This window comes from Phyllobacterium sp. (assembly GCF_037994425.1).
Lineage (GTDB): Bacteria > Pseudomonadota > Alphaproteobacteria > Rhizobiales > Rhizobiaceae > Phyllobacterium.
In genome coordinates, this window is sequence record NZ_JBBNAM010000158.1 from 1 (window position 1) to 56,017 (window position 56,017).

At 60.0% G+C, this 56,017-nt stretch carries 53 protein-coding genes and 4 pseudogenes (1 of these 57 cut by a window edge); 21 read left to right on the top strand and 36 right to left on the bottom strand.

All coding sequences use genetic code 11. From position 1 onward, the window contains the following. The first annotated feature begins 248 nt into the window (after nt 1-248). From AAAB35_RS11655 to AAAB35_RS11680, 6 genes and pseudogenes are all read left to right on the top strand, one after another. Nucleotides 249-1,481 (top strand): patatin-like phospholipase family protein, encoded by a 1,233-nt coding sequence (locus AAAB35_RS11655; RefSeq protein ID WP_340668450.1) that lies wholly within the window; start codon nt 249-251, stop codon nt 1,479-1,481. 42 nt (nt 1,482-1,523) lie between these two features. Beyond that, nucleotides 1,524-2,261, top strand: coding sequence for an acetoacetate decarboxylase (locus AAAB35_RS11660; protein ID WP_340668451.1), 738 nt, complete (start codon nt 1,524-1,526; stop codon nt 2,259-2,261). Between the two features lie 25 nt (nt 2,262-2,286). After that, nucleotides 2,287-3,066, top strand: coding sequence for a 3-hydroxybutyrate dehydrogenase (locus AAAB35_RS11665; RefSeq protein ID WP_340668452.1), 780 nt, complete (start codon nt 2,287-2,289; stop codon nt 3,064-3,066). 239 nt (nt 3,067-3,305) lie between these two features. After that, nucleotides 3,306-3,599 (top strand): hypothetical protein, encoded by a 294-nt coding sequence (locus AAAB35_RS11670; protein WP_340668453.1) that lies wholly within the window; start codon nt 3,306-3,308, stop codon nt 3,597-3,599. Beyond that, nucleotides 3,547-3,660: pseudogene (locus AAAB35_RS11675) on the top strand (IS6 family transposase); the annotation flags it as partial. The gene AAAB35_RS11670 and the pseudogene AAAB35_RS11675, both read left to right, overlap by 53 nt. Nucleotides 3,661-3,790: 130 nt before the next feature. Beyond that, nucleotides 3,791-4,768, top strand: a complete 978-nt coding sequence (locus AAAB35_RS11680; protein WP_340668454.1) for an HWE histidine kinase domain-containing protein — start codon at nt 3,791-3,793, stop codon at nt 4,766-4,768. A 56-nt stretch (nt 4,769-4,824) separates the two neighbouring features. On the opposite strand, the pseudogene AAAB35_RS11685 reads toward AAAB35_RS11680, so the two are convergent. Then, nucleotides 4,825-5,093 (bottom strand): annotated as a pseudogene (locus AAAB35_RS11685) (DDE-type integrase/transposase/recombinase); the annotation flags it as partial. 105 nt (nt 5,094-5,198) lie between these two features. Here AAAB35_RS11685 and AAAB35_RS11690 point away from each other — a divergent pair. After that, nucleotides 5,199-5,414 (top strand): hypothetical protein, encoded by a 216-nt coding sequence (locus AAAB35_RS11690; protein ID WP_340668455.1) that lies wholly within the window; start codon nt 5,199-5,201, stop codon nt 5,412-5,414. A 1,184-nt stretch (nt 5,415-6,598) separates the two neighbouring features. On the opposite strand, the gene AAAB35_RS11695 is transcribed toward AAAB35_RS11690, so the two are convergent. Further along, entirely contained in the window at nt 6,599-6,856 is a 258-nt protein-coding gene (locus AAAB35_RS11695) for a DUF982 domain-containing protein (RefSeq protein WP_340668456.1), read from the bottom strand. Between the two features lie 53 nt (nt 6,857-6,909). After that, nucleotides 6,910-7,101, bottom strand: coding sequence for a hypothetical protein (locus AAAB35_RS11700; RefSeq protein WP_340668457.1), 192 nt, complete (start codon nt 7,099-7,101; stop codon nt 6,910-6,912). Nucleotides 7,102-7,319: 218 nt separating this feature from the next. On the opposite strand from AAAB35_RS11700, the gene AAAB35_RS11705 reads away from it, so the two are divergent. Together AAAB35_RS11705 and AAAB35_RS11710 are read left to right on the top strand one after the other, a co-directional pair. Continuing rightward, nucleotides 7,320-7,610, top strand: a complete 291-nt coding sequence (locus AAAB35_RS11705; RefSeq protein WP_340668458.1) for a hypothetical protein — start codon at nt 7,320-7,322, stop codon at nt 7,608-7,610. Nucleotides 7,611-7,632: 22 nt separating this feature from the next. Further along, complete coding sequence (locus tag AAAB35_RS11710; protein WP_340668459.1) at nt 7,633-7,863, top strand: hypothetical protein; 231 nt, start codon at nt 7,633-7,635, stop codon at nt 7,861-7,863. Between the two features lie 275 nt (nt 7,864-8,138). Here the strand turns inward: AAAB35_RS11710 and AAAB35_RS11715 are convergent, their stop codons facing one another. Next, entirely contained in the window at nt 8,139-8,309 is a 171-nt protein-coding gene (locus tag AAAB35_RS11715; RefSeq protein WP_340668460.1) for a hypothetical protein, read from the bottom strand. 648 nt (nt 8,310-8,957) lie between these two features. Here AAAB35_RS11715 and AAAB35_RS11720 point away from each other — a divergent pair. Beyond that, nucleotides 8,958-10,091, top strand: a pseudogene (locus AAAB35_RS11720) (ISL3 family transposase); the annotation flags it as partial. 189 nt (nt 10,092-10,280) lie between these two features. On the opposite strand, the gene AAAB35_RS11725 reads toward AAAB35_RS11720, so the two are convergent. Both AAAB35_RS11725 and AAAB35_RS11730 read right to left on the bottom strand, forming a co-directional pair. Then, nucleotides 10,281-10,502 carry a hypothetical protein gene (locus AAAB35_RS11725; protein WP_340668461.1) on the bottom strand — a complete coding sequence of 74 codons (222 nt, stop codon included), beginning with the start codon at nt 10,500-10,502 and terminating at the stop codon, nt 10,281-10,283. Nucleotides 10,503-10,549: 47 nt separating this feature from the next. Further along, nucleotides 10,550-11,635, bottom strand: a complete 1,086-nt coding sequence (locus tag AAAB35_RS11730; protein ID WP_340668462.1) for a S8/S53 family peptidase — start codon at nt 11,633-11,635, stop codon at nt 10,550-10,552. A 266-nt stretch (nt 11,636-11,901) separates the two neighbouring features. On the opposite strand from AAAB35_RS11730, the gene AAAB35_RS11735 reads away from it, so the two are divergent. Together AAAB35_RS11735 and AAAB35_RS11740 are read left to right on the top strand one after the other, a co-directional pair. Beyond that, nucleotides 11,902-13,944, top strand: a complete 2,043-nt coding sequence (locus AAAB35_RS11735) for an AAA family ATPase (protein ID WP_340668463.1) — start codon at nt 11,902-11,904, stop codon at nt 13,942-13,944. A gap of 65 nt (nt 13,945-14,009) precedes the next feature. Then, entirely contained in the window at nt 14,010-14,801 is a 792-nt protein-coding gene (locus AAAB35_RS11740) for a retron system putative HNH endonuclease (protein ID WP_340668464.1), read from the top strand. Between the two features lie 14 nt (nt 14,802-14,815). Here the strand turns inward: AAAB35_RS11740 and AAAB35_RS11745 are convergent, their stop codons facing one another. The 4 genes from AAAB35_RS11745 to AAAB35_RS11760 form a co-directional block, all read right to left on the bottom strand. Next, complete coding sequence (locus AAAB35_RS11745; RefSeq protein ID WP_340668465.1) at nt 14,816-15,955, bottom strand: hypothetical protein; 1,140 nt, start codon at nt 15,953-15,955, stop codon at nt 14,816-14,818. A gap of 209 nt (nt 15,956-16,164) precedes the next feature. Further along, the gene (locus AAAB35_RS11750) at nt 16,165-16,362 is read right to left on the bottom strand and encodes a hypothetical protein (RefSeq protein ID WP_340668466.1); all 198 of its coding nucleotides are present in this window, start codon (nt 16,360-16,362) and stop codon (nt 16,165-16,167) included. A 49-nt stretch (nt 16,363-16,411) separates the two neighbouring features. Next, nucleotides 16,412-16,891, bottom strand: coding sequence for a hypothetical protein (locus AAAB35_RS11755; protein WP_340668467.1), 480 nt, complete (start codon nt 16,889-16,891; stop codon nt 16,412-16,414). A gap of 157 nt (nt 16,892-17,048) precedes the next feature. Beyond that, complete coding sequence (locus AAAB35_RS11760) at nt 17,049-17,315, bottom strand: hypothetical protein (RefSeq protein ID WP_340668468.1); 267 nt, start codon at nt 17,313-17,315, stop codon at nt 17,049-17,051. Nucleotides 17,316-17,403: 88 nt separating this feature from the next. Here AAAB35_RS11760 and AAAB35_RS11765 point away from each other — a divergent pair, with 88 nt between their 5' ends. Beyond that, nucleotides 17,404-17,631 carry a helix-turn-helix domain-containing protein gene (locus AAAB35_RS11765; protein ID WP_340668469.1) on the top strand — a complete coding sequence of 76 codons (228 nt, stop codon included), beginning with the start codon at nt 17,404-17,406 and terminating at the stop codon, nt 17,629-17,631. After that, nucleotides 17,628-18,884 carry a type II toxin-antitoxin system HipA family toxin gene (locus AAAB35_RS11770; protein ID WP_340668470.1) on the top strand — a complete coding sequence of 419 codons (1,257 nt, stop codon included), beginning with the start codon at nt 17,628-17,630 and terminating at the stop codon, nt 18,882-18,884. The genes AAAB35_RS11765 and AAAB35_RS11770 overlap by 4 nt, the downstream gene beginning before the upstream one ends. 447 nt (nt 18,885-19,331) lie before the next feature. Here AAAB35_RS11770 and AAAB35_RS11775 read toward each other — a convergent pair whose 3' ends face one another. From AAAB35_RS11775 to AAAB35_RS11890, 24 genes are all read right to left on the bottom strand, one after another. Beyond that, a complete protein-coding gene (locus AAAB35_RS11775) occupies nt 19,332-19,637 on the bottom strand; it encodes a hypothetical protein (RefSeq protein WP_106713774.1) in 306 nt (101 codons plus the stop codon). A gap of 287 nt (nt 19,638-19,924) precedes the next feature. Beyond that, nucleotides 19,925-20,437 (bottom strand): hypothetical protein, encoded by a 513-nt coding sequence (locus AAAB35_RS11780; RefSeq protein ID WP_340668471.1) that lies wholly within the window; start codon nt 20,435-20,437, stop codon nt 19,925-19,927. Nucleotides 20,438-20,457: 20 nt separating this feature from the next. After that, on the bottom strand, nt 20,458-23,637 hold the full coding sequence (locus AAAB35_RS11785; RefSeq protein ID WP_340668472.1) for a DUF6519 domain-containing protein: 3,180 nt from the start codon (nt 23,635-23,637) through the stop codon (nt 20,458-20,460). Between the two features lie 16 nt (nt 23,638-23,653). Beyond that, nucleotides 23,654-25,771, bottom strand: coding sequence for a hypothetical protein (locus tag AAAB35_RS11790; RefSeq protein ID WP_340668473.1), 2,118 nt, complete (start codon nt 25,769-25,771; stop codon nt 23,654-23,656). Next, nucleotides 25,768-28,398: a baseplate J/gp47 family protein gene (locus AAAB35_RS11795; RefSeq protein WP_340668475.1), complete on the bottom strand. Its 2,631-nt coding sequence runs from the start codon at nt 28,396-28,398 to the stop codon at nt 25,768-25,770. Before AAAB35_RS11795 ends, AAAB35_RS11790 begins: the two co-directional genes overlap by 4 nt. Next, nucleotides 28,395-30,947 (bottom strand): putative baseplate assembly protein, encoded by a 2,553-nt coding sequence (locus tag AAAB35_RS11800; protein WP_340668476.1) that lies wholly within the window; start codon nt 30,945-30,947, stop codon nt 28,395-28,397. Before AAAB35_RS11800 ends, AAAB35_RS11795 begins: the two co-directional genes overlap by 4 nt. After that, the gene (locus AAAB35_RS11805) at nt 30,944-31,312 is read right to left on the bottom strand and encodes a GPW/gp25 family protein (RefSeq protein ID WP_340668477.1); all 369 of its coding nucleotides are present in this window, start codon (nt 31,310-31,312) and stop codon (nt 30,944-30,946) included. Before AAAB35_RS11805 ends, AAAB35_RS11800 begins: the two co-directional genes overlap by 4 nt. Nucleotides 31,313-31,323: 11 nt before the next feature. Beyond that, complete coding sequence (locus tag AAAB35_RS11810; protein ID WP_340668478.1) at nt 31,324-31,641, bottom strand: hypothetical protein; 318 nt, start codon at nt 31,639-31,641, stop codon at nt 31,324-31,326. Nucleotides 31,642-31,659: 18 nt separating this feature from the next. Next, nucleotides 31,660-32,175 (bottom strand): phage baseplate assembly protein V, encoded by a 516-nt coding sequence (locus AAAB35_RS11815; protein WP_340668479.1) that lies wholly within the window; start codon nt 32,173-32,175, stop codon nt 31,660-31,662. Continuing rightward, on the bottom strand, nt 32,172-33,299 hold the full coding sequence (locus tag AAAB35_RS11820; protein WP_340668480.1) for a hypothetical protein: 1,128 nt from the start codon (nt 33,297-33,299) through the stop codon (nt 32,172-32,174). The genes AAAB35_RS11815 and AAAB35_RS11820 overlap by 4 nt, the downstream gene beginning before the upstream one ends. Before the next feature lie 11 nt (nt 33,300-33,310). Then, the gene (locus AAAB35_RS11825; RefSeq protein ID WP_340668481.1) at nt 33,311-33,664 is read right to left on the bottom strand and encodes a Base plate wedge protein 53; all 354 of its coding nucleotides are present in this window, start codon (nt 33,662-33,664) and stop codon (nt 33,311-33,313) included. Nucleotides 33,665-33,676: 12 nt separating this feature from the next. After that, nucleotides 33,677-34,336 carry a hypothetical protein gene (locus AAAB35_RS11830; protein ID WP_340668482.1) on the bottom strand — a complete coding sequence of 220 codons (660 nt, stop codon included), beginning with the start codon at nt 34,334-34,336 and terminating at the stop codon, nt 33,677-33,679. Beyond that, entirely contained in the window at nt 34,333-35,814 is a 1,482-nt protein-coding gene (locus AAAB35_RS11835) for a DUF4157 domain-containing protein (protein WP_340668483.1), read from the bottom strand. The genes AAAB35_RS11830 and AAAB35_RS11835 overlap by 4 nt, the downstream gene beginning before the upstream one ends. Nucleotides 35,815-35,869: 55 nt before the next feature. After that, a complete protein-coding gene (locus AAAB35_RS11840) occupies nt 35,870-36,373 on the bottom strand; it encodes a hypothetical protein (protein WP_340668484.1) in 504 nt (167 codons plus the stop codon). After that, complete coding sequence (locus AAAB35_RS11845; RefSeq protein WP_340668485.1) at nt 36,373-38,847, bottom strand: DUF4157 domain-containing protein; 2,475 nt, start codon at nt 38,845-38,847, stop codon at nt 36,373-36,375. Before AAAB35_RS11845 ends, AAAB35_RS11840 begins: the two co-directional genes overlap by 1 nt. Next, the gene (locus AAAB35_RS11850; RefSeq protein ID WP_340668486.1) at nt 38,844-39,095 is read right to left on the bottom strand and encodes a hypothetical protein; all 252 of its coding nucleotides are present in this window, start codon (nt 39,093-39,095) and stop codon (nt 38,844-38,846) included. The genes AAAB35_RS11845 and AAAB35_RS11850 overlap by 4 nt, the downstream gene beginning before the upstream one ends. Further along, entirely contained in the window at nt 39,092-41,035 is a 1,944-nt protein-coding gene (locus AAAB35_RS11855) for an ATP-binding protein (RefSeq protein WP_340668487.1), read from the bottom strand. The genes AAAB35_RS11850 and AAAB35_RS11855 overlap by 4 nt, the downstream gene beginning before the upstream one ends. Beyond that, nucleotides 41,035-42,351: a Pvc16 family protein gene (locus AAAB35_RS11860; protein ID WP_340668488.1), complete on the bottom strand. Its 1,317-nt coding sequence runs from the start codon at nt 42,349-42,351 to the stop codon at nt 41,035-41,037. Before AAAB35_RS11860 ends, AAAB35_RS11855 begins: the two co-directional genes overlap by 1 nt. Next, nucleotides 42,348-43,025, bottom strand: a complete 678-nt coding sequence (locus AAAB35_RS11865; protein ID WP_340668489.1) for a hypothetical protein — start codon at nt 43,023-43,025, stop codon at nt 42,348-42,350. Before AAAB35_RS11865 ends, AAAB35_RS11860 begins: the two co-directional genes overlap by 4 nt. Continuing rightward, on the bottom strand, nt 43,022-43,726 hold the full coding sequence (locus AAAB35_RS11870; RefSeq protein WP_340668490.1) for a hypothetical protein: 705 nt from the start codon (nt 43,724-43,726) through the stop codon (nt 43,022-43,024). Before AAAB35_RS11870 ends, AAAB35_RS11865 begins: the two co-directional genes overlap by 4 nt. Before the next feature lie 12 nt (nt 43,727-43,738). Continuing rightward, nucleotides 43,739-44,263, bottom strand: coding sequence for a phage tail protein (locus AAAB35_RS11875; RefSeq protein WP_340668491.1), 525 nt, complete (start codon nt 44,261-44,263; stop codon nt 43,739-43,741). 18 nt (nt 44,264-44,281) lie between these two features. Further along, nucleotides 44,282-45,739, bottom strand: a complete 1,458-nt coding sequence (locus AAAB35_RS11880) for a phage tail sheath subtilisin-like domain-containing protein (protein ID WP_340668492.1) — start codon at nt 45,737-45,739, stop codon at nt 44,282-44,284. Between the two features lie 436 nt (nt 45,740-46,175). Then, nucleotides 46,176-46,943, bottom strand: a complete 768-nt coding sequence (locus AAAB35_RS11885) for a response regulator transcription factor (RefSeq protein ID WP_340668493.1) — start codon at nt 46,941-46,943, stop codon at nt 46,176-46,178. A 531-nt stretch (nt 46,944-47,474) separates the two neighbouring features. Next, the gene (locus tag AAAB35_RS11890; RefSeq protein WP_340668494.1) at nt 47,475-47,714 is read right to left on the bottom strand and encodes a helix-turn-helix transcriptional regulator; all 240 of its coding nucleotides are present in this window, start codon (nt 47,712-47,714) and stop codon (nt 47,475-47,477) included. A 616-nt stretch (nt 47,715-48,330) separates the two neighbouring features. On the opposite strand from AAAB35_RS11890, the gene AAAB35_RS11895 reads away from it, so the two are divergent. Beyond that, nucleotides 48,331-48,558, top strand: coding sequence for a helix-turn-helix transcriptional regulator (locus AAAB35_RS11895; protein ID WP_340668495.1), 228 nt, complete (start codon nt 48,331-48,333; stop codon nt 48,556-48,558). Nucleotides 48,559-48,646: 88 nt separating this feature from the next. Here the strand turns inward: AAAB35_RS11895 and AAAB35_RS11900 are convergent. Next, nucleotides 48,647-49,574 (bottom strand): annotated as a pseudogene (locus AAAB35_RS11900) (AraC family transcriptional regulator). 191 nt (nt 49,575-49,765) lie between these two features. Here AAAB35_RS11900 and AAAB35_RS11905 point away from each other — a divergent pair. Beyond that, nucleotides 49,766-50,083: a hypothetical protein gene (locus AAAB35_RS11905; protein WP_340668496.1), complete on the top strand. Its 318-nt coding sequence runs from the start codon at nt 49,766-49,768 to the stop codon at nt 50,081-50,083. Nucleotides 50,084-50,142: 59 nt separating this feature from the next. Here the strand turns inward: AAAB35_RS11905 and hisD are convergent, their stop codons facing one another. Then, the gene (gene hisD, locus AAAB35_RS11910) at nt 50,143-51,426 is read right to left on the bottom strand and encodes a histidinol dehydrogenase (protein WP_340668497.1); all 1,284 of its coding nucleotides are present in this window, start codon (nt 51,424-51,426) and stop codon (nt 50,143-50,145) included. A 171-nt stretch (nt 51,427-51,597) separates the two neighbouring features. Between hisD and AAAB35_RS11915 the strand changes: the two genes are divergently transcribed. From AAAB35_RS11915 to AAAB35_RS11935, 5 genes are all read left to right on the top strand, one after another. Continuing rightward, nucleotides 51,598-52,146: a cupin domain-containing protein gene (locus AAAB35_RS11915; RefSeq protein WP_340668498.1), complete on the top strand. Its 549-nt coding sequence runs from the start codon at nt 51,598-51,600 to the stop codon at nt 52,144-52,146. A gap of 101 nt (nt 52,147-52,247) precedes the next feature. Further along, a complete protein-coding gene (locus AAAB35_RS11920) occupies nt 52,248-53,288 on the top strand; it encodes an ABC transporter substrate-binding protein (protein WP_340668499.1) in 1,041 nt (346 codons plus the stop codon). Between the two features lie 123 nt (nt 53,289-53,411). Next, nucleotides 53,412-54,479, top strand: coding sequence for an ABC transporter ATP-binding protein (locus AAAB35_RS11925; RefSeq protein ID WP_340668500.1), 1,068 nt, complete (start codon nt 53,412-53,414; stop codon nt 54,477-54,479). Next, nucleotides 54,476-55,657, top strand: a complete 1,182-nt coding sequence (locus AAAB35_RS11930) for an ABC transporter permease (RefSeq protein ID WP_340668501.1) — start codon at nt 54,476-54,478, stop codon at nt 55,655-55,657. The genes AAAB35_RS11925 and AAAB35_RS11930 overlap by 4 nt, the downstream gene beginning before the upstream one ends. Continuing rightward, a protein-coding gene (locus tag AAAB35_RS11935) for an ABC transporter permease (RefSeq protein ID WP_340668502.1) crosses the window boundary here: on the top strand, nt 55,654-56,017 show its 5' portion. 434 nt of this gene lie beyond the right edge of the window; only the first 364 of its 798 coding nucleotides appear in the window; its start codon is at nt 55,654-55,656; its stop codon lies beyond the right edge, outside the window. Before AAAB35_RS11930 ends, AAAB35_RS11935 begins: the two co-directional genes overlap by 4 nt.

Sequence of the window (56,017 nt, forward strand, 5' to 3'; positions counted from 1 at the left end):
AGGCCGCGCTCAGGGCCATCCTCGAGATATCCCTGAAGCCGAGAGTGGAACTTCGGCAACTCGCCACGGAAGCGCTGACCAAGAGTCTGGATCCCGATCCCCTCCTGGCATTCAGTCTTGTCTGCGCGGCAGACCTGGCGAGCTTGCAACGGTCCATGGTCTGACGCGAACGCCTTCGGCCGACAACAGTCTTTATCAAGAGTCATCAGTTGCCGTCGCACCATCAGAAGACGGCGAGAGGAATCATCATGAACGAACATGTTCTCACGCATCGAAATCCTGTATCGGAACATCCTCAGCGGAGCGGACGACCGCCCTTCGAACGCATTGCGCTCTTGCTGCAGGGCGGCGGCGCCCTCGGCGCATATCAGGCAGGCGTCTATCAAGGCCTGGCCGAGGCCGGTCTTCATCCCGACTGGACCGCCGGGATTTCCATCGGCGCGATCAACGCTGCCCTCATAGCGGGCAATCCGCCCGAAGACCGCGTCGCGAAGCTCCGGCAGTTCTGGGAACTTGTCACTTCAACCGATCCATATTGGCAGTTTCCACCCAGCCCAACGGCCGAAGGCAACGATAATATCGCCACGGTATTGGCGCAATTTGACCCGTCAAAGGGCGATGTCGTCCGCGCCTTGTCTAACCAATGGAGCGCAGCGCGGGCTTTGTGCCTGGGCGCGCCGGGCTTTTTCATGCCCCGCCTGCTGACACCCTGGCTCTGGCCGCATGGTTCTACCGAAGCCACCAGTTACTATGACACGCAATCGCTCAAGTCGACGCTGGAGCGGCTGGTTGACTTCGATCGCATCAATAGCGGGGCCATGCGCTTCAGCGTCGGCGCGGTCAATGTGCGCACCGGCAACTTCGTCTACTTCGATAACACCACTCACCTGATCCGCCCCGAGCATGTGATGGCGAGCGGAGCTTTGCCACCCGGTTTTCCCGCGATCGAAATTGATGGCGAGCATTACTGGGACGGCGGTCTCGTTTCCAACACACCGCTCAGCTGGGTGGTTGATAACCTGCCGCACCGTGACACCCTCGCGTTTCAGGTCGATCTCTGGTCAGCCCAAGGCGAGCTACCGCGGAAGATGGCACAAATTCAGGCGCGCCAGAAGGAAATCCAGTATTCGAGCCGCACCCGGGCCGAGTTGAACCGCTTCCGCGAAATACAATTCCTGCGCGGTGCCCTTTCGCGCCTGATCGAGAAACTGCCGGCAGAACTGGCGGCGAGCCCTGACGTTGACATCCTGCGTCCTGCTTCCGAGCCGAAGGTCTGGAATCTTGTGCAGCTCGGCTATCACTCCAAGAAATACGAGGACGACACGAAAGACTACGAGTTTTCGCGCCGGAGCATGGAGGATCACTGGCAGGCGGGGTACCACGACACCATCCGCACCCTACGCCACCCCGAGGTGCTCGAGCGCCCCCGTAGTCCCGACGGTGTCTTCACCTTCGATATCGTCGAGCAAGAGCGCGCATAAATCATCCACCGTGCACAAGATACATGAAACATGGAGTCTATCATGAAGGAAGGCCACGTGCGTGAGCGCGCGTTCTCAATGCCGCTTACGAGCCCCGCATATCCACCGGGTCCCTATCGGTTCTGTCAGCGCGAATATCTCGTCATCACCTATCGCACTCACCCCGAGAGATTGCGCGAACTCGTACCAGGACCCCTCGAAGTGATCGAACCGCTCGTCAAGTATGAATTTATCCGTATGCCGGATTCGAGTGGATTTGGCGACTATACCGAAAGCGGCCAAGTGATCCCCGTCTCATTCCGGGGAAAACACGGCAGCTACACCCATAGCATGTTCCTCAACGACGAATCGCCGATTGCCGCCGGACGGGAGGTTTGGGGCTTTCCGAAAAAGTTTGCGCAGCCAACGCTTCGCGCCGAGACCGACACACTCGTCGGTACCCTCGACTATGGGCCCGTGCGTGTAGCCACCGGCACCATGGGTTACAAGCACAAACCCGCTGATGCGGCTGCGGTGCTCGCCTCGCTCGCCGAGCCCAACTTCCTGCTCAAGATCATTCCACATGTCGACGGCAGTCCGCGCATTTGCGAACTGGTTGAATATTATCTCGAGGATGTCGAAGTCCGCGGTGCGTGGACGGGGCCGGGCGCGCTCGATCTCCACGCACATGCGTTGGCACCCGTCGCCGACCTGCCGGTGCTTGAGGTGGTCTCGACAATGCATTTCATCGCGAACCTGACCCTCGGTCTCGGCAAAGTCGTCCACGACTATCTGCGCTAAACCCCGCAACACAGGAGAATAAATCATGCTTCTTGAAAACAAAGTTGCCATAGTCACCGGAGCCGCGAGCGGCATCGGCATGGAAATTGCAGCCCTCTTCGTGCGCGAAGGCGCGCGCGTGACAATCGCTGACCGAGACCCAGAGCGCGCGAACGCAGTGGCCAACGAGCTCGGCGGACATGAACACGCGATCGGGATTGCCGTCGATGTGACCAACGAAGCCGAGGTCGAAGCCTGCGTCGCCAAGACTGTCGCCGCCTTCGGCAAGGTCGACATCCTCGTTTCGAACGCCGGCATCCAGACCGTGGCACCGCTCCACGAGCTCGAGTTCGATCGATGGAAAAAGCTTCTTGCTGTTCATCTGGACGGGGCGTTTCTCACGACGCGCGCCTGTTTGCGCGAGATGTACAAGCACGGCCGTGGCGGGAGCATCATCTATATGGGCTCGGTGCATTCGAAGGAGGCATCGGTGTTGAAGGGCCCCTATGTCACGGCCAAGCACGGCCTCATGGGACTGGCCAAGGTCGTCGCCAAGGAGGGCGCTGCACACGGTGTCCGCGCCAATGTCATTTGCCCGGGCTTTGTGCGCACGCCGCTCGTCGACAAGCAGATCCCGGAGCAGGCGAAAAAACTCGGGATTTCCGAGGATGATGTCATTAGGAATGTCATGCTGAAGGAGACGGTTGATGGCGAGTTCACCACGATCGAGGATGTGGCGCAGACCACCCTTTTCCTGGCCGCATTCCGTTCAAACGCACTCACAGGACAATCAATCGTCGTCAGTCACGGCTGGGGCATGCGGTAACGGGGCGGGGGAGCTCCGTTGACACGCGGACCAACCAGAGGCGGCCCTACCTACAAGCGGGCTGTGGCGGCGCAGTCGATCTGCGATGCCGTCAAGACGCGATGCTTCGTCGACGGAAAGTGAGGCGCTTCGCTCAAGAATGTTGTTTTAGGAAACTGCTCTCGGCCTCATAAGATGCTACGTTTACCACAAGGGCCGCCGTTCGACTGGGGCTCTCCCAACCCGCCCTGAGCCGGGCGATGAGGTGGCTTGAGGGGCGGCTTGGCCTGCGGCTGCTGAACCGAACCACCCGCAGCGTCGCCCCCCCCGGAGGCCGGCGAGCGCCTTCTTCGGAGCATCGAGCCGCAATGTGGGCAAGTTGCTTCGGCCGGAAATCCAGAAGTTGGGTTTTGTTGCAACGTTTTGGTTACCGGCAGAATGCCAAGGAAACTGTCTATTATTTTCGGAGGGTTTCGATGCTCAATGGCCGCCAGTTCGATCCTGCCTTGCGTACGCTGGTACCTTGCCTACAATCTGGGCCTGCGCGATCTTGAGCGCGGCATTGCGGTCGATCACACGACCATCCATCGTTGGACCATTCGTTATTGGCCTTTGCGGCTATCAAGATTCCGAGTTTGTTTGAGCGAGTCATTCGTCGGAAGAGGACAAGCGAGTACTATCGTGTGCCAGAACTTTCGGATTTTGTGGGTTGTAGTGGGAGCGGAAAATTGCACGAGGGAAGCCAATGACCATCAAACGTATCGCAGAACTGGTCCTCGAGAGCGCAATCGACTATGCCATCATTACAGCTGACCTATCCGGAAACGTCACCTCATGGAGCGTTGGCGCTGAAAATATTTTTGGCTGGAGTGAGGATGAGGCAATGGGGCTGGCAGCCGATATCATCTTCACAAGCGAGGACCGCACGCATGAGGTTCCGCGCAAAGAAATGGCCAACGCCCTGAAAAACGGGCGTGCCACGGATGAACGCTGGCATGTGCGCAAGGACGGATCGAAGTTTTGGGCGAGCGGCGAGATGGTACCGCTTCAGGATGGCGGTCCACCTGAAGGTTTCCTGAAGATCGTTCGGGACCGAACGCAGCAAAAGCGCGCGGTTGAACTGCAATCGATGTTAAGCCAGGAACTAAGCCATCGCTTGAAGAACCAACTTGCAATGGTTCAGGGCATCGTCAACCAGTCGCTGCGGCGTGCGGAAAACATCGAGGCGGCGCGCCTGTCGATAAGCCAGCGTCTTGGCGTTCTTGGACGAGCCCACGACCTGCTTTTGACTGGCTATGGCGAACGCATAGCGGTTCGAACCCTTATTGAAAGATCGGTGAATCTCAATCAGGATGGACGCGGTAGCCAGTTCAGTCTCAATGGTCCGGATATGGATGTTGGACCGCAGTCAGCACTATCCCTGGCAATGCTCCTGCATGAACTTACAACCAACGCATACAAGTACGGGGCTCTGTCCACCCCTGATGGCCAGGTTATCGTTGAATGGGGGATTGCAGAACTCAGCGGTGAACCTGCGTTCAGTCTGGAATGGCGGGAGAATCACGGTCCTCCGGTTGTCGAGCCTACTGTTGAGGGGCTAGGTACTCGCCTGATAAGAAGCGGGGTAGCGGGCGCACCAAACCACGTCAATTTGGTTTATGCCCCGGACGGACTCGAATGCACAGTGCTGGCGCAGCTCGAAGGGTTCCAAGCAGATATGTAGTTGGCGGGCTTGTCACCTTGTTTGAACGACAGGTGTGTTAATTGTTACGGAGAGTTTCAGACGAGTTGGCCGCTGACGGTTTTCCACTGAGCCATTGCTTGCAGCCGGTCATTGCGAATTGGTTGGCAGAAGGTTTTGTGTGATCTGGAATGAAGAGATTTCTGACAGTCGAGAAGATGAAGACGAAATGCTGGAGCGACCCGATCGTTCGGAAACCTTGCCGCATTCTTTCTCGCTTTCGAAACGGCAGGTGAGAATTATCAGCCCTGTTGTTCAAGCCCTTATGCGAACGATGTTCAACCGTTGGCATGACCTGGCGGATGGCGAAGGCTAACAAATTTAATCAGGCAGCCTCTCGGGACATTGAATTTCCAAAACACCGAAATATATTTTTCTCCGTTCTTCTTCTCTTTTTGCACGGATGGGTAAAATGGAACGGAAGTTGGACCACGGACTCGACTGCCCAATCTGCGGCACAATCTATCTCGACATTCCCAAAGACGTTGCAAGCGACACGCCAATCCAGTGCAGCACATGCGGCACCTTCCTTGGCAGTTGGGGTGAGCTGGAGAGCTCCTTCAATAAGCAAGGCGGACAGCACGGCGTCTTTGACATGTACGACGGCCAAATTATTCGCAAAGATTAAATGTCGCTCACCGCTCTTGCGGGGAATGGTCGCGATCAACCACAGTAAATGGAATATAGATGCCGGCGCGGCTCGCGGCGCGGATCAATGCATCATGGGCCGCGGATGGAGCCGCCCTTCCTTCAAAGACCATCTGGCACACACGCACCGCCCTTTGTCGCGCTGGATCATCGTTGGGCCAATGGCGTTCTAGAGCGTGAAGCGCTTGCTCGACTGTACTGATTAAGCGCGTGCGATTGCCCTCACTTTTCAGACATATCGGGGCAAAATTCAGTTCGCTCATTACATGACTTTTCTATTGGTTAGTTTATCTCGAATTCGCTGCTCCGAATTTTGTTCCGCCCCGGTCTCCCAAATGGAACAAGGAAATTTGTATGTCGTTTCGGTTTCGCTGACAAAACTCGTCAGCGTGGGCCCTTCCCGTGGGAAACCACCTGGGGTCCATGGGACGGTGGGTCAAATCCACCGTCCCTCCCAAGAAGCAAACCATTCCATGATGAATGCGAAATGTTAGCTGGGTTCCCGTCCATTGGCCGTGGACCGAAGATGGGCATTCAAGCGGCATATAATTACCCGGGGATGGCTCGCCGGCGATTTCCCCACGCGGACTTCTTGCGCGTCGGGAGTTGTGTTTTCTCATGCTCAAACCGCTGCAGGTGCCCTGCCTTCGGCCATGTATGAGGATTATAAGACATTCAAAATGGTTCGGGTGTTCGGCCGGAAGCCGGGCCAGCTAGCCGCGATCGCGTCCGCCTATGACGCCGCGAAATTCATGCTGGAAGAATGGCCGCATGATCTACATCGCGTAGTGCCTGCCTAATTCGCTCTCTATCTTTTTTCGATTGCCGCCGTGCTTGGCCATAAGTTTGAGCACGCGTGGTCTAGCGAGATTGTACCGGTTCATGAGGTATTCAACTTCATAGTCTTCGTTGAGCGTTACGCGCACTCGGGAGCGGGTGCCGAGCTTTGTTTTGTCGGTTATCATGTCTAACAGGTCCTTTGCTGTTTGGGCCTAAAGTGCATTTCTCACGCGCGCATTCGCCGCAAAACTATGAAAAACGCCCAAACAAGCACGATGAAAAACATCGCGGCGAACGCGTAACTGAGCAGGTTGGTTGAGAAGACATTGGCTGAAACAGTCATCATTGTTTTTACAATCTATTGGTGAGAATAAGTGGTAGGGACTAGCGGCTCTCGCCGGTCGTCTCCCATACGTAGATACCAGCTTCCTTTGCCGCGCCGATAAAAGCGCTTCGCACATCGTCGCTCGAAACTGAGCCGCCTAAGCCGCCAAGACAGGCTAAGTTTGCTGCGCGGAACTTCGGGCCATCTTGCACAGGCCAGCCTTCGGCTAGAAACGCAGATGCTTCTTCCACCGAAGCAATATTCAGCATCTGCCCCGAGCCTTTTACGATTACGTGTGGGAAATTGAGATCGGTCATACAACCCAACGGGCCACATTGGCTTTCGTTCCGGTATCCCGTAAGTGTGATGGCTAATCAATTGACTTGCTGATGATTTGAGTGCTCTCAGCCGTTTCGAGCTCGTCTAGCAGATCATCAATTTCCTGAGTGTTCTTCATCACCTCATGGCCGGAACGGAGGGCTTGTTGGAACTCACGGCGAGCCACATTACGGCGCAACGAATTTGCCATAGCCCGCTCTCGTTCCGACTTGCTTTTTGCCATGGTCGCCCCGCTCATCGATGGCGTAAAACACGCCTGGTGGACTTTCGTTCCAAGAGACGCCCGAGACCAGTCTCCAACGGCCCGAATTTGCTGCACTTTGCGGTTTAAGTTGACACCTTGGGTCCGGTGGCAGACAATTCTGCGGTCGTCAGGCATCTATGGCCACTGGCGCTTGAGAGATCAGATGTGCTCCCGCTACTAACCGCGAGGAGACAGACATGTTGCCCGCACCTAAAATCGAAACCGACCCGCATCTTATACTCCCGGACGACTGGGTTGTGCTGCAAACTGCCCATGATAGCGCCTCGAGGATTTTGGGCCGATCCCCGAAAACCCATCCCTATGCCGATCGCTTGGCAAGGCAGATATTCCGGCTGTTTGATCTGGGCCATCGCGACCCGGCCATCATTGCCGCCATCGCTGCGCAGACGGAACGTGTTCGAGCCGGGCATTCTGACAATCGGAATAAAGCGTTGACGCTCGTTCCTTGGGCCAATGAACGTGTATGACCCATTATAGCGAAGGACGTCGATGCTCTTTCAACGTCTCACATCGGTAGCGAACAATGCCTACGCCGAAGAAGACTGGCATATTATGGCTTCGGCATTTGGGATCGCTTCCTTCCTCCTTCAGCGCAGTATCGGCATCGATAGGAATGCCGGACGCTTGGCGCGCGAGATAATGCGGCTCTTCAACACCGGCCTACGCGACGTCAACAAAATCGCCACGCTTGCGGCTGATCGAGAACGCTTGATGGGGTGATGAGTAGGATAAATGACGATGGAGGATACATTCTGCCCTATTTGCAGTGATCGAGCGGAGATTGTTTCGAGGGATATCGGATTTATTGAATTTGATTGCCCACACTGCGGTCGCTTCAGAATGTCACCTTCCGCGCTGGAGACGATCGACCGGAAGTCACGTGAAGAGCTAGAGGCTTTGCTCAACAGCGCGAGACAGGACGCTCAGGGCGGGGGCTGGTATACCGATTATTCGTGACTTCGATTAGACACGGGGCGGCGCTTCCGGACTGACGATCAACGCGACCTGGACTTCTCCGCCTGATCCAGCCGCTTGAGCAGATCGTTAAATCGTCGGTCGTTCGATGCGGGAACATATCTGGAGCGTAATGCATCCGCAAAGCCGGCCTCCTGCATCTGCTCTTTGATAGCCGTCATTCGCTTCTTTTCGTCGTCTTCATCACTCATGCCGTTGGCCTTCAATGAACAACATGCGTGCAGCATAAACGTTCCTCGGCATCGCCGAAAAATGCGAAAAAACCTAAACTTAGCCCGATAACGATTGACTTCGTTGGTCTGCGAGCAGACTGTCGACCAGTCGTCAGGCATGTATGGCAACTGACGCTTGAGAGATCGAACGCTCCCGCTTAAAAAACGAGGGAGCTCATCTTGTTCCATCCCATCAACAGGTATCTTTATTCCTCCGAAGATTGGCGAGTAATGCAAGTCGCTCACAATAGGGCCTCTGCAATCTTGCAGCGCGACCAAGACGGACAAAAACGCCGACCGCCTGGCTCGGTCTGTTATTATTCTCTACGAACGAGGATTGCGCGACTTAAGTCAGATTGTTTCGACGGCAGTCGCACAAGAGTTGCTCGTCACGCGCATAGGAGATCAACGGTCGGGCACCCACTCTTTCGAAACGGGAATTTCTCCCCGCCTCGACAGTGATCAGCCATCACGAAACGAAGCAATAATATTGCCGTTCAGACCATCATACTCCAATGTAAGGCAGCACTTGACCCGCCTTGGCGTCTGTCGATTTACACTTGAAACGGTTCTTCCTCAATTTCTGTGGTTAACAGAGTGTTAGCGCCGCGATTGCTATCTGCGGGGATGCGAACGCAATTGAAATGGTCACCCGGCCCAGGGGTCAAAGTTCTGGGTACCACCCTTCAAGATGAAGAAAACTGGGTTGTTTCTGCCGCTGCGAAACCTGTCGGTATCTGCCCGGATTGCGGAAGGCGAAGCCGGCACCGGCACGGCTGGCACAACCGCCGCCTCCAGGACTTGCCTGTTCAGGGTCAAGTTGTGAAAATCAAACTCGCACTGAACCGGTGGCAGTGTAGGCACCGGAAATGCGGGCGACGAACCTTCATCGACAGGTTGCCCGAGATTGCTTCACCCTACACGCGACGAACTGAACGGATGGCCGAGATTGTACGCTTGATTGGCCACAAGATGGGCGGTCGCCCGGGTGAAAACTTGATGCATCGGCTCGGCATGCCGGTCAGTGACGACACGATCTTGCGGCAATTGAAGCGCAATAATCCGGCGTCCATGCAAAAAGACAATATTCGGGTTGTAGGCATTGATGATTGGAGCTGGCGGCATTCCTCGCGGTACGGCACGATCATGGTCGATCTTGAGCGTCAATCGGTCGTCGATGTTCTGGACGACCGCAGCGTTGAGAGCGCAAAAGCATGGTTGCAAGAACGTCCGACGATCGAAATTGTTAGCCGAGATCGCTGTGGCCTGTATGCCCAGGCAGCCCGGGAGGGCGCACCGCAGGCCCGCCAGGTGGCTGACCGTTTTCATCTGGTCCAAAATCTCAGGGCGGCAATCAAGGAACAGATGAGCGTTTATGGCCACGCCCATGTTAGACCCATTCTCTCCGAAGATGCGATCGCCAGCGCTACGGCACAACACCGCCGAGCCCGCTTGCAGCACAGACAATCCCGTCAGGAAATATTTGCCACGCTTCAAGCTTTGCGCCAGCAGGGCCTCACCTACAGCGAGATTGCAAGGCGGACCGGATACGAGCGCCGCAGCATCGCGAATTGGCTCACTTCTAACGCACCTCGAGACAGAAACCGGGCAGCATTGAATCCGACATCGCCGTTGTATTTTGAAACTTTTCTGGCTGAATGCTGGAAGAATGGAAACCGCATTGGGCGCCATCTGTTTCACGATATCAAGAACCGCGGCTACACGGGCAGTCGTTCCATCGCTCCGAAGGTCGTTGCCTCCTCAACAGCCTGTAATTTTGCAGCCTTGATCACCGGATAATCGATCTCGATTTGGATCTTGCGCGCGTTGATATTTCCTGGATGGCCGTCTTCCTCTGGGGCGTGAGAAGGGGAATGAGCGGAAGGCGGGCTTGTCCTTAGGAAAAAAATTCTTGATCGCCGAAGAGTGCTCAACGCACTCCTCAAGCTATTAAAGCAGGTTCATCTCGTAATAATCTTCAACGCGAGCAAACGGGATTCGTGTCGCCGCAGCATCGCACGCAAGCATGTCCATCTTGACAGTAAGGACATCCTTATTATGGCCGTCTAGGATTTCCACGCTGCCCGGCAGTGATTCAACCATGTGAGTCAAATCATCCGCGCTATAGATAGCACGGGCGTCTCGTTGAAGAGAAATGAGAAAAATCTGCATCAAACCTTCCTTATTGAACCCCATTGTAGGCTTTCGGGCGCTGTCTTTCAAGGCACGGTCAGCAATCCGTGGCGAACGACTTCTGACTCCAGCCCTACATCTCGGCTATTGCTGACCAAGATTTCGTACATTTTGTCCCATCTTCGTGCCGACCTGGGTAAACTCCGCCAAAGCTTAGATGTTCCCGCGAGGATGACCGCTGCCGTAGCGGCCGCCACTGGAGCAGCAAATGACGTTCCGCTCACGGCGCGAGCAGCGTGGCCACCATAGTCCCAAATCGTATTCGAACCGCCGGCGATGAATTTAACGTTCGCGCCGGTCGCGCTACCATCCCACAGATAGTGTTCCGCGCCAATATTTACTAGGGACTGAAAATCATCGCGTGCCTCTACGGTCTCATGCGGTGCAAATCCACGGCGACCCATCGCCGCGACTGAAATCGCCTCAGGATAGCACGCTGGATAGAGCGGAGCCCCACCCCGATTGCCTGAAGCAAAAAAGCAAAGGGTGCCGACGTCGCGGGCATCCAGAACGGCGTCGTGCACAACCGTCGTGGGCTTCGAGCAGTCTCCCGCACTTATCGAAATTATATCGCAGTCCCGTTTGCTTGCCAATTCGCGAATGCCGTTTGCCACCATGCCTGGGTTGAGCCCCACCTTGATTGGCGATGCGGCCAGCCTCGCTGAGAGGAAAAAGCCTTGCGCTCCTGGAGCGAGTCCCTGAAAGCCGTCGGAACCGACCGTACGCGAAAATACCAAGCTGGTGACGGCGTTGCCATGAGACGCTTCTGGCAGGAGGCCATCCGCTGGAACCCCGTATTGCTTCTGATCGCCTAGTTTCTGAACATGAGAAAGAGAAGGATCGTCGGCGCAAAGCTGAAGTCCAGCGTCTATCACACCAATTGTCACGCCGCTTCCCCTCCGGGTATCCGACGACGTAACCCCGGCAAGCTTGTGCCACCAGGAGATTGGCCCCACCTTTGGCAGGGGCCTTAGATCGACACGTTCGCTTTTCAAAGGCGAGTACACAATAGTTGACCAATAGCCAGCTGCCAGCGAGGTCAATAGGACGGCCATTATTGCATGAGCATTATCGAGTTCGACAACGCCGCCCGACACCACGCGATGTTCCACGTTTTTATCGTTCCCGACGGTTCGAACCAAGACACCCGGAACCGGCCGGTCCCCGCCGAATACCTCGAGACGTACACGCATTGTTTCAAAACGCCCCCTTCAACAGTCGAATTAACTCAGTTTGATGCTCAATATGGACAGCAAATAAAGGAACCAAGAAATATTAAACCAGGTTATGTATTTGAGTTTGAACGGTAATATTGTATATTAGATGTGGCTATCAGGTCAACGGCAACTCATCCGCCAGGTTCTCCAGGAAAGACGGAATGATCTTCATCGATCGTGGAGGTTTCCCCTCACCAGTCAGCTCCGAGCTGGAGACGATAGGTATACAAAAGACTCGTGAGTACTATGGTCTGGATACCACGCTCCGCCGTCAGACCAAGCTTGATCTCATCGTGGAATGGCGCGCCCTTCGCCGGGAAGTCGAGGCTCCCTTACGAGAGCTTTTTCATAACAAATGTGCATTTTGCGAAACTAGACTTGAATTCGGCCCTGTCGAGATTGATCGCTTTCGCCCTCCTGTCGGCGCAACAAACATGGATGGACGAGGAAGTCTCGATCATTATGGGTGGCTTGCCCTTGAATGGAATAATCTTTACCCGATTTGTGGAGCCTGCAATCGCGCCAAGAAAAGCCTGTTTCCAGTACGAGGCGAAAGAGCGGCCATTCTCACGCCGATCGATCAGATCAATTCGGCCGAAATCGCCTTGCTTCTTGACCCGGCGAACGATCAGCCCGAAACACATTTTGAATTCGCCGCGGATGGTTCAATAAAGGCGATCACTGAGCGCGGCGAAGTGACCATCAAAGTGTTCAACCTTAATCGGACACCGCTGCGCGACGACAGACGTGAAATCTATCAACGCACCACGCTTTTATACCAATCTGGAGCTCCAACTGACGCTCTTACGAGTGGTGGCGCACCTTATTCTGCCACCGCCCGCGCGGCCGTCGCCAGCTTTTCCGACGACTTGGAGCTGCTCGAATCCTTTGCGGTGCCCGAGGAAAATAGAACCGCCGAGGTCATCATGTCAGATGACGAGGATGCGTTCAGACTCACGTCACGGCCATTGGAATCCGTTTCCATTCGCAATTTTCGTATGTTGCAAGAGGTGGATCTTCGCTTCTCTGACCCAAGGAACGACAGAGCGCCGTGGTTGATGTTGCTCGGCGAAAACGCATCGGGTAAGAGTTCGTTTCTCCAGGCTGTAGCTCTCGCGCTCGCTGGGGCTGAGGAAGCCTCTCGAATTACCCGTCCGAGCAAGATCATTTCAGCTGGACGAGCGCGTGGTCAGGTCACATTGAAGTTTTGGGATAACTCAGCGCCGGTGGAGCTGCGGTTCGACAAAAGCGATGCCCATTTTGAGGGTACGCGGCGACCTTCGGCAATAGTTCTTGGCTATGGGTCGGTACGCTATCCGGATCCGCGAGTGCGCGACACGACGACGTTTGAATCACGATTTGCGCGGATTTCGAACCTGATCCGACCAATCGCAAGAATGCGCTTGCATCGTTCTTGGTTGCGCGATCTTCCCAGTGAGCAATTCGACATCGTTGGCAGAGTACTAAAGGAAATATTGCCAATCGAACAAGAAGCGTTGCTATTGCGGCGGCAGGGGCGCGTTTTTTTCCGCAGTAACGAGCATATTGCTTCTCTAACCGAGATGTCAGCCGGATATCAGGCCATTGTGGCGGTTTGTCTCGACATTATGCGCTTGCTATTTGAGTGGTGGGAGACCCTGCAAAGCGCAACGGCGATTGTCATCATAGATGAAATAGATGCTCATCTTCATCCGAGATGGAAAATGCGCATTGTCGGCGCGTTAAGAACCTGCTTTCCTCTAGTTCAATTCATTGCAAGCACCCATGATCCGCTCGTATTGCGGGGCCTACGCAACGGCGAGGTTGCCTTGATGGAACGCAACGACGAGGGCGCTGTCATTGCGAACAGAGATTTACCGCCCGTGGAAGGCATGCTTGTTGACGATCTCCTCGTTTCGCGGCACTTCGGTCTTGGCAGTACAATCGATCCAACGTCCGAGAGTTTGTACAATGAGTATTATCACTTGCTATCGCTACCCGCTGAACCGGTCCGAGATAGGCGCATTAGCGAATTGAGAGAACGCTTGGGCGACAAGGAGTCATTTGGCCGTAATCAGCGAGAAAATCTGTTCTTGGCGGCTGCTGAGTTGGCCCTAGCTGGGCAAGGCCAACAGCAGTCGCTCAGCAAAGAAGAATTGACTCAAGCCACAATCTCGCGACTGAAGGCGCTAACCAATCGCGTTGGTCAGCGACGACCAAGATGAGAGCAGTCGTCCGACCAGCGTTGGCTCCGGCTGGATTAGGCAGAGTAACGCAAGGGGCGACCGAATTGCAGCGCGCCTACACCCACTTTGTAACGAAGAAGCAGGTGGATGGCTTCAAGTTCACGGCGTATTCCGACGCCTCGGTTAAGAAGGCACTTAGCGAGCTTTTCCAAGGATTTTGTGCATATTGCGAAAGCTACTACGACGCGACGCAAACCCAGGATGTCGAGCACTTTCGACCAAAGGGGAGGGTCGACAACGGTACAGCGAAGACGAAACCGGGATACTGGTGGCTGGCCGCGGAATGGACCAATTTGGTACCGTCGTGCATCCTCTGTAATCGAGAAACCAACCAGCTGCTTTTCGACGGAACCATTTTCAAAACGGGGAAAGGCGACCGATTTCCTCTTCTGGACGAATCGAAGCGGGCCAAGGAGCAGGGTCAGGAGGTGCGAGAAGTTCCCTTGTTGATTGATCCGTGCGCGGATGATCCCACAGAATTCTTGACCTATGCCGTCTTGGACGGGAAATGCATCGTTGTCCCAAGGACGGCTAACGAAACGGATTTGCGATACAAGCGCGCCCGTGCGTCAATCGACGTGTATGGCTTGAACCGTGCGAAGCTCGTATTAGACCGAACCCGATATATGATGAGGATCTCAATTTCGCTTCGTCAACTTCAACGATCCATCCGCCAGCTCAATCACGCCCAGGAGGCCACGATATTAGACATCGAAGGATCCATATCCGATGAACTAGAATATTTGGCGATGCACATGCGCGCAGAAGATCGATTTTCGGCCATGTCACGGTGGTTGATCGAACCAGTACTCAACAGACTGGATATCTCTTTATAGCAGTGGCACTCATGTCACATTTCCTTCAACCTCAATGCTTTTCTCAGCATCTTTATGTGGTGTGGTGCGGGGCGGCCCAGCTGAAACGGGAAGTTCCAGTACTTCGTGTGACTGAAGAATGGAACTTGCTCTCCGTTCAGGACTCGCCCGTCCACATCGCGTTGAGGCAATACCATGACGTCTCGGATCCCACTTACCTGCTTACCTTCGAGGGTTGTCGAAAATTGGGACGCCAGCGGTCCAGAAATAATATCGCCCCAAAAAATTGCGGAATGAGGCGAATAAAGGTTCGTCCAGCGCGTATAGGCAAAGAGCGCCGCGTGGTGAGGGATACGATAGGCAAGTGGATCGCTAGCCTTGCTGTCATTCTTGTGCCTGTAGGTGAAATGGTGTTGCCTCGTTTTCCCGTCATATTCCATGGCAGGCGGACATGTAGGGAGAACTCGACGCTCTTGCGCCTTGTGAAGATTGCCCAAATCCGCGGCCAACAGGAACTCGGCGTGGGCAAGGGGTGACCCCAGTGTTACAAAGTCACTGACAATCCAGGGGCAACCGGAGCCTACAAGTTCCTTCAAACAGAGATTTTGTTGTTCCTGAAACTCATCGATACCAAGCGCTTCCATTGTAATCTGCGCCGGTTTTTCGCTTGTGGCCCCCGTCGAAGCTTCAGTCGCGAGCCCAGCGGCATTTCCGATCGTGCTTTCGAGTTTGTCTCGTTCAGGCTGTTCGCGCGCCAATAGCGTCTTTTCATCGTATTTGGAGGTCGTGTTCAATCGGGCGAAGCAATGGCTCAAGATGTCATAGGCCACGATTGTTCCCAATGAGTGGGCCACCACGACGATGCGATCATATTGACTCTTCGTCAATTTGCCGTCCTCAAAACCCATCAGGGTTTCAAGGAGTTCCACACCTTTTTCGCGAATTTCTTGACGTCGCGCGACGTTAAGTGGCTCGGCCTTTACATATCGAGCAACATCGCCGAAGTATTTAAGAAGATACTTATTAACAAGGCCGCCAACAACCACGCCAACAGCGCCGATCAAAATCGGTGCCGCCATCAACCACCAGAACGAGGCCTTGTCGTTTTCCAAAGCGACACAACTATTGAATATGCAATTGCGAAGTGTGGAAAGCGGCACGAAGGCAGCGAGCATGCAAAGTGCAACCAGGACTGTGATTGCCCATAGGAGTATCCACGCCCCACGTACGCGTGGCGGCACGCTCAGTGGGCTGCGCCATAGAAGGTCGAAGACCCACGACTTCAGCTGCTCCCACGTTGTTCCATAGATGAGGTGTGCCCAATAGTATTCGAAGAAGTCCGTCGATCCACGCGTTGTATCGAGTGCTTCGGTTGTCATCCTCCTCAGTTCAAAGAACGGTTCCGTCGATCGGGTTTACTCCAGACAGCATTTTCAAAGCGTTTCCCGCCCGTAAGCGAGTCAGGACGGTCTCTATCGATCAGGCTATCGTCGGTGACCCAAACGGTCTCGACGAATCCCTGCAAGGTTTCCATGGGAATCTGTTCGCCCATTCCATGAATAATCACCACCGCTTGCTTCATGTCTCTGACTCCAGTGCGACGAGAACGGGTGGTTTCTTCTGCCGATTCATCAGGCATCAGCCTTGATGCGGGAGCCGCCCGCCTTTTTGCGCGAGGTTCCTGCAATACGTAGTAGCGACTGGAATGAGCCTTTGGCCCCTCTTATAATTTCCGTGGCCTCCTCTACAGTCTCTCTCAACGGTATCCAGTTTCGACTAGGCACATTGGTGTTCCTGTGATCCGCGTCCACAACCGCCAATGAATTACCTTTGTAGCTTCCGATATTATTCTCGATCACTCCCTTGATTGACTTGGCGTTTAGTTTGATCCGGTTTCCACCGGATTGATGCAGAGTCGCTAGTGGTATGAATGGTGCGAACTGGTTTGAGACGGAGTCGAGAGTGCCCTGGGCAAAAAGGCCGCCCGCCGCATAGTCCACCAGCACGGTGTTCTGAGGTTCGTCGGCGAATTCAGAATCGCGAAGTTGGACAACCATATCACTGTCGACGCTTCTGGATTTCCCCTTGTCATCTGTCAGTTTTACTAGCATGAGAGCCCCCCCGTTAACACAGCGTGCAATGGCGCTTCATGCTATGACAGCACGCGGTGCGCCGCAGAGCAAAACCGCACGAAAATGAGATCATTCGCTCTTCTTTTTAGCAATACAGCTAAAAGAACTATGTAGCCCGGCTGCGGTTGGGGAATAGCTAGGGCTCGGAGGCTGGAGTGTATTCAAGAATGGCAGTCGTGCCGGCTAATGATGGCACGAGGCCACCATGCAGCGGCGTCTGTATAGCCAGACGCTCTTGAAATGATCCCTGTCCAAAAGACCTGATCGCGGGAATAGCTTGGTGATCGAAGGGGAACATTCGTGCATTGTTCACGCCACGTTCTGAAAAGATCGCATAATGGCCAGTATGGAACAGCAAAATACCTTGATAATCATCCCGAACGGGATTATTTATGAAGTTCATTTCCGAGTATCCAAAAAATCGTCCCGAGCGGTTCTTTTTGTAGATTTTACTATCTGCGCTGCTATAATCGTCCCGCTAGGGATGATTCATGCAGCCGATCACAGATAGTAAGAGCTTTGGGCTTCTGATCCGTGGGGAGCGAAAAGCGCAGAAACTTACACAGGAGCAGCTCGCAGCGCTGACCGGGGTTGGGGTGCGTTTCGTGCGCGAGCTCGAAGCCGGGAAGGATAGTTGCCAGATAGGGCGCGCCCTACAGGTGGCGGCGACCTTAGGATTGCGTGTTTCCGTCGGCAGTCGTCGGGAGAGTGCGTCATGACGCATCTGCTGGACGTCTACTACAGGGAAGAGAAGGCAGGCGTGCTCAGTCAGGGAGATGGTGGCACACTCAGCTTCGCTTACGATGCTGGTTATCTAGAAGGAAGCAGATCCAGCGCCATCTCATTTTCCATGCCCTTGCAGGAGGCGGCTTATGGAGACAGGATCGTTCGCCCTTTTTTTTCCGGCCTTCTGCCAGATGAAGGCGCGCGACAGCGCCTTTCGGGCGCGCTCGGGATTTCCTCAGGCAATGCCTTTGGCCTTCTGGAGGTCATAGGCGGGGAATGCGCGGGGGCATTATCGCTCTATCCCGCAGGTGAGGCGCCGTTATCATCGGATGACTATGGCGTTGAATTTCTGAGCACGGAGCGGCTAGAGGAAATCCTTGGCAAACTGCGTGAGCGCCCTCTATTAGGAGGTGCGGAAGGGGTACGCCTGTCCCTTGCCGGTGCGCAGGACAAGCTTGCTGTCTGTGTTGAGGGAGAGAGTATCGGGCTTGCCAAGGGCGGCCGTCCGACGACCCATATCTTAAAGCCCTTCATCCAGGCCCTCGATGGTACGGTCGAGAACGAACTATTCTGCCTGCGCCTCGCTGCGCGGTTGAGGCTTCCCGTGCCCAACGTGGAAATGAGGCACGGCGCGATTCCGTTCCTGTTAGTCGAGCGCTATGACCGCGCGCGGCATGAAGACGGGACGATCACACGCCTCCACCAGGAGGATTTCTGTCAGGCATTGAGCGTGCCGCCGGAGCTGAAATATGAGGCAGAAGGCGGGCCGGGAACAGAAGCGTCGCTGGCGCTGATTGGCAGTAGCACCGCGCGTCCCGCAGCCGACCGTCTCGGGTTCATCGGCAGGCTCATTCTGCATTACCTTGTCGGCAATGCGGATGCCCACGGTAAGAACTACGCGTTGCTTTACAGCGGCGGAATTCCTGACCTGGCACCGCTCTACGATGTTCTTTGCACAGCCGCTTACCCAAGGCTGGACAAAAAGCTCGCCATGGCCATTGGCGGGCGCGCCGTCCCCGACACGATACAGCTACAGCAATGGTTTACCCTTGTGCCTGATTTGCGCGGGGCGCAGCGGCTACTGGTCAAGGACATCGCCGAACTCGCAGGGCGCATCAGCGGTCAAGCCGACGAGCTTCTCGCGGAGTTTGCCGAGGGCGGCATTAGCCATGAAATCCTCAAAGTCATTCGTGGCGTCATACGGACGCGCGCGGCGCATTTGCTGCGTATTATCGAAAAGGCGTGAAAATTGTCTTTTGGTCCCGCCGGGCCGCTCGAGCCGTTAATACCGGGCGGCCGGGCATTATTCCTTCTGTGTGCATGTAAGCATAATGCAGCGCCTGGCACCTTAGAATTTGCTGCTGAAAAGAATCCAGCGCCAGTTGCTGCCGAAGGCGAACAGGCTCACGCATTGTTTTCGGGTTTACGCTGAAAAGATCGCATGGTGGCCAGAATGGAACAGCTTCTGACAAGTGCTAAGCTCAAGCCACATGAGTTTACTGGCCTTTGATCCGTTCGTCTCGTTATGAGGTTTGGCTAGCGCCAAGAGTAGCGGCGCAGGAGAAAAACAGTCGGACAAGGTCCTCTTTCCGGCTGAAGGTTTTTGGCAATCTTCAAAATTTGTCGCCCAAGCGGACCATTCCGCCGGGCTATTTCACGGCCGCATATCGAGACTTTGCAACGACGTGAGTTGTTAAATCCCTGAACCGTCGAGCTGCTCGGCGTCTTCGCCTTCCCAGGGTGAGGGCATAGAAGTGCGATTAAGATTGGCCGAGGGCATCGGCATCCAGCACTTCAATTCTGGCTCGGCATATTCGACGACCCGACCGGGTGAGGAATCAGAGGCGCGCCAGCCTTCGGCACCGAACTGGTCACCATTCGACCAATAGGCGAGATCAACTTCTGCCTGCCCCTGTTCGGACGGGCGAATCGTTACGAGGATTCGACTGCCGTCTTTCGGCGCGCTCGCCATGTGGCGCCAGCGGTCTGGCTCGTCCATCGTTTATCCTCTTGACTTGCTGCAGATTGCAAGTGTCGCCTCGCCATCGAAAACGGTCAACTCAAACTTTTTCACAACCCATCTTGCGAATTCCGCTGCATACCGCCGCCCGATAGCGAATGCCCCTGGTCGCCTGTGGCATGGCATGGCGTCCTTCAACCATGCGCCATGGCGGCCCGGCTGCTGGCCGCCGCGGCACGTCATCGCACTAAGGAGGTGATGCCGAATATCTTGACTACCGCTTCGCCACACAGACTTAGCAGCACCCAATCCGTGTTCCACCTCCGTCAACCCAGTAACTTGTCCAGCTTCTCAAGCGCCCCGCGGGCATCGGAGAGCAGTCCGTCAAACAAGCCTGCGGCCTGCTTGTCGGCGGCCTCGTTTTCCGAAAGCGCTTTCTTCGCCAGTTCCGCCTTTACGCCAAGGTCCTTATCGGCCTCCAATGCCCGTTTGAATGCGTCCGATTTGAGCGCCGCCGAAATCTCCGTGCGCTCGTCGGCCCGCGTCTTCATGCTGGCCAGTACGCCGTCACGGGTCTCGCGGGCCGCGCGCTCGAACTCCGCAGTTAGAATGCCAGCCGGATCGTCCTTCGCCGCGGTTGTCGGACCAATCCGTATGCCCGGACCAGCCGGAACGATGACGACGGTTCCGGCACTCAGCTTGCCGGTTCCGATGTTCGGGTTCAGCGCGCGGATGCTTTTGAGCGCCGCATCTGCCTGCGTTTTGCTCACGCGGGCGTCGATCAATTCCGCGCCGATGTCCTTCAGAGTTTGTCCCGATTTCACGACGAAGGTGCGCATTGTTTTTCTCCTTGCCAGGTTCAGAAGCGCAGGTTCAGGGGAACGAAGGGTTGAGGCACGTTGGTGATGACGCCGGTGGTCAGGTTTCCGAGCGCCGTCACGACTTTCGCATCTATGCGGATCGACACCTCACCACCTTCGACATGATTGCTGGTGACGGCGGCGGTCTGCGCACGCAGCAGCACCGCCTCCTTCTGGTTTCGCCGTGCCTCGACGCGGTTTTCACCGAATAGGCAATGCTCCGCGACAATATCGACCGCCGGCTGATGGCCGCGCGACACGAATGTGTTGCCAAGTGCCGAACCGCTGGCGCGGGTTCTTTGCGCTGCCGCCAGATCAGCGACGAACGCCTCTCCCGCCCCTCCAATCACGAATCCCCTACCGTTCTGCAGGTTGACGGTGGTGAACGAGCCGGCGCCGGCTGTGAAGTCGCCTGCGCCCTGCACCAGTAGGGCCGTCCACTCGCCGACGCCCTCCTGTGCGATGACCGTCGCATCGCGTTCGATGCGATTGTGCTGCGCCTCGAATTCAGCGAGCGGCGCGGACAGCACAATGCCGCCGGTGCGGCCCAGAGCGTCGCCCGTGGGACCGATGGCAATGGCTTCGTTATCGCGCACGCGCGCACGTTGGACGCCGATCGTGAACACCCCCGCACGGAAACTTGCAGTGGGGCTGTTGACGCCGATGGCGCGCAGCGTGTTGCCGGCGATGTTGGTCGAGACGGCGCGCGTTACAGTGATGCCGGTGAGCATCGGCAAGTCGTTGCCACGGCGTGCGTCGATGTCGCGCAAATGATTGTTCTCGATGGAGGCCGCGCCGCCGTCCGGGTGGCCGACGACTAGAATACCATTACCACACTGGGCGATGATGTTGAGCTTTATGATGAGATCGCGAACGGGGGCCGAGACCTGGATACCGGCCTGGCCATAGCCGTCGATCTGGTTGGCCAAGATCTGCGCCATATTCGTTCCCGTACGCACGAGGCCCGCGCGCACCTCAATGCCCACGGCCTGGTCGTCCGCGGCGGTATTGTGCAGCTTGTTGTCGCCGATCCACAGTCCTTCGCAAGACGAACGGATGGCGGCACCCGGGCAGTAGACGCAATTTCCGGCGATGGTCATGGACGAACCGGCCAGCGCCATGCCGAGCGTGCTGATGGCGGCGATGGACGAGGCGAAGGCGTGGTTGTCACGTATCTCCGTGCCAAAAATATGCAGCACACGCTCGTCCAGCGCCACAGACCGCTGGCTGCACAGGAATATGTTGTCGCGGATCGACAGGGCGGCGGCGAGCAGCAACGGCTCCGGTGCGCCTTCGTCGCGCGGCACGGTCGGATCGTTGGCAAGGATTCCGATCTCGGCAAAGACGATGCTGTCTTCGATGTCCGCTTCCAACACCGCACCTTCCAGCGCGATGGCCGAAGCACGGGCATCGCCGGTCACGTCGAGCACGGCGACCAACAGCTTTTGCAGCGACAGCCGCCCGGCAGACTGCACGGTAATAGCCGGCTGGTTGCCGACGGAAAGGATAGCCAGGTTTTCGATGCCGACCGCGATCGAATTCTGAATTTGGAAGGCGCCGGTCGAGGTGACGATAATGGTCGCTGGCCCCTGTCCCTTCACCAGAACCGAGCGGATACCGCTCATGCGCACCGGCTCGCGCAAGGGGAACTGGCCCGGCCCGACGCAGACCGTGCCGCCGGTCTGCGCGGCGAGGTTGACCCCGTCCTGGATGGTGAAGCTGCCATCGGCGTGCGAGGTTTGCGTCACGCAGGCCGTGCAACCGCAATCGTGACCCTCGCCGCCCTCCGGCGGCCAGTCGTGACGGCAATCGGTAACGGTGCCGGCGGCGATGTCCCAGATGCCGAGACGAGCGAAATGATGGTGAATGCCGCGCGGCGGCGCGCGGTTCAGTACCTCGACGGAAGCGTCGGCGGTGCGGGCGGCAAAAACCCAGTAGTCGCCGGGCTTGAAGCCGCGTTGGCCAGTGCTGGCGAAGCTCACCGTGACGCCGCTTTCCAGGAGCAGGGTGATGCTCGCGCCGGGCACGTCGATGACGCCGGTCGACCCGGCCGCGTCGAGATCCTGCACCTCTACCGTCGTGCCGTTGGGGCCGGTGCGGAAGATGCGCCGCGCCTGATCCCAACGCCGTACACGCAGGTTGCGCGCGTCCGGGAAAGCGCTGTCGGGAAAGGTTCCGGGCAGCATTGCGGCCGGCAGCGCCGGCGCAAATTGCAGGCGGCGCGTATCGGGGTTGACGGTGACCTTGCGCATCTCGCCGGTAAGTTGCGCCAACTCGCGGACGTCATCGATGATTTCGACCCAGTCGCCGGTCTTGATCGACAGGATGTCGTCGCGGCCAAGCGTTTCGACCTCGAGCTCAGCCGCCGATATGATGCTGGCGACGCGGCTGCCGACGCTTGCGTTCTCGCGCGACCATTTGAAGGTTGCACCCGCTCCGGGCTGGCCGCCATCGTGTATCTCGACGCGGTAAAGCTGGTTCTCCAATCCACGATAGCCGCCGGTCGGCGGCAGTTCGCACGGATCGTCAACCGGCGCGACCTCAAACGTGCCGGTGGTCAGCACGCCGGTCGAGGGCGCGATGATCTGGTCCCAGCCGGACACTTCGTCGTCCGGCGTCTGGCAAGTCGTTGCCCCGTCGAGATTGTCTGGCGCGACGCGCACTTGCCAGGCGGTCTGGATGCGCGAGGTGCTGTCGACACCGATCGCATTCTCCACCAGGTCGGGTCGCTCCAGATGCGTCACCTCCCGGTTCCACACGTCGAGATAGACGAGATGGCGGCCGGCGGTCGGCAAGGGGGGAGGATTGGGCAAATAGGGCTGCGCGACATAGGCCACGGGATCGGCGAATTGCGGCTCGGCCAGCAGCGGGTCGAAAATGGCCTCTGCGGGATCGGTCGACACCGCGCCATGATTCTCGGCCAATAGGCCGTCGGCATAGAGCCTGCCCTTGCCGATGTTCAGCGCCGCGCCGGATACGGAAATCTCGAAGGCGTCGGGTGTGGTGGATGAGACGGTGGCGCGTCCGAGCACATCGGAAGCCAGCGCGCGCAGGCGGCGGTCGAGGATCGCCGTCAGTTCGTTGGCGTCGGCATCCAGCATCACCGCTCCTTGCTTCAGTTCTACGCCGGCAAAGTCGAGCAACGGATTGAGCCGGACCCTCGAAAAATCGTTTGCCATGATGAAACTCCTCGGTTCAGCTCGAATAGAAGAAGCCGGCCCTGAGGCCGAAACGGAGATATTCCTCCAACCGGATGCGCAGGTTGGTTTCGCGCTGTGGCTGGAAAAGATCATGCAGGACGCCCATCTCGCCGCCGTCTTCGGCGCCGGTACGGACCGACAGATCGGTGGCGCGGCGCAACTGGCCGTAGGCGGCTTCGCCGTAGCGCAGCGATGTGAAATGCGGCAGCGCGTCGGGATGGTCCTCGTCTGGCACGCAGCGGTAGCGGCGCGGGGTGATCGAACCCGCCGGCACATAGCTGAAGCGCATGCGGCCCTCCTGCCGCCGGTCTGCGATCAGCGGCGCGCGAAAGGTCTCGCCGGGCGCCTCGCCCAGCCGGGCGAAGAAGATCGTGTTCGAGGCAAGGTCGATTTGGCGCGCGTGGAGCTTGCCGACGAACGTGCATTCCTCGGCCGTGAGTGTCGCGCCGGGTTCGTCTTCGGTCAGCCCGCAAAAGGCAATCGCGTCCGGCGCGCCGGCGTCCACGATACAATCCTTCAAGGCGCCCTCGGCGTCATCGACGATGCGGATCGGCCCGGTAATGCAGCGCTGCAGCGAAACTTTCGCAAAGGGATGCTCGACGATGAGGCTCGGCGCTCCGGGCGACGCAGCCGTGCCGTCCGGATTGAGGCTGAGGCCAGGCACGAGCGTGCAATCGCGCAACACGAGTTCGAGCGGTTCGCTGCCCGAAAGCGCCGGCACGCGCAGTGCGCCGCCGGACACGACCAGCCCGTCCAGCACCAGGCGGCCGCGTTCGCCGATGTCAAGCGTGATGTCGCCGCCGGCGGCGATCAGGGGCCGCGCGCCGTTGGCGACCGCGACAACCACCTCGTGGCCGGGAATTTCCTCGTCGGTTTCGCCGGTAACGTGGAAAGTCGGGGTTTCGGCATAGGTCAGGCTGTCCTGAACCAGCAGGCGGCCTCCCTCGGCAATCGCGTCCAGATCAGCTTGCAGCGTCGCGCCGCTGTTTGCAGTGCGTTGCATCGCCAGGCTTTTCCCCTCGGGGCTGCGTTCATATTCGCCGCCGCCGATGGCGCGCGCCTGGCCATAGTGGAATGTGGCGAGCGGCGGACCATCCGAGGCCTCGCCGAGGAGTACGCGGCCACGCTCGGGATCGACGCCTATCTGTCCGGGCTCTACCGCGGCTTCGTGATTCCAGCCGACGAAGCCCCCGCCGCCATCGAACATATCGCGCAGGTCGCAAATGACGATGTTTTCCACCGAGACAGGATCGGGCTGGTTCTGGCGGAAGAAGGCGAAGCTCTCGGCGGCTCCATAGTCATCGTCGAGGATGTCGTCCGGTGAGGGAACGGTGCTCGCCTGAGCGGCCTTCACCGTCAGTGCCGACAGCCTGACCGTAAGCGGCTCCGGCACGTTGACGGGATCGGCCAGGTGGCTGATGTCGGTCTCCGTGCGAGGGCGCCGGAAGAGCTGAATGTCGGCTCCGAGCGGACTGAAGCGGAAGCGGCGGCCCGCCGCATCGGACGGGTCCGGCGTCAGCCGAACGCGGCTCAGCCGTAGCGGCATCAGGCGCCACAGGAAAATGCCGATATTGGGAATGTTGAATTTGCCCGAGCCAGCCTCCGGCGCGCGCATCTCGGCCGTATGGGCGAAGCAGTCGAACGCGCTGCCGACCCGCAATGTCGCGCCGAGATCCCGCAGGTTGGCGGTCGGCCGCGCGTGCAGGCGCGGATGTTTCATATACTGGGTCGTCGCCAGCAGTTCGAAGAACTCCACCGCTCGTGCGGGCCAGCCGGTTACATCACCAGCCAGTTGCTCCAGCATCAGCGCCGTACCTTTGCGGCGGCGATAGCGGATCGTGTTGGCGACCTCGGCGCGAGGCGAGGCTACGTTCGGCGCGACGCCATGCAGCGGGCGATAGCCGATCAGGACGCCGATGTAAGGAGCCACCCAATTGGCGCAGGTCTCGATGAACTGGTCGTCGTAGAGCTGCTCGACATTCTCCTCCAGTGCCGCGAATTCGCGCGCGAACGCGCCGATCAGCGCGCGCAGCGGTTCGCCTTCAGCATCATCGCGCAGCCGGTAGATCGCCGGCAGGAGCGTGTAGAGGCGTTCAGGCGTCAGCGATGTCATGGCATCTTCTCCAAAAGGTCCAGCGGCCCGGCAGCGAGCGTCAGCAGTTCGGACGGCTTGGCGATGCCATTCTCGACCCGCATGCGCGAGGCGAGTAGCCGCACCTGCTGCGAGACGATTGTTTGCTCGACTGGACGCGTGCCGCCGTAGAGCTGTGTCAGGTCCACTGCGACGACTCCGGCGACGGATTGCGCAGTTGCGATCACATCGGATTGTTGGACCGGCTGGCCAAGCTCGCGCGCGTCGAAGGAGTAGCGGTTGCGCAGGGCCTGCTCGACTGCGACCAGCACCGTCACGGCTTCATAGGCAGGATCGCACTTGACCCGGATGCCGAGCCTGAAAGTGCTGGCTTGATAGGCCAGCAACGTCACCTGCACGTGCGGATCGCCGCCTGCCTTGAGCGCGGCGAGCAAGTTTTGCCAGGCGGGGCTTAAAGGGGTGAGCGCCGCGCCATCGGGCGCGGCGAGCGTGACGGCGATGGTGCGGCCTTGCCGCACGTTGAGCACAGCGGCCTGCGCCTTGGCGATGCCGGAAAAGGCGCGTGCGAAATCCTCGTAGTCGAGCACGGAGACGGCGCGCCCGAGCGTGCGGGTGGTCAACGGAATGGTGCGCCGCGCGGCGGTTTCATCCTCAGGGTCGGTTCCGCCTTCGGCCGCCAGCGGATTGGCGGCACCCTTGAGGCCGAGGGGCCGGCTGAGCAGTTGCGTCAGGCTTTCAGCCGCGACGTTGCCCTCGCTGCCCAGCCCCTTGCGGTATGTCGCGCGCACATTGTTAACGCCGCTCGGCAGCCGCGCTCCGCTGACGCCGTCGCCGAAGCCGACGAAAAGTCTATCCTTCTCGTCCAGCGAGAGCGCATAGATTTTGTCCAACAGACCGGCGCCGTAGTGGGTGCGCCGTTCGTTCCATTTCACATCGGCGACGCGCACGGTAAGTTCGGCGGCCGCACCCGTTTCGCTCGCCGTAGCGCGGTAGGTCAATGGCAATTGCTTCAGCTCGAATCGCTGGAAGCTCTGGCTGGCGTCACCCGAACCAAGAACTTGCGTCACCGTTTCGCCATGCGAGGCCTGCGCCACGTTGCCGTATACGATGATGCTGTCGCGGCGCAACGCAGCCGGCAATTGCGGTGTGATCTCCAGTTCGCAACGCGTGGCGTCGATCGGGTGCGCAGCGACCAGTGTTGCCTGCAGCGTCACCGCGCTGCCGTCGGAGGTGCGCTGGCCCTTGACGATCAGCTTGCGCCCGGCAGCCAGCCCATCGGCTGCGACGTTGAGCGGAATGCGGTTGCCGGAGACGGCATTCGTGACTGGACGCTGGGTTAGCGGCAGAAGCTCGGACTTGGCGAAGATGGACGTCTCGCGGACCGCGTTGAAAAACTTGTCGAAAAGGTTCTCGCCTTCGAGATAGAGGCGCGTGACCTTGGCGGACATGGCGAAATCGACACGCGACAGTTCCGCCGTACTGGCGACGCGATAGAGTTCGACATAGGTCCCGGACGGGTAGCTTTCGTCGGGCCGATTGAAATTGCCCTTGGCGAGGACGGCGAAGCTGCGTTCGGAAAGGACACCCGGCTTGTCGGCGATGATGTCGGCATAGGTGGCGTCGAGATCGACCGAACCGCCGTTCACATCGTCGGCATTGTGCTCGCCATTGATGTGGAAATGGGGCCAGTAATTGCCCGCGCCCTCGATGAACTTCGGATCGGGCGCATTGTGGCCGAAGACAGAAGCGCGCTTGCGCAAGGCGAAGACGTATGGCCGGCTCGACGGTACGCTTGGCGGATCGAAGGCGCCCAAACCGCGCGACCAGGTGATCCGCGTGCGCTCGTTTGCAGCGTCAGGCTCGATGCCCGTCAGGATTCGGAAATCCCAGCGGTCGCTGCCGCTGAAGCCGAAGAATTCCTGCCCGACCAGCAGCACAGGATCGCCGGCCTTGAGGTTGGGGGCCACGCCGGCAATCCAGGCCTCGGTCTCGCCGCGCGCCGGGATGTGCTCCTCGCCCATCCACGGCTGAATGGCATTCCAGGTCGGACGGGCCTCGGCAAGCTCCTCGACCGTCTCAAATGTCTGCGGCTTTTCACCGGGTCCGGGAATACTCTGAACCTTCAGGCCGACCGGCAGGCTGATGCTGGCGGGCACGCCGGTAACGAAGCTGCCCGGATCGTTGCTGAGGCCCGGGGGCGGCGCGGGCGGCATCTCCAGCGCGAAGGCCAGCCAGGTTTCGGCGGCGACGCCTGGACGCAGCCGATAGCCGACCAGCTTGCCCATTTCCTGTAACGAGACGCGTTCGGTCGCTGTCTCAAGCCAGGATTCGTTGGCGATCCTCTCCTGATAGAACGTCAGCACGTCGGCTGCGCAGGCGAAAGCGTCGATCAGGCCGATGGTGAAATCGTCGTCGTCGCGGGTATGAAGCGCGCGTAGCGGCTGGAACACAGAGGACGATAGCGCAGCGTGGAGGCTCGCGCGGAATGAACCGTATTCGCCGACGCGATAGGCAATCTCGGACAGGCCGCCGCGATTGACGATCTCGATCGGCGTCGCGGCCTCGACTCCTTCGCAGCAGCCGCAGCAATCGCTGCCCGGGGCTGGCGGGGGCACATGCGGCTTCAGATCAGGGACTGGCGCACTCATTTGCCGCCTCCTGCCTCGACCGTCAGGCGGCCGCGCTCGCGGAAATTGGGATTGTTGGCAAGCTGGGCGATTTCCAGCCCGCCAATCGGAATGACGCCTTCGTCCAACGAGAGCAGACCGGGGTCCACCATACGCTGAAAGCGGTCCACCCGCACCGAATCCACGCCTTCGACCGACTGCGCTGCAGCGATCAGCGCACTCAGATAGACCGGTTCGCCGAAGCTGAACCTGTCGGGGTGGAAAAGGCCGAGTTCGCCGTTGGGCAGCACGCTGCTGGACAGCACGATCTCGACGGCGCGTCGAACATCGGCGCGGAAATAGTCGGGCTTGACGCAAATGTGCACCTCGACGTCCAGCGGCACGTAGCGCGGCGCATTGATGTCGAGGTCGTAGCCTGCCATTCGGAAGCGTTCGAGATGGCGGCGCAGCCGCACCCTATACGCGTCGTCGATATCGACCCCGCCGACGCGGTCCGGCGTGACGAAGACGGTGTGCCAGCTGCCTGTCCAGCGGAAGCTGGCAGCAGCGCGCTGTACGTCTGGCCTGCGTTCGGCGGCGGCGGCGTAATCGGGGGCGGTGACGGCGCGTTCCTGCGTGCGCAAGGCTTCCGGCGCATCGCGCCTCACCACCTCGATGTCCTCCGGCTCGATGCCGCCGGCGGCGGGCATCGGGTTGCGCACAGAGGTAACGAAGCCGGCGGCAGCGCTGGCGACGTGAGCGATGGCTTCCGAGCCGACATTCCCTGCCGCGCCGTTGCCGACGCGGTAGGTGATCGCAAAGCTCGTGCCGGGATCGGGGCGCTTGCCGCGCTCATCGTTGCCGAAGCGCAGGCGGGCGCGGCCGCCGTCCTCGATCTCGGCGGCAAGGTCGGTCGAGCCGCTCTGGCTGGCCAGCAGATCGCGCTGGACAAACCAGTCGTCCTCGACTGCGCCGAGTTTGCCTTTGAGCCGCGCGATGCGCGGGGTCGCGGTGCGGGGATCGATGGCGAGGAGCGAGCTTGCCGGCCAGAATGACGATTCCGGTTCGATCGGGACGGCAAGCAACTCGGCCACATCGAAGCCATGAGCAAGCGGCGCGCTGGCGAGCGCCGGACGGAAGCGTGGCGGCACCATATGCGGCTCGGTTTCGTCGCAGGAACAGGCATGCGCCTCGGCCGAAACCAGCACCATGGTCTCAGCCGGAACCGCGCCCAGCTCTTCGTCAGCGATCGTGCGCCCATGATCAGCGATGACGATGTTGCCGCGCGCCACGCTGACTTCGAGACCGGGACGCTCCACCACCGACAGGCACAGCGCGAACGGCAGGGCATCGGCGGCGTCCCAGGCGATTTCGGTCACGGGAACCGCTTCCTCGACTGCGGGGTCTGCAAAAAGGCCGCCGGCAGGGTCCGCCGCAGCGACCAAGCTGGTCAGCCTTACCGCCCAGCGATGCGTCCGGTCCGCGTCCTCTTCAGTGAAAGTCATCGGGCTGACGATCTCCTCGAAGACGAGGATGTCACCGACATGCAGGATCTCGCTCAGATCGCTGCGCAATGTGGCGGACGTCGCGCCCCGCGGCAGGCAACAGCCGCTGTCGCCCCAGGTGTAGAACGAGAGTTGCTCAAGGTCTTCGTCCAGCGTCGCGTCATGCGCCGTCTCGAAGACAAGCGCGCCAGCCAAGAGCGCCTCGCGGTATTTTGGACCGTCAGGCACCACGATCGTGGCCGCATCGGGGATTCGCGTCAGAAGTTGCGCACCACTCGGCAGCGCCCGCTGATGCCCCTCGACATTGATCTGCACGAAGGCGCGGGCGTTACAGCCCTCATGCATGGAATAATCCACGAGGCGCGCGTGACGGCGAACGGAAATGCGCTGCCGGGCCGTGGCCAGATAGGCCTCGTTGGCGATCGCGTCCTGCCGGTAGGAGAGGTTGTCGGCTGCATAGGCCAAGAGCTCGACCAGCACGACACCGAGGTCTGCGGCGGAGCGTTCGTTCCAGCCGGGCGTGGAGAGGCTCAGCCTGTCCAGCATCAGCCGGCGGAAACCCTGGTAATCCTTGGCCAGATAGTCGATCTGCGGCTTCATGCGGATTTCCGGCGCGCATGTACTCGTGTCAGCACAGTCGAAATCGGCAGGGCACTCGACCTTGAAGGAGAACTGGATCGAGGCAAGGCGCGGATCGAAATCGGGATGCGGCAGGTCGCTCCCGGCGGCGCTGACGATGCTCAGAGTGTATTGCGAGAAATCGCCAGAACTGTCGGTGCGCACGACCAGTGTCAGTGACGGTTCGCTGACGGTGTCCACCAGACCGGGTTCAGCCTCGGCGGGCAGGCCGTTGGCGGGCGCGCACCAGACGATGCCGACGGCCGGGATGCGCTCGCCGCCCTTGATCTTCAGATTGTCGAGGTCGAGCGTGAATCCCGGCCTCAGCAGGCGGACGAAAAGCGTCTGCTGTTTTGGCAGGCCGGGCGGCGCGGCGCGGTCCAGCACCTCGATGAAGTCGATGCCGTTGGCCGTGCCGAGATTGCGGATGACGTCCAGCCGGCGCTGATCGCAGCAATGATATTTCATCGGCTGCCTCCGGGTGCCGTGAAGCTTGCCTGATGCAGCGAACGATCGAGCAGCACGATGTAGGAAACGTCGACGCGCAGCGTCGAGTCGTCGTTGACGACATCGACCGCCTGCACGGCGATGAGGTGCGACAGGTGGAGTTGCAACGAGCTTTGCACAAGCATCTGCGTGGCGGCGGCCAGCGTGTCGCTGTTCGGCTCGAAGACGAGAGCCAGGAGCCCGGCTCCGAAATCCGGCCGCATGACGCGCTCGCCCGGCGCGGTGAAAAGCACCTGCTCGATCAGGTCACGAATATGGTCGTCGCGCTCTGTGACGGCGGTGCGGCCAAGCCCGGAGAAATGATAGGGATAGTCGAGTGTCTGCATACCAATCCTCCTTAAGTCGCCAGCACGCGTGTCTGCGCAACGACCGGCATCATTGGCGCGCCTGTCGGGATGCAGGTTGACGCGCCGGCCATGGTGGCGACCGGCACGCCGCCAGCCATCACCCGCACCGCGCCGACCAACCATTGTCCGGTCACGCAGGGCGGCGAGGGCACCGAAGCGAGCGTGCATCCTGCGATCGCGTAGGGCGAGGCGATGGTGACCGCCGGCTGCCCTGACAGGAACACGCGCGGGAATGGCGACAATGGCGTCGCCTGGCCGGCATGGCTGCACAGGACCGTCGCGCCGAGATGCAGGATGGGGACTGGCATGGCTGGTTCCTTTCCTCCCTATACGACGGTCAGCGCGCCGATATTCACGTCGACGGTCGGGCCGGTCATGTTGATGATCGCGCCCTTGCCGTTGGAGATGATGATGCCGATGTCGCTAACCGAGATCATCGCCCCGGTCGTTGTCTGGATCATGATGCCGCCGGTTGGGCCGGGTACGTCGGAGACGACGATGCCATTCTTCAGGGTCGTCTGAATGGTGATGCCGGAAAGACCGGGGGCGACCGTTCGCGCCATGACCGGCACTTCAGCGGCACTGCCCCAATAGCCGCCGACCCAGATCGGGTAATCCGGGTCGCCGCGTTCGAACTCGATCCACACGCCCGAGCCGATCATCGGCACGGTGAAGACGCCTGTGTTGATGCCCGCCATCGGCAGGCAGGGCATGGCCCAGGTGCTTGGCACGAAACCGGTCACGTCCGGCACCATCGCCTGGATGCGCCCGATCTGCATCGGATCGACGTTGTTGATCACGACGCCACGATATTTGCCGAAGAGCGGTGTCGTTCCTGTCATGTCGGCACCGTTGGGAAAGTGGAGATGAGGGCATTGCGTGCAAGCGAGAAGCTCTGCTTGTAGGAGCCACGCTCGATCTCGTGCGTGACGCTTTGGACATAGTAGAGCCCGTTGAAAGGCAGCCCCGCTCCGCGCACGCCGACGAGCTGGCGCGATTTCAGGAGCCGGCCATATTTGGCGACATCGAGCTTGCCGTTGCCGAATACTGAGTCGCTGTTCTTGCCGGCATAGGCAAGGCCCGCCATCAGCGCGTCGGGCGCGGACATATGCGCGGTGTCCTTCAGCTTGACGATATTGGGCGGCAGCGGCGGAACGACACCCAGCGGCGGGTTCAGCGGCGTAATGTCGGGTATCAGCACTGGGATCGGCGCCTTGCTGACCGCCTCCTGAAAGAAGACGATCGGCATCTTCTTCTTCTCTTTGTCGAAGTTGAAGGACAACTGCTCGACATTGGTCTGCGCGTCCATGTTGGCGGTGAGCGCCGGCTGCGGCGCGCCGACCCGGATTTCCGGCCCCCAATAGGCCTTGGATGTGCCGGGCGAAGGACCCGGCTCGAGGTAAAACACGTAGCCGGCGCGCTCCGCCAATTCCTTCAGGTACGCATAGTCGCTGCCGCGCTGCGCCGGTATCTGCTGCATGGGCAGCGGCGGGATGTCGGCGAGGCTCGGGATCACCATCGGGATGACGCCGAGCACGGCGTATTTCGCCAGTATCAACAGCACCCGGGCCGAGGGCGGCATGGCTGGAAACGGCAGGCCGGGTATTTCGATGATGTCCATCAGCGCCGAAAGATCCTTGCCCTTGACGACCAGACGCGAGACGCCGCCGTCTCCGGGCTGCGTCTCGACATTGGTGACCACGCCGTCGATGATCGATTGGGCGATGCCGTTCATGGTCACGACAAGAACGATGCGCATCACAGGCAAGGCACTGGCACCGCCCGTCAGCAGGAACAAGGTTCGCAAGGGCGAGCGCGCGGGCAACTCGAACACCAACTCGAAGCCGCTCTGCGTACCGCCCGAGCCGTCCATCACCGTGACCGAAATCAGCGCGTCCGTGACCTCGCGCGGCGGGGCTACCGGTACCGGGCCGATGCGAAGCGAGAGCTTTACGCCGGAGAGCATCGGGGCGCTCCTCAGCTTCCGGCCGGGTTAGGAATGGCGACCTGCTCGCCGACCTCGTCGGTCAGGTCGAGCGGATCGGTCACGGCATTGGCATCCGCAAGACGCCAGTAAAGCTCTGCATTGCCGAAGACCTGCGCCGCCAGAAGATCGGGCCGATCGCCGCTGCGCACGGTGTGTTCCAAGAGGACAGTCGTCTCGCGGCGCTGGGGAATGAAGCGGCGGCGCACATAGGGGATGCCGCCATCATCGGGCTTATGGTGATAGACAGCGAGCGGCACGCCCGCATAACGGCTGTCCTGGCCAAACGGTTCGGATGGAATGGCTCCAGCGTCAATGAGGGCCTGGATCGGATCGGTGGTCGTCATCGTAATCCACTCCTATGGCAGGTTGGCGAGGCCGAGCGCAGTCAGCGATGCGCGGCCGGCCGATTTCGCCAGCGCCTCGCGGCTGCGCAGGTAGCTCAGGAACATCGTGCCGCCGCGATGCGTGAAGCCGAGATCGTCGGTGCTCATCACACGCAGCCCGAGGCTTACCGTGGCCCGGATCGGATTGAGCGCCGGGTCGAAGGCCTCCTCAGTGATCGATATGTCGCTGACGCGCACAGGTGCGACCCGGTTCCTGCCCCAGATGAACAGTACGAGCGGCGCTTCGGGCGGCAGAATCTCCAGCGTGCCGCCCGCCGCCTGCGCGGCGACGTTGAGCAACTCATCGACGCTGGGATTGACCAGCGCCTCCAGAACGGCGAGTTGCGGTGCTACGCCCGCGACTGTCGCGACCGGGTTCTCATTCGGGAATTCGAGCTGGTCCGTCGCGTCGATCTCGGCTTCGAGCTTGATCGTCTCGACAGCCGGCCCCTTCAGTCGGAAAGGCTGCGCACGTTCGCCGCCGCCATCCCCGCCCACGCCCTGGACCGAATAGCTGAGCTGCAACTGGTCGGAATTGTACTGCAGGGCGATGATGTTGCGCACCGCGCCGCCACCCGGCGCCATGACGATCAGCCCGCCCTTGATCAGCTTTGGTGAGGAGGTCAGGCTCATTTGTATTTTCCATCCTTGAACCAGTTGAACAGGTCGGCGGATTTCTCCTTCAACGCGGCCGGATTCGTGCGGAACAGCGAATAGGCTTCGGCGTAGAATTCCTCGGGTTCCGAGGGCCAGTTGTCTGCAGCGTATTTGGTGATCGGATCGATCTGCTTCTCGGTCACGAAGTCCACGAACCGTTGGACTGGCAAGGTTTCGCCGCTTGCCGCCTTCGTCTTGTCAGCCGCCTCTTTGGCCGTGTCTTTAGCCTTTTCCGCAGTATCCATGTTGGTGCGTGCGGTCTTGTCGGACGCTTCGGCCTTCCTGTGTGCTTCCTTCAGCGGGGCGAGCTTCTTGGACAGTTCGGCATGCTCCTTCATGAGGTCCTTGATTTGCGCGTCGATAGCGCTCTTTTCGTCCTTCGTCTTCGCGGCAGCTTTTTGCTTGATCAGGCCGTTGACCTGGTTCGCAATCGCATCAGCATCCGCGGCAACAGGGTTCATAGCATCGGCAGCCGAGGTCAACGTGGTGTCGGTCGCCGCCTGTTCTTCGACCCGCTTGTTGAACTTTGCGGTTGTCTTGAGCTGATCGCGAACGGCGTCGCGCCGGGCCTTGCTCGCCACGGCGTGACCCGCTTCGTGCAGCACGGTTTCCTCCGTCTGCGCCGCATTGCTGAAGGCCGAGTCGGCGAGCTGGAGTTCGGTTTCTTCAGTAAATTCGGTAGCGCCGGTGTCGAGTTCCTGCCGAAACACGAATTTGCCGTCGAGCGATTCTTCCTTCTTCTCCTGCGGTGCCTCTTCGTCTTGCGGGGTGCTGGTGGGCTTATCCTTGGTCAGCTTCTTCTCGCGGGCCAAGGTCACGCCCTTCAGAGCCTTGACATCGCCGGCTGGCAGCTTCGCCAGCGCGTCGTCGACCGTGTTGAGTTCGGCGACGCTCCAGTCGGATGCACCGTTCCTGATGCCGGCAACGCCATACTTCGCCTTCAGCGCCTTCTCGGCATCCTCCACGGTCTTGTAGTCAGCGGGCTGAGGCTTGTCGCCCGGCTTCAGCTGCACTCCGGGCACACCCGCCCGCTGTTGTAGGACATGAGCGGCCTCGTGGGCCAGCAGTTGCATTCCATCATCCTCGCGCGGACGATAGCGCCCGGCCCCGAACACGATCGCCTCGCCGTCGGTATAGGCCTGCGCGTCGAGCCGCTTTGCGGCTTCGGCCGCCCGGTCGTCTGCATGAATGCGAACGGTCGAGAAATCCGCCCCGAAACCGGTTTCGAGCCGCGTGCGCGTCGTCGGGTCGAGCGGCTGTCCGATACCTGTTTCAACGCCGGCCGCGATTTGACCTGTGCGACGATGGCCCGGAGCGCCCACCGAAGTTGCAAGGTCGCCGCGCACGACCTGATCGGCGGCGCGGTCGGCTTGGCGCTCATGGGCGTCTGCACCGGCGAACGGTCGGACAACGCCGCACGCTAACTCCGACGGCGAGCGGGACAACGAGTTCATCGCTTCCCCCTTTCGCCGCCGGGGCGCGCCATTGCCTTTGAAGGGGGCCGACACCTCATCGCGCGGCTCCATCGATTGGGTGGGGAATAAGGGGCGTCAGGCGCTGGCCGCGCAACCTGCGTGTTGCGAGATAGTCCTGTGCGGACATCGGAGAAAAGCCGAAACAGGTAACCACGTTCGCGTCGTCGGTGACGATCAGCGAAAGCCCGCGCGCCGCAGTCAGCATCTCTCCGCCTTTCAGCGTGGCCGCGCCCCATTCGACATCCATCCTGAAAATCCCGGCAGGATCGAAGCTCGGCATCGGCACGGGAGTGGAGAGCAGGTCGCATTCGGCAAGGAGGATCGTCTCGCCGGAATGCCAGAGCGTCAGCGGCGCCTCTTCGGCGCTCGAGCGGGTGCAGGACACGGACTTGCTGCCAAGCCGCGCCGAAGCATCGAGCATCGACACGCCGCCGAATGCCTTCGCTATGGCGCTCAGCGAGCAGTCCGGCGGCAATCCGCGCCAGTTGGTCAAGCGGCCATCCAGCAACTCCCGCAGTTGTGTGGCGCAACTAGTCATCAGGCGCCTCCGATCAGGTCGATCCGACCCTGGAAATATGCCGCGTAGAGATTGCGTATGCCGACGACCGAGGTGAGCTTCACCGCCTTGTCGAAGTTCGCGTAGCGGCGCGCGGGCATCTTGGGCAGGAGATCGATGTCGAACGGCGCGCCAGTCGCCACTGCGTCGGGTTCGACGATCGCGCGCACCGCGGGCGTGCTGGCGTGCTGCACGGCGCTCGACCATGCGATTTCGGTCAAAAGGGAATCGACGCCCTCGATGAGCGTGTTGCCCTGGGTGCTGTGTTCGCCGCCGAGCTTTTCGGCGTAATCGTGGTACTTTTTGGCCGCAAGCTTGTGCAGGTACTCGTGCATCAGCACCAGATACATGTCCCACAGGAACACCCTGTCCTGGGTCGCGTTGGGGTTCTTGAAGAGCTGGATGAAGATATCGCCGGACTGCTCGAACGCATCCCAGCCGCGTCCGATCTCGAACAGGCGCGTCTTTTCGGAAGTGACGAAGGGATCCCCCGCCTTGCGGATGGCCTTGGCCTCGTCGTTCAGCGGCGCGGAGTCGTCGCCGAAGGCGGGCGTGGCGTCATGAGCGGTGTTGATCTCCGCCATATCCACGGCATTGGGATCGTCATGGTCGTTCTGGATCAGATAAAAGAGCCAGAACTTCGCACTCTGCTTCTCATAGCCAGAGCTTGCCTTGCGGCGATCCTCCTCGACCTGCCATGCGTCTCGAAGGTTGCCCTTCTTCGTAAGCTTGCCGGCGACATTGCGCTTGTCGCCCTGGAAAGCGGTGAACTTGCCCTTGTCGTAGAAACTGCCGAAGACCTGGTCCACCTCGTCTTTGGCCTGGTTGGCGATCTTCTGCATGTCCTTCATCGACCGTGACTTCTTCGGGTCGCTGTGATCCGCGGCGGTGCGGTTCTTCGCCTGCTGGTCCCATAGTTTCGTGATCAGCCCGGGAATGCGCTTGCGCACCTTGTCCTCGTATGTGTCGGTTTCTCCCGACAGCGGTCCGGGCTTGAAGGCGGGTGGCGGAGGGGGAGGTGCACCCGTCGCTTCTGCTTGGATGGCTGCGGCGGTCTGCGGCGCGATGGCGTCCTTGGCCGCCTGCTTGGTTTTCGCGTCGAGTGGCGTGGTCAGCTTCTGGAAGTCTTTCTTCTTAGCCGGGGATGCCATGGCGACATCGCGAAACACCGCTTCCAGCGTGAGGTCAAGCAGAAGCACCTCGCCTTGAAAGAGCAGCTTTTGCCGGCCGAGCGCGTCCTTTTTCTGTTGGGTCGCGGCCGCCTCGATCTCGTTGTCTATCGCTGTGGCCTGCGCATCCTTTTTGGCGCGATCCGCTGCCAGGTCCTGGCCCGCGATAGCCTGATCGTCCGTGGAGAACAGCGCCAGCTGCGCCTCCAGCTTGCCCGCTTCCTCGCGCACGAAAGTGTCGATGAGGCCTTCGCGTGCGTCGGGCTGGCGGTCGCGCACCAGCAGCGAGAGCCGAGCGATCCATTCGTCGATCACCGTGCGCAGCGCCACATGGGAGTAGGTTGCGCCTATCTTGCTTTCGGGTTGCTGGGTGAAACCCGTCGCCTTGCCAGCGAGCGCCGCCTTGCGGCCGCCTTTGAAGCGCCGGTCGTAGAAGTCGCGCAGGACGTCCTCCTCGTCGCCCTGGAAGTCGCTGTCGAGGTCATCGGGGTCGAGTTGCCCCGCCGAGAACATGGCCTCGATGTCGGGCCAGGCGCTCTTCTCGAGCAAGTTCAAAATTGCGCGTTCGTCGTCGTTGCCGGTGAAGCCGGACTGCATCTCCTTGATGAGCAGGACCTTGATGTCCGGTTCGAGTGAAAAGGCGTCGCCTCCCGCCAGCCATTTGCGCACGACGCCGCGTGCCTTGTCGTCGCTGTCGCTGTTGTCCTCGATCTTGCCGGTGTCCCGCAGCTTCTCTAGGTAGGTCGTCAAGGTGGCGTCAGCAAAATTGCCCGAATCGAAATCGTTGAGATCGACTGTTGTCTTGCGCCAGATGATGCGCTCGGCGCGGTCGGACACATGCGCCAGTTCATGCGCCAAGAGGCTCATCCCTCTGGGTGTTTCGGGGGCAAACGCGCCGCGGCCCAAAACGATGTGATTGCCGCTTGCATAGGCAAGCGCGCCAATATCGGCGGCGGATCGCTGGGCCTCGCGGTCCCGATGAATGCGAACATTGGAGAAGTCGCGTCCGAAGCGTGGTTCGGCAAACGCCCGCGCGCCGCCGTCGAGGGGTTCTCCGGGTCCATCCAGAACATCGTCGACCGTTTGTGGCGCGGCGACTCCGGCCACTGCGCCAGCCGATGCTAAGGAGGCGGTCACACCAACCCGGTTCGGATCGAACCGCGAGACGACGCTCGACGCAAGCCGGTCGGCGAGGCGCTCGTTCGGATGGCTAGACGGTGCTACGATCCTTCTCGCGGCTTTGGGGGCCGCCGCACGTTGAGCGCGCGGAGCAATGGTCCTCGTCATCGGCGCGGCCCCGCTTTCGGTCCGCCCGGAACCTGCCCTAGCGATTGACGAACGTGCGAGGCAACTTCGCCGGCGATTATCCCGCCGACGGGGTGTCCTGGCATCGGTCGGCCCGTTCCGGCAAGTGCGGCCTCGATCGCGGCCTGAATATCCGACGAAACGCCCGATGCGGATAGTCCGGCATGTGCATTGGACTCGATGCGAAGACGCCCGATCCTGACGAAAACCTGCCGGGGGGCGCCGTTCATGCCGTCCTCCCCCGGTCGCCGCCCATGCTGCGCTCCAGCTTGGCGAATTCCTCATGCGCGGCGGCCATCAGCAGCGCCTGGTCGATGGCACGCCCTGCATCAGCCGCCTTGAAGGCGGCGCTGACGGCAATGCTGCGAATGTTGCCGCCGCAGATATTGAGCCTGGCGAGCGCCTTGAAGTCGATCTTGCCGAGCGGCGCGGCCGGTGGGAACTGCCGTCGCCAGATCTGTTCGCGCGCCGCGGCGTACGGTACGGGGAAGTTCACCACGAAGCGGATGCGGCGCAGGAAGGCGCGGTCGAGCGCGCTTTTCATGTTGGTGGTCAGCACCGCGAGGCCGCGATAGGCCTCGACCCGCTGCAGAAGATAGGCGACCTCGATATTGGCGTAGCGGTCGTGACTGTCCTTGACTTCGCTGCGCTTGCCGAAAAGTGCATCGGCCTCGTCGAAGAGCAGGACCGCGCCGCTGGAATCGGCAACGTCGAACAACCGTTTCAGGTTCTTCTCGGTCTCGCCGATATATTTGCTGACCAGCGTGGCCAGGTCGACCCGGTAGAGGTCGAGCCCGGCCTCGTTGGCGATGGCTTCGGCGGCAAGCGTTTTTCCTGTGCCTGACTCACCGGCAAACAGCGCGACAAGTCCTTGTCCAAGCTGGTATTTCTCGCCGAAACGCCAGTCCCGATAGACGCGCTCGCGGTGCCGCAACTGCCGGGCGATGTTGCGCAACATGGCCGTCTGGCCGCTCGGGAGCACGATGTCGTCGAACGAGGCGCGGGTTAAAATGCGCTGGGCGAGGCCGTCGAGACCGCCTCGGGCGGCTGCGCGGGCGGCCGGCCAGACAGCATCGGCGCGGGCCGAAGGTTCGGCTGCGCCAACAGCCTCGACCACGCTGTCGATGGCGCTCCGGCCAAGCCTGAAATGCTGCGCGGCGCGTTCCAGCTCGGCCTCGGTGGCCGCGTCACGCCCGCAGGTGTCGCAACAACGCGCCAAAAGGGCGGCCCGCGTTGAGGTGGCGCCTGTGGCGGGAAGCTCGAAGCGAAGCACGACGCGGCCGCCGGCCAGCGCGTCAAGTTCGGGCGCGTTTTCGCCCAGCCATATCGTGCCGGCGGTCATGCGTGAGGCAAGCGCCTTTGCGCTGCGTGCGGATGCGTCCGTGACGTTGAGGATCGGGACCGCCTTGCCGAGCACGACTTCGCGGTCGAGATGGCGAGCCAGAACGGTGATCATTTCTGGATCGCCCGGCAGGTCGCCGGCGTCGATCCAGAGCGTTCCCATGCCGTACGTGGTGACCGCGGCCAGAACCTGGTCGCGCCGTTCTGCGTCGGCACCGCCGTCAAGCACGATTATGGCCCGCTTAGCGATGGCCGTCGCGATCCGCCGGGCCAGCGGCAGATTGCCGGGCTCGGTGTGACCGTCGCCGTGGTGTGTCACCAGCCCGGCCAGGATGACGTCAGACGCGGGAATTCCGGCGACGAAATGCAGCACGCGTTCATCAAGACGCAGCGGCGCCAGCATCAGCACGCTCGCCAGTTCAGGCGCGACCATGTGCCAATGGCGCAGCGGAGCCTGGGGTGACAGCGCATCCCAGTGCGGCGAAACGAGCAGCGCCAGTGCCGAACCGAAAGTCGCCCGCGCTGCCGCATCGCCGGTGAAGCGGGCGAAGGTTTCGCGAAGTCGCTGGTCGAGTTCTAGGCCAGCCATAAGAAGCAAAAGCTCGCGCTCGAACGGCGAGAGGCCGAACGCAGCCGCAAGGCCAGTCAGGGCAGGCAAGAAGCCATTCGCAGCGGTCGCAACGATGCAATCCGTCGGATGTTCCGCCCGGCCGTTGCCGGCCTCGATGCGCTCCCGCAGCCTGGCAATCGCCGCGATCAGCCATTCGCGATTCAGTTCATCCCAGGCGCGCGCGGGTGGCTCGGTCCGGATGTGTTCGGATGCGTCCATCACGGCACCTCGAGGACCTGATCTGATGCAAAAATCGGCCGATCGCCGGTGCGGTCGATGAGGATGCTGTCGGCCCCGTCGACGCGCAGGCGCGCGGGTTGTTCCCCATCGGGGAGCGCCGGATCGAAGCTGAAAACCAGCGGATCGGAAGCATTGGAACGCGGCGCGGCCACGGCTTCGGTTGTCCCGATGATGAGCACGGCCTTCTGCTGCGTGCGCACCTGCGGCGAGGCTTCGAGTTCGACGGTGACGACGTTGGCGGTGCGCTGTAGATCGGCTCCCGCGAAATCTGCCGCCGGCGCGAGGATCAGCGGGATCGAGTTGGTTTCGCGGGGGCCGGGCTCGCCGTTGACCAACAGTCGCAGTCCGACCGATAATTGCCCCGCCGCAAGCGCTTGGCGCGCAGCCGGGTTGTCGGGCAAGGTGAAGATCATCGACTGGCCGTTGGCCGACACCGAATCCGGCGGCAGTTCGAACGGCTCCTCGTTCAGGCGATGGCGCAGGAGGACGGAATGACCGGAACCCGCCAGCCGTGCACCAGTCACGGTCACCGGCTCGCCGAGACGCGCGCCTGTCTGGCTGAATTGCGGCTCGGCTTCGAACAGGGTCGGCACGGCCGGCAAGAGGTCCGGATTGACGAACACGCCGTGCTCGCGATGGGTGACGGGATCGCGTGGCCCGCGCGACAGAACCGGCAGCGGCGAGACACCGGACCGTGTTCCCTCGATCAATATGACGGAGGCCTGATAGGTGGCCGAAGGGCGATAGTGGGACTGGATGGCCGACCATAGCTTCGACATCTCGTCGCTGCTCATCACGGCGGGCGTAATCTTGATCTGCTCCACCTGATCGGCGAGGTCCGACGCGGCAAGTGCTTGAACGGCGGGCGGCAGCATTGTGACGTCGAGTGGACTCGGGTCGAGCGCGCGGCGGATCGCCTCGCGGTCCAGCACTGGGCGCTCGTGCAGAAGGTGCATGGCATAGCCCAGCAGGATCTCTGCCTGGAAATCGGTGCGCCCGTAAGCCGTGAGCACATAGTGCAGGTCAAGCGCGAGCGGCGCGTTTGTCAGCCGTTCGCCGGTGACGGAGCTGCGCGACGGCAGCGCAGCATTGCGCCAGCCCTGGTTGGGCGTCACCTGATAGAGGAAGAGGTTGAGGCGCGGCGGCGCCTCGGCGTCGTCCAGGTCGATCGTGTCGGGCGCGATGGCACTCACGTCCACGGTCACCCCTATCGAGTTGCCGGCTTCGATCAATCCGTCGTCGAGCAGATTGCGCAGGACCGCAGAGACTGCGCCGATGGCGAGCGGCGAACTCAAGACCGCGCTCCGAGATAGTCGGCGAGCGACACGGAGGGCTGAGGCTTGGCACGGCGGGGCGTTTGCGATTGCGGCGTCTCACGCGGCGCACGCACCTCTATGCGGTCAATCGTGACGTTGACGACAGGCCGTGCCTCGCGCTCGACCACGGCGCGGTTCGCCAATGCCGCCTCAGTGAGTGGCGCCGCCTGCCGGGGAGAAGGATCGTTACGAATATGCCTGACGATCGTTTCGCTGCGGACGGGAGGGCTCGGCTGAGCCGGCGCCGCCGTTTCGGTCGCGGAGCGAACTGCCTGTGTGTGTTCAATGGCACGTAACGCAGATGGTCGAGTGTCGGGTAGCACACGCTCGAAGGATCGCGGAAGTTCGGTTTGTCGCGCCATCGGCAACGACGTCTGAGACGCCGACTTTTCGCGGGGTGGGCTAGCCCGGACCGGAACCGTTTCCACAATCGGCGTGGCCGCCATCTCGCGTCGAACCTCAGCCTGTCTTGACGGCTCCACCGACAGCGACGGGCTTACCGGTCTCGAGGGCGCTGTCTCGACCTGTTCAAGGCCGGAAACGATGTCGGTATGGTCGCTGCCCGAAAAGCGTGGCGGCAATGAGAGCCGCGCGGCCCCGGCAGGCGGCTGCCCGAGTGCGAGGCCGGCGAGGTTGGCCAGGAACCTGCTCATTGCGCCTCCGCCAGTTGCAGGTAAGCGGCTCGGCGTGTCGGCGACAGCGCCAGCACCTGCTCTTCCGTCCAGCCATAGGCCCGCGCCAGAGCGTCGACTTCGAGCAGGAGCCGTTCGGCCGCGCCTCGCACCTCGCGCCATACGGCGTCGGCGACGTCGACAAGCGCCGGCCAGGCATGCGCGCAATCGGGGCACGTCAGGTTGAACTGGAGGGTCGCGGCGGGGTCGAGCGCCTCGAGACGGTCGCCCAGGTCATAAATGGCATCGTCATCGTAATCTGCCAGACCGGCTCCTTCAATGCAGAGCGCCACCAGGGCGCGCGCAACCTTGAGGGGATGGGCGGCCTTGGCTGCAATATGCAGGTCGTCCACAGTCGGGGCACGGGCGATGATCGTCAGACCGCGCCAGTCGAACTCTTGGCGCTCATCCGGATCGGCGCTCGCCAGCTTTGCCGCCAGCTCGGCGCTGTCCACCCGGAACTCGGCCTCCGCGCCGCATTGTGGGCAGGTGCTGCGCATCGGCCAGGCTCCGTGAAAATGGGCGTTGCGCAGGCCAAGGAGCGCGACGTTGCGCGCTCCAAGGCCACGCGGCGGCGTTCCGGACACTGCCAGCAGCGCTTCCTCGCGCCGCCAGCGGTCCAGCCCGACGCCTTGTTCCCAAAGGTCGAGGACTTCGCTTTCGCTCTGGTTCTCCAGCTGCATGGTTGCGCCCTATCAGGCAGGTTCGGTGAAGCGGGGTTCCGTTGGCTCGACGACATCGACGTCGCGCTCCCACCCCTCGTTTTCCAACTTCAGGGTCTGGATCGCCACGGCGTTGGCGTTGGCGTCCAGATCAGGCAGCGCCTGAAATTCCGACACCCAGCAGCGGAACATCTTGTAGGCAAGGACGAGCTGGCCGGCTTCGTTGTAGACTTCAAGGATGATGTCCTTGCGGAAATCCTGAAGAGACACTTCCGCGCCGAGGCCGGAACCGAAATTCCAGACCTTGTTGGCCCAACGCTCGAACTCCAGGTCGTGCGTGACGCCGCGTTCCAGCGTGATCGCTTCGTATTTGGTGCGACCGGGCGACTTGCGCCCGGTCGAGGGATCGCCGCCCTCTCGATGCTCGACGACTTCCGTGCTGCGTTTGAGCGCCGAGACCTTGCTGACGCCCGCAACGTAGCGGCCATCCCATTTCACGCGGAACTTGAAGTTCTTGTAAGGGTCGAAACGCTGCGGATTGACGGAAAACTGTGCCATCAGTTATTCCTTTCGGGGTCAGGTCGTCACGTCGCCGGCGATCTGCTGGATGCGCAGAACGACGAATTCGGCGGGTTTCAGCGGCGCGAAGCCGACATGGATGTTGACGATGCCAAGATTGATGTCGGCCTGCGTCGTCGTCTCGCGGTCGCATTTGACGAAATAAGCTTGCCTCGGCGTCGCGCCCTGGAAGGCGCCTTGCCGGAACAGGCCCTGCAGGAATGCGCCGACATTCAGCCTGATCTGAGCCCAAAGGGGTTCGTCGTTAGGCTCGAACACGACCCACTGCGTGCCGCGAAACAGGCTTTCCTCAAGGAATAGTGCCATGCGGCGCACCGGCGTGTATTTCCATTCTGAGCCGCGTTGGTCGTCGCCGTGCAGGGTGCGCGAGCCCCAGACGATATTGCCGAAGACCGGCATGGTGCGCAGACAGTTGACGCCGCGCGGATTGAGCTGGCCGTTCTCGGCGTCGCTCATGGTGATCGTCAGGCCGAGCGCGCCGTTGAGGCTGGCCTCCGTGCCGGCCGGCGCCTTCCAGACACCGCGCGTCGCATCGGTGCGCGCCATAATTCCGGCGACATAGCCGCTTGGCGGGAATGCGCGGACAGCGTTTGCCCGCAACGGATCGGCGGTGCGAATCCAAGGGAAGTACAGAGCCGAATTACGCGCATCGGCGCCGATGATCGCGCTGTCGAGATCGCCGACATCACCGACGACCGCGGCGGGATCGCAGTCGACCACCAGGAACGCTCGACGCTCCTGGGCGCGGGTCTGCAGGTCGCCGACGGCGGTCGGATTTGTCAGGCCGGGAACGCAGATGATGTTGAAGAGATCAATGCGGTCGGCGATACCGCCGGTGGCGAAGGCATTGGCCAACGGCCCGGTGAACGCCGCGTCGTTGGGTGCGAGGAACGCGCCGTCCGCCCCGCCCGCGAGCGCCTGGGTGCCGGGCGTGGGCGCAACCGGCGGATTGCTGGCAAAGGCGAGATTATCGATGAAGGCTGAACGGCCATTGACGACGTTCGGAGCAAAGCGCGCGTCGGCGGGATCGAACGAAAGGTTCGCGAAGGTTTCCAGCACGGCGCTGTTCGCGGAGGGCTGGATGACGTCGACTGTGAAGCGTGTGTTGTCGTCGGCGCGCAGCGTCACACGCACGCTGATTTCCGCGGCCCAGCCGCCCGGCGAACTCGCCGAAACGCTCAGGTCGCCGAACGAAGCGGTAGCGGTGGCGGCGTTGTCTGCGGCGTTCCCAGCTTCAGTTTGTGTGATACGCAGCACATAGGCGTCGGAGCCGCCATTTTGGTAGAAGGCGCGCACGGCATAGCCGAGATAGGCCTCTTCCTCGTTGACCAGACCGCCGTAGAGGCGCTCGAAGTCAGCGAAGCTGGTGATGCGCAGCGCCCTGTCAATTGGGCCGCGTCTCGCCCAGCCTATGAACAGGGTGATCGACGTAGCGACACCGGTGATCGTTCGCACGCCGCTCGGGACTTCCTCGATGTAAACGCCGGGTTGGAGAAGGGCTACGGGCATGTGGACTCCTCTCTTCGATCACGACCGGACGGCCGCCTGTCGCGGAATGGCGGAATGCGCGGGTCTAGCCCGCGCCACAGCGTATCGCAGACATGAATCATCTCACCGTTCGCGCCGTCGCGAATGAACTGATCGGCTCAAAAGCGGTTCATACCAAGGTCTAGACCATGGCCCGGCGTTCGTCCTGCCGTCGGAGGATTTGTTGCCCGGGCGCGATTGCTTATTCGGGTCGAAAATGGAATTTCGACGCGAAAAGAGCTGCGGAATAGACCAAAGGAACTAGATCCGTCGCGGATTGCTGATGGTGGGACCGGCGAGGACCGGATGCGGCAATTGCCTGACTTTGAGGCCAGGCAAGCGTGATTGTGCTGGGAAAAGTTGGTCAGACCCAGGATTGGGCTGCTTGTTCCGACGGAAAGGCAGCGACGGGATGGCGAAAAGCATCGAGGCCTAGCACCGCCACGTTGCGCAAGCGCGCGCTCACTTGGCTGCGCCGGCTCAACCGCATCTTGCCGAGGACGTTATGGACGTGGTTCTTGACGGTGGCATTCTGGATGCCGAGCGCGAAGGCGATCTGCTTGTTTGACAGCCCCTCGCCGATGAGCACCGCGATCTCGTGTTCGCGCTTCGTGAGAGCGTCGCTGCCCGACTGTTCGTCCGGCATCGATCCCATCATACGGATGCGGCTCAGCAATATGCCTGCCATTCTCGGCGAACAGATGAGTTCGCCCCGCATCGCGCTCTGCACTGCCTTGGACACCTCCTGAGTAGAGGCGTTGGGCGGGATTAATCCCGATATGCCAGCCTGCGCGCAGGCAAGCAGTGCTTTTTCGGATTCGGTGACGCCCAGAGCCACGACCTCGAGCGCCGACTGCATCGAGCGCAGTGCGTGCACCGTCTCCAATGCGATCGCCACTCGCATGTCGAGCAGGGCTACATCGGGTCGGAAGCGCGCCACGGCCTGACCCGCTTGTTCGGGCGGTGCCGTGCCGACTACATGCAGTGCCTTATCCTGGTCGAGAGCCTGAGCGATGCCTTCGCGCACGAGGCGCACATCGCTTACGACAAGCACTGATATGCGGCGTGGTATCGCATAGGCTGTCCGCTCACTCGGTGACGCGATCTCGCCAGCGACCTCATTGGGCTGCATGACCCCTCCTCAACGCTGAATCAAACGGCTGGGTGCGAGGATGAACTGAATTTACTTTCGGCCATAACTACTTAATACGGGCATGACTACTCTGTCTTCCCCGCGTTTCATTACGCCCACACACACTGTAACTCAATATGCTTGCCGCGACAAACTGCTTTGTCTTGAACGCTCCTAGTGAAAATTCATTGATACATAAAAATCGTTGTTGCGTGGCAGCAAACTCCAGGCATGCTGCCAATGCGTGCGCGGCCGTCTTAGTGCCGGGCGCTCAACGATCATGCAGCTTTGCGCGGGGCATCACCGCGTGAGCACGTCTTGCGTAGGTTTTCTCCGAACAGCTCGGACCGCTTCCTGTCCATAGTTCGTGCCGAAAAGATCGCATAAAGGGCCAAAGAGGAACAACATTTTATGCCAAGGTTTCGGCTCGCGCAGCGTTAGGGCCCATTGTGGTGACGGCCCTTCACGTCAGCCCGGATTGTTTTCCAAGCGATGAGAGCGCTGAAATGTTTAGAATCGTCCGGCTAAAGCTCATCTGGCTTCCTTTCTCAACCTTACACCCGGACCTTCTCCGTTCTCGTCCACGAAAATTACACCAGCAGTTTCAAGGGCTTTTTGCAGCGCCAATAGATTGTTGGTGTTTGGCGTCCGTCGTCCTCTCTCAAAGTCGACGACTGTATTTCGTGAAACATTTGCAGCCTCGGCAAGCTTGGCTTGATCCATTTCGACAAGCGCCCTACCGGCGCGGCACTGTGCGGAAGAAATTGGCATTATGCCCAACGTTGTGCATGGTGTTGACAAAGCGCCCAATGTTGGGCATGGTGCGCAATTGAATAGCACGTAGCACACCATAGGAGCAACGCGATGGGCAACCATTTCCGCTGAACAGGGTATCGTTATCTCATTGCCGAGTTGACGCCCGCCCCGCTTCCTATGGCGGCCGAAGCGCCTCATTTCGCGCGGGCGACGTTGAGAGCTCACATTGCCTAGCCGGTACGATAGGGCAACCTTCTCCGACTGGAGCGTGCAGCTCCGGAGCGGAGGCGCCCGGACGAACGGCAATTGGCAGCAATTCAATGAGCGGTTGCGCAAGGTGCTTATAGCAGCACCGAGTCCAGCCTAACCATAAACCAAGTTATCAAGGAACTCGGATCCATGGGTGATTCTGAGAAGAGCAGAATTTTGCCGCCAGTCACCCGGAGAGGTTTGCGCTCGGGTACCGAGGCGCGGTCCAGCGCACAAACAGTGTCGCTAGCAGCCGATGCGGCAGTCGCTGCTGCCCATTCTCCTCTCGTTAAGGTGCCTGAGCCGGGTGGTAAGCGAGCGGTCGCAGCATTCACGGAAAATGTAGATAGCCATGGCGAGCCGATCATGAACGGTGATGGCAATGGACTCGGTCAACCCACTTGCGCTTCGTAAGGTTCTCGCCCGCAATATGCGGATCCGCAGGGCAGAGCTTGCTATCTCGCAAGAAGAAGTTGCCTTCCGCACCGGACTGACCCAAGCCTATCTTAGCGGCATCGAACGGGAAAAGCGGAACATTTCCCTCGACACCATTCAGAAGATAGCCTTTGCCCTTGAAACGACAGGATCGGCGCTGCTCGACATGCGTTAGCGGCCCGATCGCAAAAACGAACGCCACTTTGCCAATAGGAGATCGCTACATCTGCCCGGCCAAAAGCGGACGGTCCTAATCATGATGTTCAAGCAAGCTCGCCAAGGTGACATCGGACCCATTTCGCTTCTTCCGATGCCGTACGCCCGAAATGCCGTTTGAAGTCTCGGCTGAATTGAGCCGGGCTCGCGTAGCCGACTGAACCGGACACCTCTGCGATCGTCCTGTTTTGGCGCGCGATCATCAATCTTGCTTCGTGGAGCCGCATCGCTTTCACATACTGCATTGGACTATTGCCAGTGAGGTCCTTGAAATGGACATGGTAGGAAGGAACGCTCATGCCCACCTCTCTTGCCAGATCGGCGATCGAAATTTCAGAGCTATAGTTTTCCCTCAACCAGGCTAGGCTCTGGACGACCTTTCCGGATGTGCCTTTTTGCTGGAGAGCGGCGATCATCGCGCCGCCTTGCGGGCCAACCAAGACTCGGTAATGCAGTTCCCGCAATATGCTGGCACCAAGGATAGCAATGTCAACGGTGCTGCGAAGTGCCATCAGGAGGCGCATGAGGACATCCTCGATATCGGCAGCCATCCTAGCTCGACACGAGACCTCGCGGCTTGTCGCTCGCCAGTTCTGTGTGATTCTCCACTTGCATGGCGATCTCGGCTGCCATCTGCATATCGGACTCGACATAGACCGCAAGTAATGGCCGCTCCGAACTGGCTGTCGACTCCATTCGGAATGGGACGGGTACCGAAATCGCCAGATAGTGGTCTTCATCGTAGAGAAAGATTTCCCCCTCGAGGATGCCTTGCTTGCTTCCCTGCAATACGAACACCGCGCCTGGTTTGTAGAGTACCGGGACGTCGTGAAGCACAGCTTCCGTCCGCAGTATGCGAACCGAACTGAGCGCGGTCTGATTGTAACCAAGATGAGGGGCGAGCAGCCCAGCCAACGCAACCAGCTCGCGGCGCCATGATCGGCCTCGATAGCTGGCACTCCACACGCGGAACACGCGTCACCGGGAAGCGGAACACTGCAGCGCATGGTCGTCCTGACGGGCGTTTCAGTCCCTTGTCACTTCCGTCCCGCGCAAAAGGAATGGAACTTCGAGGATTCGCTAGGCCGCCAACTCATGATCGAAATGCCGTTCTCGGAGATAGTCCTGATCTCAAGGCATGTAAGCACGCGGAACTCCATACATATTTGAGTGAGGTCAGTTTAAAAAACGTTCGCGATGCATCGACGCCCAGTCCGCAGGCGGTGGACGCGGCCGGGAGCTCGGCACAACGGTTCGTTGTCGATGTCGTGGCCAGGCGCAATGGAGCTATCCGGCGGGCTGTTGCGCGAGGGCGGGACATCTACGCTTTCACCGCACCGCTTGTTTGCGAGGTCGTCGAGCGACTTCTTGACCAAGAGTTCGATTACGTAGGCGCGCACGCTCCCACCGCAGTCCTCAACGCCGGAGACGTTCTGGCCGCGCTCCAACCCGATCCCTTGGCGTTCGAAATCGCCGCTGAGTGAATGGGCTGATCGGCTAATGAGCTGTGGCGAACCGATGCGCGATCCTTAGACGGAAGCTATTATTGCCGGCTAAGTCGAAGCGCTGCCGCCCGGCGATGGCCCTCCATGCCCTCTGTATGACTTTGCCGTACCGAGGGGGGAGCGACTGCGGCCACACCGCGCTCGTCGAGCCATTGGTGGGTGCACACCTTGACGTAGGAACCTACCCAGAGACCTCCGGTGTAACGTCCTGCGGCCATGGTCGGAAGCGTGTGATTCGTCCCGCAGCACTTGTCAGAGTAGACAACGCTCGCAAGTTTCCCAATGAAAAGAGAACCGTAGTTGCGCAACTTTCCTGCCGTGGAATGGGCATCGCGCGTGTGAACCTCAAGGTGTTCCGCAGCGATATGGTCCGAATACTCGATCATTGCGGCTTCATCAGCACAAACGGTGATCTCACCATAGTCGCGCCAGGCGACGCCGGCGATGTCGGCCGTGGGCAGTGTTTCAAGCTGGCGTTCGACCGCCTCCAGTGTAGCCTCGGCCAGTTTTTGATCGGTTGTGATAAGGCCAACGCGGGTCCTGACATCGTGCTCGGCTTGCGCCAGAAGGTCGGTGGCGATCATCTCCGCGTCGCCTGTTTCGTCGGCAACGATATAAATTTCGCTAGGGCCTGCTAATTGGTCGATGCCCACCTGGCCAAACACCTGCCGCTTGGCCTCATTGACGTAGGCGTTGCCCGGTCCGACGATCTTGTCGACGGCGGGAATGGTTTCGGTTCCGAACGCCATGGCGGCAATGGCCTGCGCGCCGCCCACCTTGAAAATCCTGTCGGCGCCCGACAAATGGCAGCCAGCAATCATGGCCGGATGGGCCTTGGGCGGCAAGCAGGCGATAACATGATCGCAGCCGGCGACCTTCGCCGGCACGATGGTCATGACGGGTGCAGATAGGATCGGATATCGGCCAGCAGGCACATAGGCTCCTACAACCGCAACGGGAATGACCCGGTGTCCCAGGTGCAGTCCAGGAAGCGCGTCGAATTCGAGCGGAAGTATGGTTCGGAGTTGCGCTTCGGCGAACGTCTTTACGCGCTCAATGGCAAACTCAGTGTCTTTCCTAGTCTGGGGATCGAGATTGGCAATGGCTTCCAGGCGATCCTCGAGGCTCACTTCGAATGTGACAAGATCGGATCGGTCAAAGGTGCGTGCATATTCTCCGACGGCATCGTCTCCGCGTGCACGCACATTCGCAATGATGTCCTTGACCGCGGCCTCAATTGCAGCAGTATCCGAAATCGAGAGAACGTTTGGCTGCTTGAGATGCCTTATCTTGTCACCCAATTGGTTGGAGCGGTTTGCCATTTGAATCTCCGGGTTACCTGTTGGAGGAATGTCGTCACAATTATGCACCTGCCGGGTTACTGCAATTGCTGGCGAAGCATCTGTTCAGTATATTCACCAAAGGCGGCGCGTTCTGCACCTCGTGCGGTGACAGGCTGTTTCGAGGAGGCACTCCAATCTTGGGAAGATCCAATGCCAAAAATCGGCGTCAAATTGAAAGAGATGCGGCGCAGGCGCGATTTGGGCGTGCGAGAGCTGGCGGTGAGGTCCGGAATCTCCCATTCTACCATTTCCCTGATCGAGCGGGACAAGATGAGTCCGTCAATCGACACGTTGAGTGCGGTGCTGGACGCGCTCGGCACGACGCTCCCAGGGTTCTTTAGCGATCTTCAGTCAAGCCTGCCGTACACGCCGTTCTATGGAAGGGAGGAATTGGTGGAGATCGGCAAGCTCGACACCATCTCATACCGCGTTATCGGCCTCAACCATCCTAACCGGCAACTTCTTATGCTGCACGAGACCTACGCGGTCGGCGCTGACACCGGAGAAGCCATCGCGCATGCCGCGCAAGAGGCGGGAATGGTGATCAAAGGAGCAGTGGAAGTGACCGTTGGCGGCCAGAAAAAGATCCTGAACAAGGGCGATGGGTATTACTTCGACAGCCGGCTCCCCCATCGCTTCCGCAATGTGGGCGAGCAGAAGAGCGAGATCTTAAGCGCGATAACCCCGCCGACATATTGACTTGTATAACGGTGATTTTAATCACCGCGCGCTTTATCAGGCTTTCATTCGAGTCAAACTGTGGTTTCTTAGCACAGTTATAGAAAAAAAGGGGAATGACGATGAAAATTCTGAACGCAGCGTTGGTTGCATGCGCGTTGGCGACCATCGGAACAGCGACCGCTGAAGCCCGTGATCTGACAATCGTGTCATGGGGCGGTAATTACCAAGACGCCCAGCGCAAAATCTATTTCGAGCCGTTTGCAAAGCAGACCGGAAAGCCGGTGCTCGATGAGAGTTGGGATGGCGGATACGGCGTGCTTCAGGCCAAGGTGAAAGCGGGCGTTCCAAATTGGGATGCGGTCCAGGTTGAGGCCGAAGAACTTGCGCTTGGCTGCGCGGACGGTATTTACGAAAAGGTCAACTGGGACAAGTTGGGCGGCAAGTCCAAGTTCTTACCCGCTGCCGTCAGCGATTGCGGCGTTGGCGCGATCGTTTGGTCAACTGGAATTTCCTACGATGGCGACAAGCTGAAACAAGCGCCAGCCTCTTGGGCCGACTTTTGGGACACGAAGAAGATTCCCGGCAAGCGGGGCCTACGCAAAGGAGCGAAATACGCGCTTGAATTCGCCTTGATGGCGGACGGTGTGGCTGTCGATGAGGTTTACTCCGTTCTTGCCACCCCGGAAGGCGTCGACAGAGCCTTCAAAAAACTTGATGAGCTGAAGCCGAACATTGTCTGGTGGGAGGCCGGAGCACAGCCGCTTCAGTTGCTCTCCTCGGGAGAGGTGGTCATGACTACTGCTTATAACGGTCGTATCAGCGGTTTGAACAGGTCCGAAGGCAAGCACTTCGGCTTTGTGTTTCCGGGCAGCATCTATGCTATCGACAGTTGGGTAGTGCTAAAGGACAGCCCGAACAAGGACACGGCGATGGACTTCATCGCCTATGCGAGCAAGGAGGACAACCAGTCTAAATTGCCCGAATACATCGCCTACGGACTTCCCAACATCGAGGCGGGCAAACTCGTGCCTGCAAAATTCCAGACCGAGCTTCCGACTTCGCCGGACAATCTCAAGGGAGCGATTTCCCTGGATGTTGATTTCTGGACCGACAATTCCGAGGCTCTGACACAGCGGTTCAATGCCTGGCTCGCGCAATAACTTAGTTCTGAATGAGCGCTGAGACATACGCGGTCCTGCCCTCGCCGTCGTGACGTGCAGGCTCGCGGTTTGTCGGGGCCGCCGCCATTGCGCATTGCTTTCCGAGTGCTGAGGTGATCGACGTTGAACAATCCATTTATCCGCTTGGAGGAGGTCAGCAAATCCTTCGGGCTCCTCACCGTTGTCGAGGGACTGAATCTTGAGATCGGCAAGGGGGAGTTCATCAGCCTGCTTGGTCCCTCCGGTTCTGGCAAAACGACGATACTCATGATGCTTGCGGGTTTCGAGAATCCGACAAGCGGCGCAATCTGGGCGGGCGACAAACGAATTGACAGTTTGCCGCCGCACAGACGCAACATGGGTGTCGTCTTCCAGAATTATGCGCTCTTCCCGCACATGACGGTTTCGGAGAACGTCGCCTTCCCCTTGAAAATGCGCAGCCTCCCGCGTGCGGAGGTGAAGGAGCGTGTGGGAAAGGCGCTCGAAATGGTGCAGCTTGGCTCACTTGCCGAGCGACGTCCGTCACAGCTCTCGGGCGGACAGCAGCAACGGGTTGCATTGGCACGTGCACTGATCTTCGAGCCCGAAGTGGTTTTGATGGACGAGCCGCTCGGCGCACTGGACAAGCAACTGCGCGAACAAATGCAACTGGACATTAGGGATCTGCATCGGCGGCTCAAGCTGACGATCGTCTTTGTGACGCACGATCAATCGGAGGCGCTGACGATGTCGGATCGCATCGCGATTTTTAATCGCGGCAAAATAGAACAGATTGGCAAACCCTCGGACATCTATGACCATCCGAGCACGCAATTCGTCGCGGAGTTCATTGGCGAGACAAATCTGGTCTGGGGTTCCGTACGAAGCATCGAAGGCGCTACCGCCCGTGTCCAGTTGCCCGGCGGCCAGCAGGTTTTCGTTGAAACAGCCATGGACCTTCGTCCAAACGGCAGTGTTTGCCTGTCGATAAGACCCGAGCGGATAAAGGTGGGACGCCGGGAGGCTGCGGGCAACAACATCACCGCCGCCGTCTCAGATATCGTCTATCACGGAGATCATTTGCGGTTGGTTGCAAAAAGCGACAGCCAGTCGCTGATCGTCACGACGGACCGCAGCCAGCCCACGCTTTCGATTGGTGAAGAGGTGCAACTTTCCTTCCTGCCGTCCGATTGCTGGGTGGTTCGCCCATGAATCCGCCAAGACTCAGCAAACGGGTAATTTCCCTGGCGCTTGTCGCGCCGCTGTTGCTATTCCTTATTGTCTTTTTCGCGTTGCCGCTCGTCACTATGATGAAGTCCGCTGTGTCCGACCCGGTGGCGGCACGCACACTCCCCGCCACCGCGAGGTCGGTTTCGAGCTGGGATCGCACCAGCCCCCCAACGGTTGAAATGCAAGCTGCCTTGGTGGCCGACCTGCGCCAGATCAGCGACGACCAATTGTTCGGGGATCTTGTCCGGCGGCTGAACAGTGCCAAATCCGGCTTTCGCACCTTGATGCCCAAAACACGTAAGGCTGCTTTGGACGTCGCCGGAAGCATTGATCTTGTTGCGCTGGACAAGCGATGGGGTGACATTTCCTACTGGCAGGCCGTCAGCGTGGCTGCATCTTCGAGAATCACAGACCGCAATCTTTTGGCAGCAGTTGATCTGCAACGGGACGCGTCCGGTGCAATTGCCTTTCTTCCGGCTGATGCTTCGGCGAACAGGGCCATCATGCTGCGGACGTTTGTGATGGCTTTGACGGTGACAGGGGCGTGCGTCTTGATCGGATTTCCCTTTGCGATGATCGCTGCCTCGGTCGATGGCTGGAAGCGGCAATTGTTGCTGGGTGCGGTGCTGTTACCGCTCTGGACGTCACTGCTGGTGCGAACCGCGGCATGGTTCATCTTGTTGCAGGACAGGGGGTTGATCAATTCGGTCTTGATGCATTCGGGCGTAACATCCAGCCCGATACCGCTGATCTTCAACCGAGCCGGCGTCATCATCGCCATGACCCATGTCCTGCTTCCCTTCATGGTGCTTCCGATCTTCAGTGTGCTGATCGGTATCCCAAAAAATCTGATGCCGGCCGCCGCGTCGTTGGGTGCTCATCCCGTCAGGGCATTCTTGAATGTCTTGCTGCCGCTCGCGCTGCGCGGCGTCGTCTCCGGTTCGCTTCTGGTGTTCATGAGCGCGCTCGGTTACTACATCACGCCGGCCTTGATCGGCGGTGCGAAGGATCAGATGATCAGTTCGGTGATCGCCTACTATGCCACGGGCGCGGCCAACTGGGGCATGGCCGGGGCGCTTGGACTGGTCCTCCTGGCGGCCACAATGATCCTCTACGCGATATATCTCAGGCTTTCGTCAGAACGGGAGATGAGTGCGTGAACGTGTTGCGTTTTTCGAAACTGATCTTTGGTTCTGCGACGGTCTTCTTTCTGATCGCACCGCTGATTGCGATCCTGCCGCTCGCTTTCACCGACAGTGTCTTCCTCAACTATCCCATTCCTGGTTACTCAACCCGGTGGTTCGGTGAGCTGTTCACCGCCGGTGTGTGGCAGCGGTCCATCATCAACAGCCTCATCATCGGATGTGGCACCACCGTGCTTGCGACATTCCTGGGAACCGTTGGTGCCCTCGGACTTCGGGACAAGCAGCTTTCGCTTGTCCTTACGACCATCAATACGATTTTTCTCTTGCCGATGGTGGTGCCGGCGGTGGTGCTGGGCGTCGGCATGCAGCTCATGT

What these genes read in the sequence shown, in the direction of transcription:
- AAAB35_RS11695 (WP_340668456.1), bottom strand. Translation starts at nt 6,856, where the DNA reads ATGACCGATCTCAATTTCCCACACGTAATCGTAAAAGGCTCGGGGCAG.
- AAAB35_RS11780 (WP_340668471.1), bottom strand. Translation starts at nt 20,437, where the DNA reads ATGCGCACCTTCGTCGTGAAATCGGGACAAACTCTGAAGGACATCGGC.
- AAAB35_RS11755 (WP_340668467.1), bottom strand. Translation starts at nt 16,891, where the DNA reads ATGCTAGTAAAACTGACAGATGACAAGGGGAAATCCAGAAGCGTCGAC.
- AAAB35_RS11915 (WP_340668498.1), top strand. Translation starts at nt 51,598, where the DNA reads ATGCCAAAAATCGGCGTCAAATTGAAAGAGATGCGGCGCAGGCGCGAT.
- AAAB35_RS11775 (WP_106713774.1), bottom strand. Translation starts at nt 19,637, where the DNA reads ATGGACGAGCCAGACCGCTGGCGCCACATGGCGAGCGCGCCGAAAGAC.
- AAAB35_RS11790 (WP_340668473.1), bottom strand. Translation starts at nt 25,771, where the DNA reads ATGACATCGCTGACGCCTGAACGCCTCTACACGCTCCTGCCGGCGATC.
- AAAB35_RS11750 (WP_340668466.1), bottom strand. Translation starts at nt 16,362, where the DNA reads ATGAAGCAAGCGGTGGTGATTATTCATGGAATGGGCGAACAGATTCCC.
- AAAB35_RS11850 (WP_340668486.1), bottom strand. Translation starts at nt 39,095, where the DNA reads ATGAACGGCGCCCCCCGGCAGGTTTTCGTCAGGATCGGGCGTCTTCGC.
- AAAB35_RS11795 (WP_340668475.1), bottom strand. Translation starts at nt 28,398, where the DNA reads ATGAGTGCGCCAGTCCCTGATCTGAAGCCGCATGTGCCCCCGCCAGCC.
- hisD (WP_340668497.1), bottom strand. Translation starts at nt 51,426, where the DNA reads ATGGCAAACCGCTCCAACCAATTGGGTGACAAGATAAGGCATCTCAAG.
- AAAB35_RS11870 (WP_340668490.1), bottom strand. Translation starts at nt 43,726, where the DNA reads ATGCAGCTGGAGAACCAGAGCGAAAGCGAAGTCCTCGACCTTTGGGAA.
- AAAB35_RS11920 (WP_340668499.1), top strand. Translation starts at nt 52,248, where the DNA reads ATGAAAATTCTGAACGCAGCGTTGGTTGCATGCGCGTTGGCGACCATC.
- AAAB35_RS11710 (WP_340668459.1), top strand. Translation starts at nt 7,633, where the DNA reads ATGCTCTTTCAACGTCTCACATCGGTAGCGAACAATGCCTACGCCGAA.
- AAAB35_RS11890 (WP_340668494.1), bottom strand. Translation starts at nt 47,714, where the DNA reads ATGCCAATTTCTTCCGCACAGTGCCGCGCCGGTAGGGCGCTTGTCGAA.
- AAAB35_RS11885 (WP_340668493.1), bottom strand. Translation starts at nt 46,943, where the DNA reads ATGCAGCCCAATGAGGTCGCTGGCGAGATCGCGTCACCGAGTGAGCGG.
- AAAB35_RS11770 (WP_340668470.1), top strand. Translation starts at nt 17,628, where the DNA reads ATGACGCATCTGCTGGACGTCTACTACAGGGAAGAGAAGGCAGGCGTG.
- AAAB35_RS11700 (WP_340668457.1), bottom strand. Translation starts at nt 7,101, where the DNA reads ATGGCAAAAAGCAAGTCGGAACGAGAGCGGGCTATGGCAAATTCGTTG.
- AAAB35_RS11835 (WP_340668483.1), bottom strand. Translation starts at nt 35,814, where the DNA reads ATGAACTCGTTGTCCCGCTCGCCGTCGGAGTTAGCGTGCGGCGTTGTC.
- AAAB35_RS11875 (WP_340668491.1), bottom strand. Translation starts at nt 44,263, where the DNA reads ATGGCACAGTTTTCCGTCAATCCGCAGCGTTTCGACCCTTACAAGAAC.
- AAAB35_RS11820 (WP_340668480.1), bottom strand. Translation starts at nt 33,299, where the DNA reads ATGCTCTCCGGCGTAAAGCTCTCGCTTCGCATCGGCCCGGTACCGGTA.
- AAAB35_RS11825 (WP_340668481.1), bottom strand. Translation starts at nt 33,664, where the DNA reads ATGACGACCACCGATCCGATCCAGGCCCTCATTGACGCTGGAGCCATT.
- AAAB35_RS11765 (WP_340668469.1), top strand. Translation starts at nt 17,404, where the DNA reads ATGCAGCCGATCACAGATAGTAAGAGCTTTGGGCTTCTGATCCGTGGG.
- AAAB35_RS11830 (WP_340668482.1), bottom strand. Translation starts at nt 34,336, where the DNA reads ATGAGCCTGACCTCCTCACCAAAGCTGATCAAGGGCGGGCTGATCGTC.
- AAAB35_RS11760 (WP_340668468.1), bottom strand. Translation starts at nt 17,315, where the DNA reads ATGAACTTCATAAATAATCCCGTTCGGGATGATTATCAAGGTATTTTG.
- AAAB35_RS11735 (WP_340668463.1), top strand. Translation starts at nt 11,902, where the DNA reads ATGATCTTCATCGATCGTGGAGGTTTCCCCTCACCAGTCAGCTCCGAG.
- AAAB35_RS11680 (WP_340668454.1), top strand. Translation starts at nt 3,791, where the DNA reads ATGACCATCAAACGTATCGCAGAACTGGTCCTCGAGAGCGCAATCGAC.
- AAAB35_RS11745 (WP_340668465.1), bottom strand. Translation starts at nt 15,955, where the DNA reads ATGCTCGCTGCCTTCGTGCCGCTTTCCACACTTCGCAATTGCATATTC.
- AAAB35_RS11690 (WP_340668455.1), top strand. Translation starts at nt 5,199, where the DNA reads ATGGAACGGAAGTTGGACCACGGACTCGACTGCCCAATCTGCGGCACA.
- AAAB35_RS11930 (WP_340668501.1), top strand. Translation starts at nt 54,476, where the DNA reads ATGAATCCGCCAAGACTCAGCAAACGGGTAATTTCCCTGGCGCTTGTC.
- AAAB35_RS11845 (WP_340668485.1), bottom strand. Translation starts at nt 38,847, where the DNA reads ATGACGAGGACCATTGCTCCGCGCGCTCAACGTGCGGCGGCCCCCAAA.
- AAAB35_RS11665 (WP_340668452.1), top strand. Translation starts at nt 2,287, where the DNA reads ATGCTTCTTGAAAACAAAGTTGCCATAGTCACCGGAGCCGCGAGCGGC.
- AAAB35_RS11800 (WP_340668476.1), bottom strand. Translation starts at nt 30,947, where the DNA reads ATGAAATATCATTGCTGCGATCAGCGCCGGCTGGACGTCATCCGCAAT.
- AAAB35_RS11840 (WP_340668484.1), bottom strand. Translation starts at nt 36,373, where the DNA reads ATGACTAGTTGCGCCACACAACTGCGGGAGTTGCTGGATGGCCGCTTG.
- AAAB35_RS11715 (WP_340668460.1), bottom strand. Translation starts at nt 8,309, where the DNA reads ATGAGTGATGAAGACGACGAAAAGAAGCGAATGACGGCTATCAAAGAG.
- AAAB35_RS11660 (WP_340668451.1), top strand. Translation starts at nt 1,524, where the DNA reads ATGAAGGAAGGCCACGTGCGTGAGCGCGCGTTCTCAATGCCGCTTACG.
- AAAB35_RS11895 (WP_340668495.1), top strand. Translation starts at nt 48,331, where the DNA reads ATGGACTCGGTCAACCCACTTGCGCTTCGTAAGGTTCTCGCCCGCAAT.
- AAAB35_RS11670 (WP_340668453.1), top strand. Translation starts at nt 3,306, where the DNA reads ATGAGGTGGCTTGAGGGGCGGCTTGGCCTGCGGCTGCTGAACCGAACC.
- AAAB35_RS11855 (WP_340668487.1), bottom strand. Translation starts at nt 41,035, where the DNA reads ATGGACGCATCCGAACACATCCGGACCGAGCCACCCGCGCGCGCCTGG.
- AAAB35_RS11725 (WP_340668461.1), bottom strand. Translation starts at nt 10,502, where the DNA reads ATGCAGATTTTTCTCATTTCTCTTCAACGAGACGCCCGTGCTATCTAT.
- AAAB35_RS11705 (WP_340668458.1), top strand. Translation starts at nt 7,320, where the DNA reads ATGTTGCCCGCACCTAAAATCGAAACCGACCCGCATCTTATACTCCCG.
- AAAB35_RS11865 (WP_340668489.1), bottom strand. Translation starts at nt 43,025, where the DNA reads ATGAGCAGGTTCCTGGCCAACCTCGCCGGCCTCGCACTCGGGCAGCCG.
- AAAB35_RS11785 (WP_340668472.1), bottom strand. Translation starts at nt 23,637, where the DNA reads ATGGCAAACGATTTTTCGAGGGTCCGGCTCAATCCGTTGCTCGACTTT.
- AAAB35_RS11815 (WP_340668479.1), bottom strand. Translation starts at nt 32,175, where the DNA reads ATGACAGGAACGACACCGCTCTTCGGCAAATATCGTGGCGTCGTGATC.
- AAAB35_RS11655 (WP_340668450.1), top strand. Translation starts at nt 249, where the DNA reads ATGAACGAACATGTTCTCACGCATCGAAATCCTGTATCGGAACATCCT.
- AAAB35_RS11810 (WP_340668478.1), bottom strand. Translation starts at nt 31,641, where the DNA reads ATGCCAGTCCCCATCCTGCATCTCGGCGCGACGGTCCTGTGCAGCCAT.
- AAAB35_RS11805 (WP_340668477.1), bottom strand. Translation starts at nt 31,312, where the DNA reads ATGCAGACACTCGACTATCCCTATCATTTCTCCGGGCTTGGCCGCACC.